Annotated in this window: 52 protein-coding genes, 1 tRNA gene and 1 other RNA gene (2 of these 54 cut by a window edge); 22 read left to right on the top strand and 32 right to left on the bottom strand. The window is 57.0% G+C overall.

What is annotated here, in order from left to right; all coding sequences use genetic code 11:
* Positions 1-188: the 5' portion of a hypothetical protein gene (locus BLT38_RS16100; RefSeq protein WP_083346104.1), read on the bottom strand. 439 nt of this gene lie to the left of the window's left edge; only the first 188 of its 627 coding nucleotides appear in the window; it begins with the start codon at positions 186-188; its stop codon lies beyond the left edge, outside the window.
* Positions 189-308: 120 nt separating this feature from the next.
* Here BLT38_RS16100 and BLT38_RS16105 point away from each other — a divergent pair, with 120 nt between their 5' ends.
* Positions 309-821 carry a DUF4126 family protein gene (locus BLT38_RS16105; RefSeq protein ID WP_083346105.1) on the top strand — a complete coding sequence of 171 codons (513 nt, stop codon included), beginning with the start codon at positions 309-311 and terminating at the stop codon, positions 819-821.
* Between the two features lie 64 nt (positions 822-885).
* Here the strand turns inward: BLT38_RS16105 and BLT38_RS16110 are convergent, their stop codons facing one another.
* Both BLT38_RS16110 and BLT38_RS16115 read right to left on the bottom strand, forming a co-directional pair.
* The gene (locus BLT38_RS16110; protein ID WP_083346106.1) at positions 886-1,869 is read right to left on the bottom strand and encodes a sugar phosphate isomerase/epimerase family protein; all 984 of its coding nucleotides are present in this window, start codon (positions 1,867-1,869) and stop codon (positions 886-888) included.
* A 76-nt stretch (positions 1,870-1,945) separates the two neighbouring features.
* Complete coding sequence (locus BLT38_RS16115; RefSeq protein WP_083346107.1) at positions 1,946-3,223, bottom strand: hypothetical protein; 1,278 nt, start codon at positions 3,221-3,223, stop codon at positions 1,946-1,948.
* Between the two features lie 301 nt (positions 3,224-3,524).
* Between BLT38_RS16115 and BLT38_RS16120 the strand changes: the two genes are divergently transcribed.
* A complete protein-coding gene (locus tag BLT38_RS16120) occupies positions 3,525-6,914 on the top strand; it encodes a TonB-dependent receptor (protein WP_231966564.1) in 3,390 nt (1,129 codons plus the stop codon).
* 121 nt (positions 6,915-7,035) lie between these two features.
* Here the strand turns inward: BLT38_RS16120 and rnpB are convergent.
* Both rnpB and BLT38_RS16130 read right to left on the bottom strand, forming a co-directional pair.
* Positions 7,036-7,465, bottom strand: an RNA gene (rnpB, locus tag BLT38_RS16125) — RNase P RNA component class A.
* A 67-nt stretch (positions 7,466-7,532) separates the two neighbouring features.
* A complete protein-coding gene (locus BLT38_RS16130) occupies positions 7,533-7,922 on the bottom strand; it encodes a carboxypeptidase-like regulatory domain-containing protein (protein WP_083346109.1) in 390 nt (129 codons plus the stop codon).
* A 381-nt stretch (positions 7,923-8,303) separates the two neighbouring features.
* Between BLT38_RS16130 and bamA the strand changes: the two genes are divergently transcribed.
* Together bamA and BLT38_RS16145 are read left to right on the top strand one after the other, a co-directional pair.
* Positions 8,304-11,306, top strand: coding sequence for an outer membrane protein assembly factor BamA (gene bamA, locus BLT38_RS16140; protein WP_083346111.1), 3,003 nt, complete (start codon positions 8,304-8,306; stop codon positions 11,304-11,306).
* A 127-nt stretch (positions 11,307-11,433) separates the two neighbouring features.
* Positions 11,434-12,981 (top strand): carboxylesterase/lipase family protein, encoded by a 1,548-nt coding sequence (locus BLT38_RS16145; protein ID WP_083346112.1) that lies wholly within the window; start codon positions 11,434-11,436, stop codon positions 12,979-12,981.
* A gap of 62 nt (positions 12,982-13,043) precedes the next feature.
* On the opposite strand, the gene BLT38_RS16150 is transcribed toward BLT38_RS16145, so the two are convergent.
* On the bottom strand, positions 13,044-14,024 hold the full coding sequence (locus tag BLT38_RS16150; RefSeq protein ID WP_083346113.1) for an aldo/keto reductase: 981 nt from the start codon (positions 14,022-14,024) through the stop codon (positions 13,044-13,046).
* 149 nt (positions 14,025-14,173) lie between these two features.
* Here BLT38_RS16150 and BLT38_RS16155 point away from each other — a divergent pair, with 149 nt between their 5' ends.
* Entirely contained in the window at positions 14,174-15,070 is an 897-nt protein-coding gene (locus tag BLT38_RS16155; RefSeq protein ID WP_083346114.1) for a LysR family transcriptional regulator, read from the top strand.
* Here the strand turns inward: BLT38_RS16155 and BLT38_RS16160 are convergent.
* The 3 genes from BLT38_RS16160 to hpnI all read right to left on the bottom strand — a co-directional run bounded on the left by BLT38_RS16160 (position 15,067) and on the right by hpnI (position 19,649).
* Complete coding sequence (locus BLT38_RS16160; RefSeq protein WP_083346115.1) at positions 15,067-16,485, bottom strand: mercuric reductase; 1,419 nt, start codon at positions 16,483-16,485, stop codon at positions 15,067-15,069. The genes BLT38_RS16155 and BLT38_RS16160 overlap by 4 nt on opposite strands.
* 134 nt (positions 16,486-16,619) lie before the next feature.
* Positions 16,620-17,921, bottom strand: a complete 1,302-nt coding sequence (gene glyA / locus BLT38_RS16165; protein ID WP_083346116.1) for a serine hydroxymethyltransferase — start codon at positions 17,919-17,921, stop codon at positions 16,620-16,622.
* Positions 17,922-18,488: 567 nt separating this feature from the next.
* Positions 18,489-19,649, bottom strand: a complete 1,161-nt coding sequence (gene hpnI, locus BLT38_RS16170; RefSeq protein ID WP_083346117.1) for a bacteriohopanetetrol glucosamine biosynthesis glycosyltransferase HpnI — start codon at positions 19,647-19,649, stop codon at positions 18,489-18,491.
* 39 nt (positions 19,650-19,688) lie between these two features.
* On the opposite strand from hpnI, the gene BLT38_RS16175 reads away from it, so the two are divergent.
* Entirely contained in the window at positions 19,689-21,635 is a 1,947-nt protein-coding gene (locus BLT38_RS16175) for an enterotoxin (RefSeq protein WP_156785166.1), read from the top strand.
* 50 nt (positions 21,636-21,685) lie between these two features.
* On the opposite strand, the gene BLT38_RS16180 is transcribed toward BLT38_RS16175, so the two are convergent.
* Both BLT38_RS16180 and BLT38_RS16185 read right to left on the bottom strand, forming a co-directional pair.
* Positions 21,686-22,936, bottom strand: coding sequence for an ABC transporter permease (locus BLT38_RS16180; protein ID WP_083346118.1), 1,251 nt, complete (start codon positions 22,934-22,936; stop codon positions 21,686-21,688).
* Positions 22,936-24,162, bottom strand: a complete 1,227-nt coding sequence (locus tag BLT38_RS16185; protein WP_083346119.1) for an ABC transporter permease — start codon at positions 24,160-24,162, stop codon at positions 22,936-22,938. Before BLT38_RS16185 ends, BLT38_RS16180 begins: the two co-directional genes overlap by 1 nt.
* 106 nt (positions 24,163-24,268) lie before the next feature.
* Here BLT38_RS16185 and BLT38_RS16190 point away from each other — a divergent pair, with 106 nt between their 5' ends.
* Positions 24,269-25,342 carry an MBL fold metallo-hydrolase gene (locus BLT38_RS16190; protein WP_083346120.1) on the top strand — a complete coding sequence of 358 codons (1,074 nt, stop codon included), beginning with the start codon at positions 24,269-24,271 and terminating at the stop codon, positions 25,340-25,342.
* Positions 25,343-25,414: 72 nt separating this feature from the next.
* Here BLT38_RS16190 and BLT38_RS16195 read toward each other — a convergent pair whose 3' ends face one another.
* The 3 genes from BLT38_RS16195 to BLT38_RS16205 are packed head-to-tail and all read right to left on the bottom strand — an operon-like array spanning position 25,415 to position 27,752.
* Positions 25,415-26,650 carry an ABC transporter permease gene (locus BLT38_RS16195; RefSeq protein ID WP_083346121.1) on the bottom strand — a complete coding sequence of 412 codons (1,236 nt, stop codon included), beginning with the start codon at positions 26,648-26,650 and terminating at the stop codon, positions 25,415-25,417.
* The gene (locus BLT38_RS16200; protein ID WP_083346122.1) at positions 26,643-27,554 is read right to left on the bottom strand and encodes an ABC transporter ATP-binding protein; all 912 of its coding nucleotides are present in this window, start codon (positions 27,552-27,554) and stop codon (positions 26,643-26,645) included. Before BLT38_RS16200 ends, BLT38_RS16195 begins: the two co-directional genes overlap by 8 nt.
* A 6-nt stretch (positions 27,555-27,560) precedes the next feature.
* The gene (locus tag BLT38_RS16205; protein ID WP_083346123.1) at positions 27,561-27,752 is read right to left on the bottom strand and encodes a tautomerase family protein; all 192 of its coding nucleotides are present in this window, start codon (positions 27,750-27,752) and stop codon (positions 27,561-27,563) included.
* A gap of 74 nt (positions 27,753-27,826) precedes the next feature.
* Between BLT38_RS16205 and recG the strand changes: the two genes are divergently transcribed.
* Complete coding sequence (gene recG, locus BLT38_RS16210; protein ID WP_083346124.1) at positions 27,827-30,133, top strand: ATP-dependent DNA helicase RecG; 2,307 nt, start codon at positions 27,827-27,829, stop codon at positions 30,131-30,133.
* 59 nt (positions 30,134-30,192) lie between these two features.
* Here recG and BLT38_RS16215 read toward each other — a convergent pair whose 3' ends face one another.
* Positions 30,193-30,630, bottom strand: coding sequence for a response regulator (locus BLT38_RS16215; RefSeq protein WP_083346125.1), 438 nt, complete (start codon positions 30,628-30,630; stop codon positions 30,193-30,195).
* A 358-nt stretch (positions 30,631-30,988) separates the two neighbouring features.
* Positions 30,989-31,888 (bottom strand): PhzF family phenazine biosynthesis protein, encoded by a 900-nt coding sequence (locus BLT38_RS16220; protein WP_083346126.1) that lies wholly within the window; start codon positions 31,886-31,888, stop codon positions 30,989-30,991.
* Between the two features lie 217 nt (positions 31,889-32,105).
* On the opposite strand from BLT38_RS16220, the gene BLT38_RS16225 reads away from it, so the two are divergent.
* Positions 32,106-32,762 (top strand): peroxiredoxin, encoded by a 657-nt coding sequence (locus BLT38_RS16225; RefSeq protein ID WP_083346127.1) that lies wholly within the window; start codon positions 32,106-32,108, stop codon positions 32,760-32,762.
* 56 nt (positions 32,763-32,818) lie between these two features.
* A tRNA-Cys gene (locus BLT38_RS16230) sits at positions 32,819-32,894 on the top strand.
* A gap of 136 nt (positions 32,895-33,030) precedes the next feature.
* Here the strand turns inward: BLT38_RS16230 and BLT38_RS16235 are convergent.
* The 8 genes from BLT38_RS16235 to BLT38_RS16270 all read right to left on the bottom strand — a co-directional run bounded on the left by BLT38_RS16235 (position 33,031) and on the right by BLT38_RS16270 (position 38,759).
* Positions 33,031-33,783 (bottom strand): SDR family NAD(P)-dependent oxidoreductase, encoded by a 753-nt coding sequence (locus BLT38_RS16235; RefSeq protein WP_083346128.1) that lies wholly within the window; start codon positions 33,781-33,783, stop codon positions 33,031-33,033.
* A gap of 107 nt (positions 33,784-33,890) precedes the next feature.
* Entirely contained in the window at positions 33,891-34,160 is a 270-nt protein-coding gene (locus tag BLT38_RS16240; RefSeq protein WP_156785167.1) for a hypothetical protein, read from the bottom strand.
* 22 nt (positions 34,161-34,182) lie between these two features.
* On the bottom strand, positions 34,183-35,028 hold the full coding sequence (locus BLT38_RS16245; RefSeq protein ID WP_083346130.1) for an alpha/beta fold hydrolase: 846 nt from the start codon (positions 35,026-35,028) through the stop codon (positions 34,183-34,185).
* 51 nt (positions 35,029-35,079) lie between these two features.
* Positions 35,080-35,469, bottom strand: a complete 390-nt coding sequence (locus tag BLT38_RS16250) for a cupin domain-containing protein (RefSeq protein WP_083346131.1) — start codon at positions 35,467-35,469, stop codon at positions 35,080-35,082.
* 23 nt (positions 35,470-35,492) lie between these two features.
* On the bottom strand, positions 35,493-36,284 hold the full coding sequence (locus tag BLT38_RS16255) for an SDR family oxidoreductase (RefSeq protein WP_083346132.1): 792 nt from the start codon (positions 36,282-36,284) through the stop codon (positions 35,493-35,495).
* A gap of 119 nt (positions 36,285-36,403) precedes the next feature.
* Positions 36,404-37,738: a peroxidase family protein gene (locus BLT38_RS16260; protein WP_172838310.1), complete on the bottom strand. Its 1,335-nt coding sequence runs from the start codon at positions 37,736-37,738 to the stop codon at positions 36,404-36,406.
* Positions 37,739-37,776: 38 nt separating this feature from the next.
* A complete protein-coding gene (locus BLT38_RS16265) occupies positions 37,777-38,364 on the bottom strand; it encodes a TMEM175 family protein (protein WP_083347138.1) in 588 nt (195 codons plus the stop codon).
* A gap of 26 nt (positions 38,365-38,390) precedes the next feature.
* Entirely contained in the window at positions 38,391-38,759 is a 369-nt protein-coding gene (locus tag BLT38_RS16270) for a Rieske (2Fe-2S) protein (protein ID WP_083346134.1), read from the bottom strand.
* A 383-nt stretch (positions 38,760-39,142) separates the two neighbouring features.
* Between BLT38_RS16270 and BLT38_RS16275 the strand changes: the two genes are divergently transcribed.
* Together BLT38_RS16275 and BLT38_RS16280 are read left to right on the top strand one after the other, a co-directional pair.
* Entirely contained in the window at positions 39,143-39,388 is a 246-nt protein-coding gene (locus tag BLT38_RS16275; protein ID WP_172838311.1) for a hypothetical protein, read from the top strand.
* A 64-nt stretch (positions 39,389-39,452) separates the two neighbouring features.
* Positions 39,453-40,367: an RNA polymerase sigma-70 factor gene (locus tag BLT38_RS16280; protein WP_083346136.1), complete on the top strand. Its 915-nt coding sequence runs from the start codon at positions 39,453-39,455 to the stop codon at positions 40,365-40,367.
* A 52-nt stretch (positions 40,368-40,419) separates the two neighbouring features.
* Here the strand turns inward: BLT38_RS16280 and BLT38_RS16285 are convergent, their stop codons facing one another.
* A complete protein-coding gene (locus BLT38_RS16285; protein ID WP_156785168.1) occupies positions 40,420-40,977 on the bottom strand; it encodes an ester cyclase in 558 nt (185 codons plus the stop codon).
* 65 nt (positions 40,978-41,042) lie between these two features.
* On the opposite strand from BLT38_RS16285, the gene BLT38_RS16290 reads away from it, so the two are divergent.
* The 4 genes from BLT38_RS16290 to rsfS all read left to right on the top strand — a co-directional run bounded on the left by BLT38_RS16290 (position 41,043) and on the right by rsfS (position 43,575).
* On the top strand, positions 41,043-41,807 hold the full coding sequence (locus tag BLT38_RS16290; protein ID WP_083347139.1) for a TIGR00266 family protein: 765 nt from the start codon (positions 41,043-41,045) through the stop codon (positions 41,805-41,807).
* Between the two features lie 67 nt (positions 41,808-41,874).
* Complete coding sequence (locus BLT38_RS16295) at positions 41,875-42,261, top strand: DoxX family protein (protein ID WP_172838312.1); 387 nt, start codon at positions 41,875-41,877, stop codon at positions 42,259-42,261.
* Positions 42,262-42,272: 11 nt separating this feature from the next.
* A complete protein-coding gene (nadD, locus tag BLT38_RS16300; protein WP_083346139.1) occupies positions 42,273-42,878 on the top strand; it encodes a nicotinate (nicotinamide) nucleotide adenylyltransferase in 606 nt (201 codons plus the stop codon).
* 82 nt (positions 42,879-42,960) lie between these two features.
* Positions 42,961-43,575: a ribosome silencing factor gene (gene rsfS, locus BLT38_RS16305; protein WP_083346140.1), complete on the top strand. Its 615-nt coding sequence runs from the start codon at positions 42,961-42,963 to the stop codon at positions 43,573-43,575.
* 144 nt (positions 43,576-43,719) lie between these two features.
* Here the strand turns inward: rsfS and BLT38_RS16310 are convergent, their stop codons facing one another.
* Entirely contained in the window at positions 43,720-47,367 is a 3,648-nt protein-coding gene (locus BLT38_RS16310; RefSeq protein WP_083346141.1) for a TonB-dependent receptor, read from the bottom strand.
* A gap of 264 nt (positions 47,368-47,631) precedes the next feature.
* Here BLT38_RS16310 and BLT38_RS16315 point away from each other — a divergent pair, with 264 nt between their 5' ends.
* The 5 genes from BLT38_RS16315 to BLT38_RS16335 all read left to right on the top strand — a co-directional run bounded on the left by BLT38_RS16315 (position 47,632) and on the right by BLT38_RS16335 (position 52,927).
* Complete coding sequence (locus BLT38_RS16315) at positions 47,632-48,087, top strand: 23S rRNA (pseudouridine(1915)-N(3))-methyltransferase RlmH (RefSeq protein ID WP_083346142.1); 456 nt, start codon at positions 47,632-47,634, stop codon at positions 48,085-48,087.
* Between the two features lie 16 nt (positions 48,088-48,103).
* A complete protein-coding gene (gene cobO, locus BLT38_RS16320) occupies positions 48,104-48,649 on the top strand; it encodes a cob(I)yrinic acid a,c-diamide adenosyltransferase (protein WP_083346143.1) in 546 nt (181 codons plus the stop codon).
* 46 nt (positions 48,650-48,695) lie between these two features.
* Entirely contained in the window at positions 48,696-49,766 is a 1,071-nt protein-coding gene (locus BLT38_RS16325; protein WP_231966568.1) for a M20/M25/M40 family metallo-hydrolase, read from the top strand.
* Between the two features lie 140 nt (positions 49,767-49,906).
* A complete protein-coding gene (locus BLT38_RS16330) occupies positions 49,907-51,205 on the top strand; it encodes an O-antigen ligase family protein (RefSeq protein ID WP_083346144.1) in 1,299 nt (432 codons plus the stop codon).
* A 312-nt stretch (positions 51,206-51,517) separates the two neighbouring features.
* Positions 51,518-52,927: a hypothetical protein gene (locus BLT38_RS16335; RefSeq protein ID WP_083346145.1), complete on the top strand. Its 1,410-nt coding sequence runs from the start codon at positions 51,518-51,520 to the stop codon at positions 52,925-52,927.
* On the opposite strand, the gene BLT38_RS16340 is transcribed toward BLT38_RS16335, so the two are convergent.
* The 5 genes from BLT38_RS16340 to BLT38_RS16360 form a co-directional block, all read right to left on the bottom strand.
* On the bottom strand, positions 52,928-54,094 hold the full coding sequence (locus BLT38_RS16340) for a pyridoxal phosphate-dependent aminotransferase (RefSeq protein ID WP_083346146.1): 1,167 nt from the start codon (positions 54,092-54,094) through the stop codon (positions 52,928-52,930).
* A 31-nt stretch (positions 54,095-54,125) separates the two neighbouring features.
* A complete protein-coding gene (locus tag BLT38_RS16345; RefSeq protein WP_083346147.1) occupies positions 54,126-54,530 on the bottom strand; it encodes a MarR family winged helix-turn-helix transcriptional regulator in 405 nt (134 codons plus the stop codon).
* Positions 54,531-54,534: 4 nt separating this feature from the next.
* The gene (locus tag BLT38_RS16350; protein WP_083346148.1) at positions 54,535-54,933 is read right to left on the bottom strand and encodes a hypothetical protein; all 399 of its coding nucleotides are present in this window, start codon (positions 54,931-54,933) and stop codon (positions 54,535-54,537) included.
* 82 nt (positions 54,934-55,015) lie between these two features.
* The gene (locus tag BLT38_RS16355; protein WP_083346149.1) at positions 55,016-55,396 is read right to left on the bottom strand and encodes a DUF4440 domain-containing protein; all 381 of its coding nucleotides are present in this window, start codon (positions 55,394-55,396) and stop codon (positions 55,016-55,018) included.
* Positions 55,397-55,401: 5 nt separating this feature from the next.
* A complete protein-coding gene (locus tag BLT38_RS16360) occupies positions 55,402-55,665 on the bottom strand; it encodes a ubiquitin carboxyl-terminal hydrolase 14 (RefSeq protein ID WP_083346150.1) in 264 nt (87 codons plus the stop codon).
* Between the two features lie 170 nt (positions 55,666-55,835).
* Here BLT38_RS16360 and BLT38_RS16365 point away from each other — a divergent pair, with 170 nt between their 5' ends.
* Positions 55,836-56,930: a DUF2235 domain-containing protein gene (locus BLT38_RS16365; protein WP_083346151.1), complete on the top strand. Its 1,095-nt coding sequence runs from the start codon at positions 55,836-55,838 to the stop codon at positions 56,928-56,930.
* Between the two features lie 3 nt (positions 56,931-56,933).
* On the opposite strand, the gene BLT38_RS16370 is transcribed toward BLT38_RS16365, so the two are convergent.
* Positions 56,934-57,120, bottom strand: partial view of an endonuclease MutS2 gene (locus BLT38_RS16370; RefSeq protein ID WP_083346152.1) — the final stretch only. The gene runs 2,255 nt beyond the window's last position; the window shows 187 of its 2,442 coding nt (coding positions 2,256-2,442); its start codon lies beyond the right edge, outside the window; it ends in the stop codon at positions 56,934-56,936.

Here is a 57,120-nt window from a genome sequence, read left to right on the forward strand (position 1 = left end):
GTGTCGTCCTGTGCGTGCTGTTGGGGAAGCTGAATCGGTTGTTTCCAAAGGCATTCCGGCCACTGATCGTAATAGTGATTGATGGCGGTCTTCAGGTTGCCGGTCTCATCCTTTGGGGTTTTGCAGCCGGTGACCGCAACGATGGTGATAACAGCAGCCGTAATGATGGAGCGAGATCCAAGGCGCATTCTGATCCAGTCTCAACTTTCCTGCCGACGCTTTCTGGATGGCGGCGGCCAGTGGGTTTGGATGCAATTGTGCGACGAAAAGCCTGTCCGTTTCCGTTTTCATCGTGCATTATGAGAGCCATGAATCTTCTACTGGTTGCGCTGCTCGGCGGGTGTTCAGGTTTGCGGACCTTCACACCTTTAGCGGTTTTGTGCTGGTTTGCGTGGCGAAACGTGATTCATTTCTCGGGATGGAGAAACTTTACGGCGTCGTTGATCACCGTGATTATCGTTACGGTGATTGCGCTGGGTGAGCTGATCAACGACAAGTTGCCCAAGACGCCTTCGCGATTGATCCCACCGCAACAGATTGCTCGCATGACGGCTGCCGGATTTGTGGGGCTGTTGGTGGCACAGCCGCTGCTGCTGTCGCCGATCCTCGCGATTGTGACTGGAGCGATTGGTGCGGTGGTGGGAACTTATACGGGATGGTTCGTTCGTTCACGTACCGTGGCGGCGCTGAAGTGCCCTGATCTTCCCATTGCTCTGTTGGAAGACGCTGTGGCGATTGGGTTGAGCATCACCTTCCTGCACCTGATTGCGGTACACAGCGTGCTGTTCCTTGGGAACCAGGGGATTGGATTCGGCAAGTAAGTTTTTTACGGCATAAGAAAAGCCCGCTCATGAATCATGAGCGGGCTTTTTGCTGCGAGTTTGTTTAGCAGTCGATGCCGGCGTCCTTCAGGCACTGCTTCAGGCCTGCCATGCTGATGCGGGTAGAGGATTCCTTGATCTCTGCCTTGGTGGTGCCGGGGCCAGAGTTCCAGTGCGTTTCGAGGCTGACGCCATAGCGGTAGCCGTCGCGCTTGAGAGCCTTCAACTGGCCAGTCCAATCGATGAGGCCCTTGCCCACGGGCTCCCATTGGAACGGACGCTTGCTGCCTTCGGGGTTACGCGAAACGGACTTCACGTGCATGTGGCCGATACGCTTCTTCGGCAGCGCGTTGTAATCGTCTGGATACGGAACATCGCCGGGGAACGAACCGGAGTTGCCGGGATCCCAGTTGAGCATGAGCGATGGGTTGGTTACGCGGGAGAGTGTCGCCGCTGCTTCCTTGCCGGAGCCTGTGTTGCAGGCCATTTCGTTCTCAAGGATGAGAACCATCTTCTGCTTGCCAGCGATCGTTGCGGCCTTGTCCAACGCTGCGTCCATGTCCTTGCGGAAGGGCGCGGCATCTTCAATACGCCAGAAGTCGAAGCAGCGGATGCGATCTGTGCCGAAGTTTCTTGCAGCGGCGATGGCGGCTTCCAGCAGTTCAAACTGATCGGAAAGGTCTTTGGGAATCTTGGTGGCATCTTTGGTGCCGCCATCCTTTGAGAGCGGCGCGCCGGGGAAATTGCTCTTGAAGAGCGGGGTGCCTGCGTCCGTGACCTTCAGGTTGTACTTGGCGAGAATCTTCTTCGCGTCTGCTGTTTCCTGCTCGTTCAGCTTCGTGATGTTCTTGCCGTTCACGTCGCGAACTTCAATCCACGACAGGCCGAAATCGTTGGCGGCGATGTGGCAGGAATGTTCGAAGTCCGAACCAATCTCATCGGCAATGACCGCGAGGCGGAAGGGACAGTTCTTCGCCTCAGCGCGCAGCGTTGCGGCGAACAGAGCGAACGAGCCAGTCGCAACAAACTGGCGGCGATTCAGATGCATTGGTAGGACCTCCTGAAGGGACGCTGCCATCTTAGCGCAAGCGTATGGCGACTTGTCGAAACAAGAAGCGCCAATTTCAGCGCACGTCGAGTGCGACAATCTCCGCTGGGCCTGCGATGCCGTCTTCCACGCTGGTGGTGAGTACCGCTTCAAAGTCGCGATCACGGTTGGCGCGACCGATACGGCGCTCTAACTCGCGTACATGTTCAGGGTTGGCGAGAAACTCCCCCGCTGCGGCAGTACCACTCATGCCGATGCCTGCTGCGATGAGGCACACGCTGCCGAGCGGTTCACAGTGGACGCGAGCGATGATGGCGTAATCGCGATTGATGGTGGTCATCTTGTCGCGCAGACGGATGCTCCACTGCTTATTGTTCGGGTCCTGACGGTCGCGGATGTAATACGACTCCTCATCGCTACCGGCGAAGCGATAACGCAATGGATCAATGAGTTTGAGGGTCCACTGGTTGGAGAGGCCACCGATGAAGATGGCTGGGCCTTCGCGCAGTTCGTTCAGGTTGGTACCCAGGTTCAGCCGGACGCGAACCGGGCGGTGCTGCTGCTCCACGACCGACTCCAGCTTCATCATGGCGATGACGTCAGAGAAGACGACGTTTTCGCCGATGACCTGGTGATCAAAGAAGGTGCCGGACGCGGGAAGGGTGGTGTCCGCCAGATCCATGGCGTGGGCGACGGCCTGCTCCGTGGTGTTTGCCCAGCCGGGGCCTTTGCGATGGACGCTCATGGGCAGGCAGTACGTAATTGGACCATCGGCGGCGAAAAGCGGTCGCCAGAGATCGTCCATGGGAGTGCTGCGCATGCGGTACCAGCCTGCGAAGCCTGCTCCGGCCAGAAGGACAAGCACGCCTGCCAGGACGGGCAATAGCCAATGACGCCGTGGAGGAGCGGACGCAGTTTCCAGAACGACCGGGGCGATCTGCGGCGCAGACGATGGCTCGGAGACTACCTCCGGTTCATGTTCGCGACCGGGAAGAAATTCCGGGATGTAGGAGCCGGGGGTGAGTTCGATCCGCAGCTCTGAGGCGTGCGCGTCTTCGTGGTAGTACTGCGCGATCCGCTTTCGAATCTCTGCGATGGTGACGCGGACGATTGGGTCGGAGGCGGTGTCATAGTCACTGGATCGTCCGAAGACGTCGATACCGAGAGTGCGCTCTTTGAGCTGGGGGCCACGGCCCTCGAGAGTCTCCTCGACGATGTAACCGAGCAGCGTGGGGTACCGTTTGCTGTTGCGGAAGTGACTGGATTGCAACAGACGGTCGAGTTGTGCGCGTACGCGGTCCTTCTCCTCAGCGGAGAGCGCTGCGATGGCGTGGGGGGTGGGGGAACTGGCCATAACTGCTTTCACTTCGAAACGACGAGGCCAAGAATAGGCCTTTTATCCTTGCGTTCGCAACTCTTTACCTCCTCTTAACCTGCCCTTTTGCTTCAAGCAGATACGGCGATTTACGCCTCCGTTCATACCCGAAGGCACTGACGGGTTGTTTTCCCGCGTGCCTAGACTCCGTGGGTTGTTAAGAACACCGTCTCCGCTGCCGTGAAAGGCGGTACGCCAAATCGCGGCAGTGGATGTGCCCACGCAAGAGCCCACACGAAGGCAAAGGATAACTATGAACCGCAACAGCAGTAATTTTTGGATGAGCCAGATGACGGCACCCGCGAGCATTGCGCGGGCCGCCGTCATACTTTCCGTACTGGGAGGCGCCGGTGTGGCGCATGCCCAATTGACGACAGCAGACATTATTGGGACCGTGACCGACGCCTCTGGCGCGGCAATGCCAAACGCAAGTGTCACGCTGAAGAGTCTTGCCACGAACCAAAGCCGCACGGCGACCACAGATGCCAGCGGCAACTACCTGTTTACCCTGCTGCAGCCGGGACACTACCGCATTACAGTGACCAGCAACGGATTCAAGTCCACCACGGTGACGGACCTGGGAGTGGAAGCCGGTGACCGTGCACGTTCTGACGTGAAGCTGGAACTGGGCAATGTGAACGAGACCGTCACAGTCGAAGCGCAGACTCCGCTGCTGCAGAGCGAGAACGCGACCGTCAGCTCAACCGTGACGGCGCAGAGCGTGCAGGACCTGCCGCTGAATGGCCGCAACTATGTACAGCTGGTGCAACTGGTTCCCGGAGCGAACGAAGGCCCCGGCAACGGTTTGACCAGCGGCGGCCGACCGGACGATCGTCGTCAGTCAAGCTCGTTCAGCGTGAACGGACAGGACGATACGCTGAACAACTTCATCATTGATGGCTTTGACAACAACGAGCGCGTGATTGGTACCAGCGGCGTTCGTCCGAATGTGGAAGGCATTCAGGAGATCACCGTTCAGACGAACAGCTATGCACCGGAAGCCGGACGTACGGCGGGTGGCGTGGTGAACATTGTTACGAAGAGCGGATCGAATACCTTCCACGGCAGCGCCTACGAATATCTTCGCAACGATGTCTTCGATTCGCGGCAGGTGTTGCAGACAACTGGCAGCAAGCCAGAACTACGGCAGAACCAGTTTGGTGGATCGATTGGTGGACGTATCTGGCGAGATCGGACGTTCTTCTTTGGTGACTATGAAGGCTTCCGCCAGGTGACTGGAGTCACCTATCAAAACACGGTGCCGACCATTGATGAGTACAACAACATCAACAGCATTGGCGGCGGCAGTCCGCAGGCGCTGGTGGCGCAGGGTGCGGGAACGCAGGGATATGCGATCAATCCGATTGCGTTGAACTACCTGAAGCTGTTCCCGGCACCGAATCGCGCGGGGTTAACGAACAACTACGTCATCAGCCCGAACAAGACACAGTTCAGCAATGTGTTTGATGTGCGTGTTGATCATCGTTTCAACGCGAGCAATCTGTTCTTTGGTCGTTACACGTACAACCATGTGGATTCGTTTACGCCGCCGGGGTTGGGTGTGGTGAACGGATTGGAAATCTCAGGTGGTCGCTATAACTTTTCCGGTCCTGCGACGAACGCGGCACAACAGTACGCCTTCGACTACACGCATATCTTTTCGCAGAACCTGCTGATGGATTTGAAGGCGGGGTATACGCGCATTAACAACCTGTCGTTGCCGCTGAACTATGGCAAGAACGCGGATACGACGGTGGGCTTTGGTCCGAATATGAACTTCAGCCAGTACTCGAATGTGTTGACGCCGATTCAGTTTGGTCCGTTCAACGACATTGGTGATGGCGCGTACGTTCCGCTGCAGGACATTGACAACACGTTCCAGTACAGCGGGGCGGTGAGTTGGACGAAGGGCAATCACAATGTGAAGTTTGGGGCGGGGCTTATCCGCAGACAGGCTCGCAATGTACAGAGTGCGTTTCCTGCAGGCCAGTATGGCTTTGGTCTGATCAGCGACAACGTTCCGGGCAATCAGAAGAAGCAGCAGGACAATCAACTGGCCAGTTCGCTGGTGGGTGCGTTCTCGTCTGCGAGCCGCAACTATGACCTGGTGCCACCTGACTATCGTTCGTGGGAGCCGAGCTTCTTCGCACAGGATAGCTGGAAGGCGACGCCCAATCTGACGGTGATCTATGGCGTTCGGTATGACCTGTTCACGCCGTTCACGGAAGCGCATGGTCGGATTTCAAACTTTGACTTCGACCAGGCGAAGACGCTGAACGCCACGAACATTGCGCAGGCGCTGAAGGTGCCGGGGCAGAACGGTGTGGGCGGTACGGCAGGCATTGGGACCGACTACAGCAATGTGGCTCCACGACTGGGTTTCTCTTGGTCTGTGTCGCCGAATACGGTGCTGCGTGGTGGCTATGGTCTGAGCTACTTCCCGGGCAACTACACGTCGAACGCTGATCTGAAGAATGCGCCGTTTGTTTCGGTGTATTCGCCGAACTGCGTGTCGTCGATCGGCTATCAGATTCAGGCGTCGCAGGGCGTTGCTCCTACGGCGACGAATCCGGATTGCGGCACGGTACCGGGTGCTTATCCGACGTTCAGCCAAGGCTTGCCGCTGCCGGTGGCGCAGACGATCAACTCGCCGGGGCTTAGCTTCATTGCGGAGTCGACGAAGTTCCGGTCTGCAATGATTCAGCAGTTCAACCTGCAGGTGCAGCAGCAGTTTGGCGCCAATGTGTTCACGATTGGTTATGTGGGCAACCTGGGCCAGCACCTGCCGCAGACGATCAACGACATCAACGTGCCGAAGCCGGGTAACAGCGTGAGTGGCGGTGCTTCGAGTGCGCGTCCGCTGAGCGCTGCTCTGCCGAACCTGGCGGGTGTGGGATGGATGTTGAGCGAAGGCGTGTCGAACTACAACTCGTTGCAGACGAGCTTCCAGAGGCGTTTTGTGAAGGGGCTGTCGTTTGACGCGAACTACACCTGGGCGAAGGGCATGAACGATGTGACCGGCTTCAGCCAGGAGGGTGCGCAGGGTGCTTACAACGCCGATCCCACGAACATTCGGAACATTGACTATGGCATTGCGGAAAACGATATTCAGAACCGCTTTGCTCTGTCGTTGAACTACCAGTTCTGGGCAGGACACCAGTTTGGCAATGCGTTGGAGCGGGTCGCGTTCGGTGGATGGCAGATGAACACGATCAGCGTATGGCAGACGGGTAAACCGTTCTCCATCCTGAACAACACGTCGGCAGGCGGCTATAACAACCGCGCTACGCCGATCAACAACGGCGGCACCGACCGTCCGAACCTGATTGGCGATCCGCGCGCGGGTGGTCAGAGCTTTGCGCACTGGTTCAACACGGCGGCGTTTGCGCCACAGCCGCTGGGAACCGTGGGTAACGTGCAGCGCAATTCGCTGTTTGGACCCCACTTCCGCCACGTGGATCTGTCGCTGTTCAAGGACTTCGCGGTGACGGAGCGCGCCAAGATTCAGTTCCGCGCCGAGGCGTTCAACATTTCGAACACTCCGAGCTGGATCATTAGCCAGGGCAGCGGCAATGTGCAGCTTGGCAACACGGCTTTCGGCACGGTAACGGCAGTGGACCCCAATTACACGCCACGCCTGATCCAATTTGCGCTGAAGCTCAACTTTTAACTTCGGAACGCGGTCCCAATCCGTATTGGAAGACAAGAAAACATAAACGTAGTGCCTCCTGCCGGACAGCTAATCACTGTCCGGCGATTTTCTTTCAGGAGGCGGTTGTTTTGGATTTGAATATGCAGGCGGACCTGTAAGCCGGATTCTGTCCACGCACCATCTCTGCTCTCGCTCGGACTTCTGCGCTGAACGATCATTCCTCTAGGCCGCGCATTACTGCGGGGCTCCAGCAACCTACCCGCGAGTCTGGCGCACCGGGCCGGCACGCATCACGCACGCGAACGTGCGATCTTCCCGCCTATTTGGTCTTGCTCCGTGTGGGGTTTACCATGCCGCCTGCATTACTGCCTGCGCGGTGCGCTCTTACCGCACCTTTTCACCCTTACCGCGATTGCTCGCGGCGGTATCTTCTCTGTGGCACTGGCCGTCTCGTCGCCTTCAAGCGCCGATCCCGGGCGTTACCCGGCACACTGCCCCTTGGAGTCCGGACTTTCCTCCCCTGCTGCAACAAACGTGCGTGCAGCAGCAGCGATCGTTCGATCCACCTGCATTCACTTCAGTGTACGCCGGTTTTCATTCTTGAACGTTTTGTTTACTGATCGGCGATGAGGCGAATTAGTCCTTGCCCAGCTCGATGGAGAGAGAGATTTCGCGATCCGGTTTGCGATCAAATTTGCTCATCTCCTGCGTTTTTGAGCGTTGGCCCCGGAAGGTGGCCCAAACGCGGTAGTCGGCGTCGGGGCGGAGGTTGCGGAAGTGGTAGGTTCCGCGTTCATCCGTGACGTAGCTCTGGATGACGAGCGTGTCTTCTGCCTCAATCTGGACGACGGCTCCGCGCAGAGGCTCCCTGCTGCCATCTGTAACCGCCCCGCTGACGCTGCGCAGCGGATTGCGCGTAATCTGCGCCCTGATTCCAACGAATGCAGCCGGAAGTGCCGCCAGAACGATCGCAGACGTGACCATGCGTCGGATGAGCCTGCGGCGGACAACGGATTTAAATGCCATGCAGCTTCACCTCGATACTGGGAACGGCGGACTTAATAAGTATCGCGGCAATTTGCCAGCAATGAATGTTCGTCATGCCAGTGTGACGCTATTTGAAGGATCAGAGGAAACGTCGATCATGCGCCGTGCCGTGGTCGGCAACAGAAATTTGGATGCGCAGAAGATTGGCACAAAGATTTTTTTGTTAACAATGCCCTGCTTTTTGGTGCCGGAATGGCTCTGGTCTGCACCAGAAGAGGTGCAGGGTGCGATGAACGACACCTCTTGTAAATTCATGGACTCGCTCCGGCTATCCCCGTTCCCCTATAATCGTCTTTCAGTCATACGGGATTGCGGGCCGTGCGAAAGGGAGCCGCGGGCCGCCGTGTGTATCCGAGTTTCATGGGCAGTGAGGGTGTTGTTATCAAAACCGTAGAACAGGGCGTTGCAAACGTCCCAGAGCATCAGCCAAGACAAGAGCGGTTCTCCTCACTTCATCGTTTGATCGGAGTTAGTCGCGCCATCGGCAGCCGTGGAACCACAGGGCTGGCTGCCGCCGCAGTATTACTTTGCGGCACCGCGACCACAGGAATCGCCAAGGCGCAGGCAGCACCAGCTCCTGCCGCATCTGCAGGCACGGGAGAAATCCTTTGCGCACCGCAGGTGGTCGGCAACCGGCGCTATCCGAAGGAATCGATCATTGCGCGTCTTTTCTCGCGGCAGGGTTCGCAGTATGACCCGGCGACCGTGGAACGCGATTTCAACTCGCTGTGGAACTCCGGCTTCTTTGAGTCCGTGCAGATTGAAAAGGCCGAAGGCAGTGGCTGCACCCAGCTGATTGTCTATGTGCGCGAAAAGCCCACTATTGGCGAAATCAATTACAAGGGCCTGAACGCGGTCACCGTCTCTGACGTGCTGGAACGCGATAAGAAGGCCAAGGTCGGCGTCTCTGTCGAGAGCCAGTACGACCCCACCAAGATCAAGCGCAAGGAAGTGATCCTGAAGCAGCTTCTGGCCGAGCACGGCCACCAGTTTGCTACCGTGCGCACGGAAGTGAAGACGATTCCGCCGGCACGTGTTGCGGTGACCTTCATTGTGAAGGAAGGCCCGACCGTTAAGGTTGGCAAGATCGGCTTCAAGGGTAACGAGCGCATCAACAGCCGCACACTGCGCGCTGCGATGAAGAACTCAAAGCCCATTGGTATTCCGCACTCCATCATCCTGGAAGACCTGTTTGCGCGCACGTTTGACGCAACCAAGCTGGACGAGGACGTGGAGCGCGTGCGCATGGTTTACCGTGAGCGCGGCTACTTCAAGGTGCAGCCGGGCGAACCGCTGACCAAGGTACGCGACAGCGGTGGGTTCAACATCTTCACGATGCACCCGACCCACGGCAAGCGCATTGACATTGAGATTCCGTTGGAAGAAGGCTCCCGCTACAAGCTGGAAGCCATCAAGTTCACCGGCTACGACAAGACTGTTGTAAACACGAATGCGCTGCGTGCGCAGTTTGCAGAGAAGGATGGCGATTACTTCAACGCCACCGTCTTCGGCAAGGGTCTGGAAAATCTTCGTAAGGCGTATGGCTCGCTCGGCTTCATCAACATGGCCGCTGTTCCCACGCCGACCTTTGATGAGCAGAAGAAGACCATTACGCTGACCATCGACATTGATGCCGGTAAGCGTTTCTATGTGTCGCGCATTGAGTTCAGCGGCAACACCATTACGCGTGACCGCGTGATCCGCCGCGAACTGATGCTGGAAGAAGGTCAGCAGTACAACAACCAGGCATGGGAAAACTCCATCCTGCGTTTGAACCAGCTGAACTACTTCGAAACACTGAAGGCCGACCAGGACAGCGAAACCCGCACCAACAACGACGAAGGCACGGTTGACCTGCTGCTGAAGCTGAAGGAAAAGGGCAAGAACTCCATCGGCTTGAACGGCGGTCTGTCTGGTCTGAGCGGTTCGTTCATCGGTTTGAACTACGAGACGAACAACTTCCTTGGTTTGGGTGAAACGCTCTCAGTCGTAGCGAACATCGGCGATCTGTCGCGTAACCTGACCTTCGGCTTTACGGAGCCGTATCTGCGCAACAAGCCGATCTCGGTTGGCTTCCAGGTGTTTGCGCAGAAGTACGATTACAACCCGGCGAAGAGCTATGCAGCTGCGGGTGCGAGCCAGAACCTGAGCAACGCGCAGCAGTCGCTGCTGACGAACTATAACCAGTCCAGCACTGGTCTGACGTTGTCGGCATCCACGCCGCTGCGCCATGTGTTCAAGCATGCGGTTGGCATTACGCGTGTGGGTGTTTCGTATGCGCTGTCGCGTTCGAACATCACGACCTTTAACGAGAACACCCGCAACGTGTTTGAAACGCTGAACTATCGCAGCGGTCTGCAGACATCGAATGCGCTGGGCGGCATCATCTCGTCGATCATTACGCCTTCGTTCACGTACTCTTCGGTGGATCGTGCGGCTGGTCCTCACTCCGGACGCGACTTCAACCTGGCAATCCAGGTGGCTGGTGCGGGCGGTAACGTGAAGTACTTCTCGCCCGTGGCATCGTTCCGCCAGTTCTACCCGATGAAGGGTCTGCGGATTAACCGCGAAGGCCACAACGTGCTGGGTATGCGTGCACAGTTGGCACACGTGGAAGGCTTTGGCGGACAGGTTGCTCCTCCGTTTAACCGTGTATACGGTGGCGGCGAAAGCGATATCCGCGGCTTCGATATCCGTTCGGCAACACCGTACGTGTTCATTCCGACGCGCGTGCAGTTCAACCTGACGAACCCGGATGGTTCCACGGTTCCACGTGATCCTTCGAACAACACGCTGGGCAACGCACAGATTCCGTTGCCGATCTACCGCCTGGTGACGGTGGGTGGCGATACGTCGTTCACGGGCAATCTGGAATACCGTATCCCGATCGTTTCGCAGGTCACGTTCGCGTTCTTCACGGACTTCAACCTGACGTTCAACGCGGTTCCGAGCCAGTTGCAACAGAGCGTGCTGGGTGCGGCTTCACTGTCGAGCCCGCTGTATGGTTGCAGCAACTTCGTCAACGGCGCCTGCACCGGCGGCAAGCAGTTGAGCTTCCCGACGCGTCTGCAGACAGCACCGGGCACGAACTTTGTGCCGCGTATGTCAAACGGTGTGGAGTTCCAGGTGGTGCTGCCGATCGTGAATGCGCCGTTCCGCCTGTTCTACGCGTATAACCCGCTGCGCCTGTACGAGACGCTGCCGCAGAAGCTGGCTACGGATGCAGCTACCTTCCAGAGCTTCTTCCCGAACTCCGCTGCTGGCCGCTACACCTACGCACAGGCACTGCAGTTCTATGGTGCGGACTACATTCTGCGCGAACCGCGTAAGACACTTCGTCTGAGCGTCAGCACAACGTTCTAAACGAAACAAACAAGTAACAACGAAGGGGATGCGATGATCGCATCCCCTTCGTGTTTTGCTCCTAGCGACACGAAGGTCTGCCTAACGCTGTGCTATCGTGATCGTCGCTTTGCCGGGGAGTGTTTGTATGTTGTTGAAGCGTGTTTGGGTGGCTTGTGTGGCCCTGTTATTTCCTTGCACCTTGCTGCTGGCGCAAGCTGCGCCGACCGTGAAGACGACGCAGGGAGATGCGTCGGGTAAGTGGATTCGCAACGGTTCGCAGAAGGCGTTTCTTGGACTGCCGTATGCCGCGCCTCCTGTGGGCGATCTGCGTTGGAAGGCGCCGCAACCGCCTGCGCGCTGGAGCGGCGTGCGTGACGCGACGAAGTTTGGTGCGCGTTGCGAGCAGTGGCATGTGTGGGACGACTACATTTTTCAGGATGCCGGGCCTTCGGAAGATTGCCTGTTCCTGAATGTCTACACGCCGGCAAAAGCGAAGGCGACCAGCAAGCTGCCGGTAATGGTGTGGATCCATGGCGGAGGCTTTATTGCTGGTGCGGGATCTGAGCCTCGGTACTCGGATTCGCCGCTGGTGGATCGTGGCGTGGTGCTGGTGACCCTGAACTATCGGCTGGGTGTGTTTGGCTTTCTTGCGACGAATGACCTAGCGAAAGAGAACGGTGGTCATGCGGGCAACTATGGCTTGATGGACGTGGTGGCCGCGCTGCAGTGGGTGAAGGCGAACATTGGTGCGTTCGGCGGCGATGCCGGGAACGTGACGATCTTTGGTGAGAGTGCCGGGTCGTTTGCGGTGAGTGCGCTGACCGTTACGCCGAGTGCGCATGGGCTGTTCCACAAATTCATTGGTGAGAGTGGTGCGTTGTTTAACGGCGCTATCCCTATGGGCACGATGGATCAACGCGGCAAGCGCGATCAGATGTGGGCTGACTCTACCGGTGCAAAGAGTCTTGCAGACTTGCGCGCTATGCCTGCAGACAAGGTTCTGGACTCAGTAAAAAACAGCCGAGGCGCTGGCTTTTCGCCGGTGCAGGATGGAGTGTTTCTTCCGGAGTCGTTGGCGGACGCTTATGCTGCGGGGCATCAGGCGCATGTGCCTGCCATCATTGGCTGGAATCATGATGAACGCACTGGCACGCTTAGCAAGGACATGACTGCGGTGAAGTGGAAAGCTTATGCGACGGAACACTATGGCGCGCGTGCAGATGAATTTTTGAAAGCCTTTCCGGGTGATACGGACGAGCAGGCTATTCGTTCTGCGGACGATCTGACGACTGCGCAGTTCATTGCGCTGGCCCCTTGGAAGTGGGCGGAGGCGGATGTGGCGACGGGCAAGGTGCCGGTCTATCGTTATCGCTTTGATCAGCTGTCACCGGCGGAACGGCTTCATCCTTTGCCGAGAGCCTTCCATTCAGCGGAGCTAGAGTATGTCTTTGGCACGCAGGATGTGCGGCAGGGTGCGACGTGGAAGCCTGAGGCGCGGACGCTGAGCATGCAGATGATGGATTACTGGACGAACTTTGCGAAGACTGGCGATCCGAATGGGAGGGGTCTGCCGAAGTGGCCTCGTTATGACCAGGACAAGGCTGTGATTCATCTGGACAGCACGATTACTGCTGGCCCGGATAGCACTCGCGCGGAGTTTGAGTTTTTGACGAGCGCTGAGGCGAAGCACTAAGCCACTGCTATGCAGAAAAGGGGAGGCGCGATGACTGCGCCTCCCCTTTTGTTTGGTTTGTCTTAGCGGTTGACCAGGGCCTGGAAGCTGGCGGGGTAGCGTTCGCCTTGTACCTCAATGTCCTTGAGGGCGCTTTCGATCTGGCTGAGGTCGGCTGCGGTAAGGTCCACGTTGGCTGCGCCGAGGTTTTCCTGCAGGCGCGAGATCTTCGTGGTTCCGGGGATGGGGACGATCCATGGCTTCTGTGCGAGGAGCCATGCCAGTGCGATCTGCGCGCGGGTTACGCCCTTTTCGTCAGCGAGGGTGCCGAGGGTGTCCACCAGCTTCTGGTTGGCCTTGCGGTTTTCTTCGCTGAAGCGTGGGACGATCTTGCGGAAGTCGCCGTCGGGGAACTGCTGCTCCTGCGAGATGGCGCCGGTGAGGAAGCCCTTGCCGAGCGGGCTGAAGGGCACAAAGCCGATGCCGAGTTCTTCCAGCGTGGGAATGATTTCCTTTTCCGGCTCGCGCCACCACAGGGAGTACTCGCTTTGCAGTGCTGTTACGGGCTGCACGGCGTGTGCTTTGCGGATGGCGGCAGCTCCCGCCTCAGACATTCCGAAGTGAAGTACCTTGCCGGTGGCGATGAGTTCTTTCACAGCGCCTGCAACATCTTCAATGGGCACGTTGGGATCGACACGATGTTGGTACAACAGGTCGATACGGTCGGTGCGAAGGCGCTTGAGTGCTGCTTCAACATAGGCGCGGACGTTTTCCGGGCGGCTGTCCGTTCCAGCGGTGGAGACGCCCCCTTTAAAGCCGAACTTGCTGGCGATGACGACCTTGTCGCGGACGGACTGCAGCGCTTCGCCTACGAGTTCTTCGTTGGCGAATGGGCCGTATGCCTCTGCCGTATCGAAGAAGGTGACGCCGCTGTCATAGGCGGTGCGCAGGATGTGCAGAGCTTCTGTCTTGTCCGTGGCCGGGCCAAGACCGAAGCTGAGGCCCATGCAGCCGTAGCCGAGCGCGGAGACTTTCAGATTCTTTCCGAGTGTGCGTGTTTTCATGTTGGGGACTCCATGATGCCGTGAAGAGATGGATGGGACGGGCGGGATTGCCGTGGCCCAGCGCAAGATTTGTTTTCATCCTAGGCCTAAGGATTGCTCCAGAAAAAGGGGTCTACGCGGGTTGGAGTTATGCACTATATTCATGAATCATGCGGGATGAACTTCAAGCCCTGGCAGCGTTTGCTGCCGTTGCGGAGGAACGAAGCTTTACACGGGCCGCGGCGAGACTGCGGATTTCGCAGTCGGCACTGAGCCACAGTGTTCGTGGTTTGGAGAAACGGCTTGGTGTGCAGTTGCTGGCGCGGACGACTCGATCTGTGGCGCCCACGGCTGCGGGCGAAGCCGTGTTGCGCGAGGTGCAGCCTGCGTTGGAACGCATTGCGCGTTCGCTGACGGAGGCGCAGCAACAACGTGACCGCCCTGCTGGACGGTTGCGGCTTCTGGTGTCACGCAGTGCGGCGCAGGTGGTGCTGATGCCGAAGCTGAAGGAATTCACCGAGGCCTACCCGGACATTACGCTGGACATCACTACGTCCAACGACCGCGCCGAACTGGTGGCTGGCGGCTATGACGCAGGCATTCAGATTGGGGAGTTCATCCAACGCGACATGATTGCGGTGCGCGTGAGCGATGATCTGCGGCTGGCCGTGGTTGGATCGCCCAGCTACTTTACAACGCACTCCAAGCCGCGCACGCCACGCGATCTGAAAGACCACATCTGCCTTGCGTTTCGTTTCAGCACCGGCATCTATCGGTGGGAATTTGAGAAGGGGCGACGCGCCATTACTTTTCTGCCTGAGGGTCCGCTGGTTTTCGATGACAGCGACCTGTTGATGCAGTGTGTGGAGCGTGGAGTCGGCATCAGCATGGCGATGGAGACGCTTGCGCGCGAACGCCTTGCCGATGGGCGGTTGGTGGAATTGATGCGCGACTGGTGCCCGGTGTTTCCGGGCTACTTTCTCTACTATCCCAGTCGCCACAACCAACCCGCGGCTTTGACTGCGTTAATCCGCACGCTGCGGATGCCATCGCAAGTTTCTGCTTAGTCTTTGCCGTCGCGGAAGTACGTGAAGAGTGTGTTCAACGCCTCTGATTTTGTGGGGTGCGCGAAGATGCCTTCACGCAACGCTGTGTATGGCAGTCCGCCCATCATGGCGATCTGCAACTGCGCCGCGACTTCGCCACCATCGACACCGAGGATGGTGGCGCCGAGAATCTGCTTGGTTTCTGGATCGACGAGCGCCTTCATCATGCCGCGTGACTCGTCCATTTCGAGAGCGCGCGCCATCCACTTCATGGGAATCGATGCGACGCGCACTTCTCTGCCCTGCTTCTTCGCATCGGCTTCATTCAGGCCGAAGCGCGCGAGCTCCGGATCAGTGAACATGCAATAGGTAAGCAGACGATCTTTGATGGAGACGTTGCCGCCCTGCAGGAGATTGTTGCGGAGGACACGGAAGTCGTCATACGAGATATGTGTGAAGGCGGGCCCGCCTTTGACGTCGCCCATGGCCCAGATGTTTTTTGCGGACGTTTCAAGGCGATCGTTCACTTCAATGTGACCGGACTTGTTCTGCTTTACACCGACGCGATCGAGATGCAACGGTTCGACGTTGGGTACGCGGCCTATGGCGACGAGAAGATGTGTTCCCTTCAAAACGATGGGGCCATCATCTGTGACAAGGTCTAACGTGATGTTGCCTGCCGAACCGGAAGCGCGAGAGACAGCGGAACAGGTAAGGATTTCAAGGCCGTCTTCTATGAGGATGTCGCGAAGGCATTGGGCAATGTCATCGTCTTCATGTTGTGCGATGCGTTCGCCGCGTTCGATGACGGTGACCTTCGAACCGAAGCGAAGGTACATTTGCGCAAATTCCAACGCGATGTAACCGGCACCCAGCACCAGCAGACGTTCCGGCACTTCTTTCAGTTCCAGCATGGCTGTGCTGTCGAGGAAGGGCAGGCTGGTGAGGCCTTCCACGTTGTCGGGGATGTGTGGGCGCTCGCCGGTGTTCAGGAAAACTCTGCTGGCGGTGATGGTTTCCGATCCACCATCATTCAATGTGACGTCGATGCGATACGTGCCATCGCCGGGCTGCTGTTCCGCGAACGATGCCTGGCCCATGAGCAGTGCGCTGTTCTCGCTGGTGGAGAGAGCCTTTGCGATGTTATTGCGGGAAGGCAATAGAACGGCCTGCTTGCGCTCGTAGACCTTTTCAAGGTCGATGGTGATGTTGCCTGTGTGCACACCAAAGTCCGCACCACGACGCGCGAGATAGGCCGTGCGCGCGGAGGCATCCACGGTCTTCGATGGCGTGCAGCCGTCGTTGACGCAGGTGCCGCCGGTATAGCGGCGCTCGATGACGGCAGTTTGCCAGCCGTGCTTTGCCGTGGCTTTTGCGAAAGGGTTGCCGCCCTGCCCGGAGCCAATGATCACCGCATCAAAATGCCGCTCTGCCATGTGAGGAGTTCTCCCGCGTACTTGGATGCAGGATACGCCGCGAACAATTCATTGCAGAAAAACCTCATTGGCAGAAAAGCCCCGTCCGCATATGTTTCGCGGACGGGGCTTTCGATTGCCGATAAATTGTTCGTTTAGCTTGCGAATGCTGCTTCCGGCTCTGCCAGGCTTGCAGGCTGACGCAGCCAGCCGTAGAGCGGGAAGTTCTCTGCCAGTTCGCTGACCTGACCGTGAAGCTGTGCGAGCTTCGCGTCGTCGTTCCGGTTCTCCAGAGCTTCGCCGATCCACTTAGCGATCTGGCGCATTTCCGCTTCCTTCATGCCGCGGGTGGTGAGCGCGGGTGTGCCGAAGCGAACGCCGGAGGGCTTGAGCGGCGGGTTGGTGTCGTACGGGATGGCGTTCTTGTTAACGGTGATGCCTGCCTTGCCGAGCGCTGCTTCTGCCTCAGAACCGAGGATGTCCTTGGCGAAGACGTCGACCAGCAGCAAGTGCGTATCCGTGCCACCAGAAACGATGCGGTAGCCTTCGCCGGCCAGTGCCTCTGCAAGTGCCTTGGCATTTGCGACGGTCTGCGCGGCGTAGGTCTTGAACTCAGGCTGCAGAGCTTCTTTGAACGCGACAGCCTTGGCAGCGACGATGTGCATCAGCGGTCCGCCCTGCTGGCCGGGGAAGACGGAACGATCGAGAGCCTGCGCAAACTCCTGCTTGCAGAGAACCATGCCTGCACGGGGTCCGCGGAGGGTCTTGTGCGTGGTGGTGGTGACGACGTGTGCGTGCGGTACGGGCGACGGGTGCGCTCCGCCTGCAACCAGACCGGCGAAGTGTGCCATGTCGATCATCAAGTAAGCACCGACCGAGTCGGCAATGGCGCGCATGCGCTCAAAGTCCCACTGGCGGGGATATGCCGAACCGCCGCCCACGATGACCTTGGGCTGTTCCTTCTTGGCGAGCGCTTCGAGCTCGTCGTAATCGACGGTCTCAGTGTCCTTACGGACCTGATAGCCCACGATGCGGTACAGCTTGCCGCTGAAGTTGAGCTTGTGGCCGTGGGTGAGATGGCCGCCGTGTGCGAGATCGAGGCCGAGGACGGTGTCGCCCGGGTTGATGAGCGTCATGTATGCGGCGGCATTGGCCTGCGAGCCGGAGTGCGGCTGTACGTTCGCGTGGTCTGCGCCGAAGATCTGCTTGGCGCGCTCGCGGGCGATGTTCTCCACCACGTCTGCGTTTTCGCAGCCACCGTAATAACGCTTGCCGGGATAGCCTTCGGCGTACTTGTTGGTGAAGACCGTTCCTGCGGTCTCAAGCACAGCGCGAGAGACGAAGTTCTCCGACGCGATCATCTCCAATCCGTCGTGCTGGCGCACTGCCTCCAGGGCAATCTGTTCTGCAATCTCTGGATCGGACAGGGCTAGAGGAGCCTCAAAATCGATAGGCATCGGGAAACTTTCCTTTCAGGCGAGTGGCGCGGGGAGGCGCAGCAACATCATTATTTCATCTCTTCGAAGTTAGGCATCCCTTTACACGATCGAGCCATCGTATCCCCCAAACGTGCTATCTACATACCACCTTAGTGGAATCACAGTTCGGTCTTAAATGCATGACCGTAAAGACATGAGAGGCAGCAAATGACGCTTCTCTAAGAATTGAGATTCTCCTAATGCACGGTATTTTAGTGGCAGCTGTTTTTCTTGGAATGCTCATACTCCCCTGCCTGATCGCAATGCGTCACAGCGACCGGGAACAGGAACTTAACTAGCCTTATTCGCTCGCACGAACTGACTTTTCTATCCATCCGTTCAAACGGAACGGTATATCTGCGCAACCTCAACAAATAAAGCTCCAGCCGAACGATTCGCCGAGAGAGCGGAGGCCGCCCCAATGACCCTTCTTATACTTGCCAGCATGGCGCTAGGCGCCGTGGTATTTCCTTGTGTTGTCGCATTTGTCTGCATGCCGCAGGACGATGGCCGACACCTCTAACGTTTCAAAAGCTACCGATTCCTTTATTCGCGGATGAGCTTGCCCTGCTTCAAACGGAAGCGTTCCCCACGCCACAAAACATCTTCACCGGCATAGCTCCAAGCCCATAGCAGCAGACCGAAACAGTCGCGCAGGGGCAGCAACCAAAGATCGCGGAAGATCTGTCCGTCACGCAGGATTCCTGCGCCCATGGACAGTGCTACCGCAACACGTGCCAGCAAGACCAACGAAAGCAGGGTGAAGCTAGGCAGCGCAAAGCCGCTGGCGATGACGTTTGCCAGCGCCCAGGGCAGTGCGTAGCTAAGGCAGAGGCCAAGGTAGCCGAGCCTGCGGGCGTCGCGGACGCCGCGTGCCCAGCGCAGTTGGTGCTCCCAGAAGTTTTGGAAGGTGTACTGCGGAACCGCGGTGCTGACCACCTCTGGCGACAGCACGACACGCATGCCTGCCTTGTGGACGCGAACACCCAGTTCGTAGTCGTCTGCCAGCATGTCCAGCAGTGGTTCGAAGCCGCCGATGCGGTCGAGCGTTTCGCGTTTGAGTGCCAATGTGCTGCCGAGGCCGAAGCGTACGCCGCGATCTAACAGCCGCGCTGTGAGTACGCCGGGCAGGAAGTCTGTGCTGATGCCCAGCGATTCGAGACGCGCCCAGAGGGTTGGCTTGGTTGCGGTGCGTCCGAGGTAGGGCGCGGTAACCATGCCGGTGTTGGGCTGGGAGAGATCGGCGATGATGCGGGTGAGATATTCGCTGGATACGACGATGTCTGCGTCGTTAATGATCAGGACTTCGCCCAGCGTGTGCGGCACCATTTGCAGCAACGTGCTTACTTTGCCATTGGTACCAAGACGCTGGCCGCAGGGAACGGTGCGGATGATTGCCTGCGGATGGGCGGCGCGCAGCTTTTCGATTTCGGCTAAGACGTCTTCATCGTCCGGGTCAGAGAGGCCGAGCAGAAGCTCGTAGCGGCCACCGTAATTCTGCGTGCAGTGGCTGGCGAAGGCGTCGTAACGGCCGGGGTCCCATCCCTTGATGGGCTTCAGGATGCTGACGGTGGGAAGTACCCCCGGGGGCGCGGATACAGGTTCGCGACGGAACGACCGTGCCGCAAGGAGGGCGATCATCAGGAACGCAAGGCCGGCCAGCGTGAGTAGCGTGGTGACGAGGGTGATAGCTTCTGCAACGGTCACCTTTCCAGTGTATCGAGTGACGCGGATAACATGGTTTCCATGCCGCGCATGACTTTGTCCGCCGCCCTGTTGATTGCTTCACTCATTCCCTGTGCCAACGCGCAAACCTATCGCGTGGGCGATGCCAAGATTCGCGCTGAAATTGCCGTGAGCAACGGGCATGTGCAGTCGTTGACGATTCATGACGGATTGCATCCTCACACGGTCGCATTCGCTGCTCCCTTTCGCGTGACGCTGGCCGATGGCACCGGCTACTCCTCAAGCGACATGGTGTTGGAGGGCAAGGTTTCTCCGATTACGCTTGCTGCGCATCCCAATGGTTCGCGCATGGCGGAACGCACGGTGACGCGTGGTGTGGAGGCGCATCTGCATTCGGCGGATGGACGGATTCGTGTGGATTGGAAAGTGTTGAGTACTGCCAGCAACTATCTGCGCGAAACAGTGACGCTGACAGCGGCGAAAGATGACTTGCCGATTCGCACCGTGGAGTTGCTGCACTGGAACGATGCCGGTGCGAAGGTGGTTGGCACGGTGAAGGGTTCGCCGATTGTCTCCGGCAATATGTTCTTCGGGTTTGAACATCCGTTGAGCGAGAGCGCGGTGAAAGATGGCGTGGCATCGGCATGGATGACGCGTACGTTGCCGCTGAAGCAGGGACAGTCGATTACGTATTCGGCTGTGTTCGGCACGACACGCGAAGGACAGATGCGCCGCGATTTTCTTGCGTACGTGGAGCGGGAGCGTGCGCATCCGTATCGCACGTTTCTGCACCCGAACTCCTGGTATGACCTGGGCTATTTCACTCCGTACGACGAAGCGACGGCGCTGAACCACATTGATGCGTTTGGAAAAGAACTGCATGACAAACGCGGTGTAACGCTGGACAGCTATCTGTTCGATGACGGATGGGACGATCACACATCACTGTGGCATTTTCATCCGAAGGATTTCCCAAACGGCTTCACCAAGGTGCGTGAGGAGACTGCGAAGTTTGGATATGCGCCCGGTGTGTGGATGAGTCCGTGGGGCGGTTACAGTAAGCCCAAGAAAGACCGCGTGAACTATGGCCGTGAACAGGGCTACGAAATTGTTGATAACGGTTTCGCGCTCTCAGGGCCGAAGTATTACGAACGCTTCAGGGAAGTGTGCCTGGAGATGGTGCGCAAGTATGGCATCAATCAGTTCAAGTTTGACGGCACTGGCAATGCCGACCGTGTGTTTCCCGGTAGCGCATTTGATTCTGACTTCGCAGCGGCGCTTGCGTTGATTGAAGATCTGCGTAAAGAGAAGCCGGATATCTACATCAACCTGACCACAGGCACCTATCCTTCACCGTTCTGGCTACGCACCGCGGACAGCATTTGGCGCGGTGGTGAAGATGATGACTTTGCGGGTGTGGGCAATTGGCGCGAGAAGTGGATTACGTATCGCGATGCGGACACGTATCAGCGCGTGGTGCAGGCGGGTCCGCTGTTTCCGCTGAATTCGTTGATGCTGCATGGCATCATCTACGCGGAGAAACATAAGAAGCTGAACGTGGAATATGGCGAGAGCTTCCACAATGAAGTACGCAGCTACTTTGGCACGGGAACGCAGTTGCAGGAGTTGTACATTACGCCGTCGTTGCTCTCGCAGCAGAACTGGGATGATCTTGCGGAAGCTGCGAAGTGGTCGCGTGCGAATGCGGATGTGTTGAAGGACACGCACTGGGTTGGCGGCGATCCGGTGAAACTACAAGTGTATGGATGGGCTGCATGGTCTGCGAAGAAGTCGATCCTGACGCTGCGTAATCCTAGCGATAAGCCGCAGAGCATCACGCTGGATGTGGCGAAGGTGCTGGAAGTTCCGAAGGGGCAGGCTGCATCGTTTACAGCCCAGAGTCCGTGGAAGAAGGATGCTTCTTCTGCTGCGGCGATCAGTGGTGAACACACGTTTGCTCTGCAGCCGTTTGAAGTGAAGACTGTGGTGCTTACACCGAAGCACTAAAGACGAACGGGGTTCACTTGCGTGAACCCCGTGTCGGACTCTATTCGCTGTTACTCGTATCGTAGAGCTTCAATGGGATTGAGATTCGCGGCTTTCCATGCGGGATAGATACCGAAGACAAGTCCGATTCCGATGGAAACGGTAAATGCAGCGATGACCCATGCGCTGGACAACACCGACGGCACCACCAGGCCCATTCCAAGCGCGATCAACGATCCGAGCGAGATGCCGATCAATCCACCGACAGCACACAGCACCATTGCTTCCAGCGTGAACTGCAACAGGATGGTTCGCTTTGTTGCGCCGATGGCTTTACGCACACCGATCTCGCGCGTTCGTTCTGTGACCGAGACGAGCATGATGTTCATGACGCCGACGCCGCCCACCATCAGGCCGACGCTGGAGAGCGCGAACATCAGCAGGAACAGACCGTCAGTTAGCTGTGCCCACAGGCGCGAAAGCGAGTCTGATCCGAAGATGACGAAGTTGTCGTCTTTATCGACTGTGACTTTGCGGCGAATGCGGAGTCGTTCGCGAATCTCTTCTTCTACCCGCGAGCGGTTTTTCGCATCGTCATACTTCACCGAGATCCAGTAATCCAACACCTCCGGGTGGAGATTGTGGAATGTGGTGAGCGGCATGTAGACGTAGCTGTCGTTGGGATTTTTACCCGGCGTGATCCCCTTCACCGCTTCGAGTGTGCCGATGACCGTGGCGGTCATACCGGGGATCGTCACTTCCTTGCCGAGCGGACTTTCATCTGGAAAGAGTTCCTCTGCCGTGTCATGTCCCAACAGGACCACTTTGGCCGCCCGGTTTTGCTCGTCCTGCGTGAAGAAACGGCCGCGATCAATGTGCCAATCGTTGACTTCAGGCGAGGTGAAGTTTTCGCCGGCGAGACCTACACTGTCCTGTTTGTGCGTGCCTGCCTTAGCAGAAGCCATGCCGCCACCGCCGCCAAACGTAAAGTCTGCGTAACGGAGACCCGCATCTGCAGCAACGACATGCGGCAGATCCTGCAGGCTCATCATGTCTTCGTACGTGAGCTGCTTGCGAGCCAGTTCTGCCAGCGTGGGACGCTTACCGAAAACTTCAAAACGGAAGACGAACAGCGTGTTCGATCCAAGCTGCGAGATGATGCCGTTCACCTGACCGTTGAGTCCGTTAATGACGGATGACATGATTATGACGGTGAGCACACCGATCACAATGCCGAGAACAGTAAGGCCGCTGCGCAATTTGTTGGCGCGCAACTGATCGAGCGAGATGGCGATGGTCTCTTTGACGTCTGCAAGTGTCATTAGTCCGCCCTCAGAGCCGTGATGGGATCGAGCATGGCCGCTTTACGTGCGGGATACACGCCAAAGAAGATGCCAACGCTGGTGCTGACAAAAAGACCCACGATGACACTCCACCACGCGACGCTCATGGGGAAGCCGGCCACTGTGGAGATGGCGAAGCCGATGGCCACACCCGTCAATACGCCGAGGATGCCACCGGCGGTGGCCATAAGGCCGCTCTCAATCACAAACTGCAACAGCACGTCGCGGCGCTTGGCTCCCAGCGCTTTGCGTATGCCGATTTCACGCGTACGTTCCGTCACGCTGACCAGCATGATGTTCATGATGACGATGCCGCCGACGATCAACGAAATGGCTGCAACGGGAATGGCGATGGCGCCGAAGAGCGATGTGACCGTATGTACCAGCGCGAGGAAGGAGTTGTTTAACTCCAGTGAGAAGCTGTCCTCTTCGCCCAAACGATCGTGACGGATGGAGCGCATCAGTGTGCGCACTTCTTCCGCTGTCTCTTCCAGCACAGGACCGGAGCCCGGTCCCTTCACATAAATCGTGTTGCTGTAATGCGAGCTATAGATGCGCTGCATGGTGGTGATGGGCAGGATGACGTAGTTGTCCTGGCTTGCGCCAAGCGTCTTTCCCTGCTTTTCACCCAAGCCGATGACGGTGTACGGCATGCCGTCGACCGTGATGACCTTGCCGATGGGATCTTCGCCTTTGAGCAGGTTTTCCTGAATGTCGCTACCGACAACGGCAACCGGTGTGGCACGTTCATCCTCAACCGAGGTGAACATACGGCCTTGCACAATGTTGATGTTGTTGATGTCCGGCATGTTCGGCGTCCACCCGCGGATGGAGACGCTGGTGCCGGTCTCATTGGCATACTTCACCGAGTTGGAATTGGTCGAATAGGCTGCACCGACTTCTTTGCAACGCTGGCAGTTGTCGCGAACGTAGCGATAGTCGTCCAGCGAGATATTGCGACGGCGGTTGTACTTCTGAAACTCCGCGTAGCTGGTGATCAATCCGGGCTGCTTGCCCAGCGTGAACACGTCAGAGCCGTAGGTGTTCAGCTTTTGATCGACATAGGCGTTTGCGCCGTTCACCAGCGTCACGACGGTAATAACAGCGGCCACGCCAATGACCACGCCCAGCAACGTGAGCACGGTGCGCAGTTTGTTCACCCACAAAGATTGCAGCGCCAGTTTCAGCGCCTCAGACCAATGCATGTTTCACCCGTCCCTTCAGGGTACTCCCGTTGCGGCTGCCCCGGGTTATGCAACTTTCCTGAGGATATTTGCGGCTTACCGCGCTTCCCGGCATCCAATTTAATCGATGGCACTTCTGAAACCGGCCGAAACCAAAGACGGTATCTACCTGAACCCCGTCCCCACGGAAGTGGGCGCGACGAAGCATTTCCCGCAGATGTTGCGGCGCCTGATCATGGGCAAGGAAGAGCGCGTTCCCCGGAAGCCGCTGGGACCGTTCCGCACCGACCTGGCTACCTTTGCACGACCGCCGGTATCCGGCCTGCGCGTGACGTGGCTGGGGCACTCGTCCCTGCTGCTGGAAATTGACGGCACCACACTGCTGACGGACCCCGTCTTCTCCCTGCGCACGTCCATGGTGCAGTGGTTCGGGCCGAAGCGATTCTTCGCACCGCCGCTGAGCATTGCGGAGCTGCCAAAGCTTGACGCCGTTCTGCTGACCCACGACCACTACGACCACCTGGATAAGAATGCTGTGTTGCAGTTACAGGAACGCACACCGCTGTTCGTTTGTTCCATGGGCGTGGGCGGACTGCTGCGGAAGTGGGGCATTGCCGCGGAAAAAATTCATGAGATGCAGTGGACGGACAGCTTCACCGTACCTTCCGCATCGCCAACGCCGCTGACGCTGACGGCGCTGCCGGCGCGCCACTTCTCCGGGCGTGGATTGAAGCGGTTTGAGACGCTTTGGTCTTCGTTTGTGCTGAAGACGGAGCACCACAACCTGTACCACGGCGCGGATTCAGGCTACTGGCCTGGCTACCGGAAGATTGGCGAGGCGTACGGCCCGTTTGATCTGGCCATGCTGGAGGTGGGTGCGTTTGATCCGTTGTGGGACCAGATTCATCTTGGCCCCGACAATGCGATGAAGGCAGCGCTGGACCTGCGTGCCAAGGTGTTGATGCCGATTCACTGGGGCCTGTTCAGCCTGGCCTTCCACGACTGGTTTCAGCCGCCGGAACGGATTACCAAGCTGGCCACAGATGCCGGGCTTCCCTTGTGGATGCCCGAGCCGGGTGAGCCCACGGATTTTGCTGGCGAGGCACGTAATTCGCTTTGGTGGCGACGCTATTGCTCCACCGTTCCTTCCCCCAACGAGCATGCGGACGAGGCAGCGAGTAAAGTTGCCATTCGCGTTTAAGAAGTTTTCACGGCTAAAACGAAACGCAGCACCTGTGACGGTGCTGCGTTTTTGTTTGCTGTGGATTTCTGTTTAGCTGTACTTCAACCAGCGCAGAATCTCCGGCAGGTTTGGCTTTTTGCCGTACATGAGGATGCCGACGCGGTAGATGCGGCTTGCGACCCACAGAACGGCGTAGATGGCGAGCGACATCAGCACGATGGACGCTGCAATCTCATACCAGGGCACCGGCGAAACCGAGATGCGCATGTACATGAGCAGCGGTGAGAAGAACGGCACCAGTGAAAGCACCCGCGACCAGATGTTCTGCGGCGCGTTCAGAACCAGCGGCAACGAGATCATGCATGCTGCCAGCGGCATCACCAGGAACATGTTCAACTGCTGCAGTTCCTGCTCAGAATTCGTCATAGCGCCGAGCGCGGCGGCCATTGCCGAATACAACAGATAACCGAGCAGGAAGTACACGATGAAGAAGCACACCTGCTCCAGCGAGATGGAGATGTGTGTGCCACCGCCCAGCAGATGCGCCATGAGTGGTGTTGCGGTAAGGATGACGGCTGCGAGCATCCACAACGAAACCTGCGTGAGGCCCACAGAGCCAACGCCGATAACCTTACCGGCCATCATCTCGCCCGGCTTCACGGTGGCCAGCATCACTTCAAATACGCGCGATGTTTTCTCTTCAATGATGGAGCGCGCCACGTTCATGCCGTACAGCATGATGACCATGTACATGAGGAAGAAGAGAACGTACGCACCGGCGAAGTTTGCGCCGGTATCGTCCTGCTGTTCATTGGAAGAACTCATGTCGATGGGCGCCATCAGCGTCTTCACATCAGAGGAGCTCATGCCCTGCTGCATTAATCGCTCGCGCGTAAATACTTTGCCAAGTGCATCGCGCACGGTGTTGCGCGTGGCCAGATCGGCAGAGGATCCCTGCTTGTACTCAATGGACGGTTTCTGCCCCTGCACTGTTGCGGGAGTGATCCACAGGTAGCCATCAATGTCTTTGGCCTTCAACTCGCGCAGCAGTGTCGTCCGCGTGTTCACGGTGGGCGGAGCGATGACGTTGAGTTGCATGTTGTGATCGGTGTCGTCGTCCAACTGGTTCTGCACATCGGTTGCAAGTGCAAGATCCTGAGACACGATGACGATGTGCGATGACGACTTGGTGTGCTTCGCGATGAGGATTGACGCCGCAATACCGCCGCCCATGAGCAGCGGGATCAGGATGGTGGCAATCATGAATCCCTTGGTGCGCACACGTTCCAGGTATTCGCGGCGGGCGATGAGGAAAATGTTATGCATTGGTGCTGCCTCCCACACGCTCAATGAAAATCTCTTCCAGCGTGGGCTCCTTCACTTCAAAACGCGTGATGCGCGTGCCACGTGCAACGGCTTCCGCAAGCAGCGGCTGCGCATCGGGCTGGTGGCCGCGAAGTTTCAGCGATGCCACACCATTTCCGTAGCGATTGACTTCTTCCGCTTCAGGATTGTTCAGGAAGCTGTCATCGCCCTCGAAAACTACGTCCACGCGATTGCGCGGATACTCCTGCTTGATTTCGCGCATGGTGCCTTCCAGCACCAGCTTGCCGCGATAGATGATGGCGATGGCGTCGCACATCTTTTCCACCTGGTCCATGCGGTGCGTGGAAAACAGAATCGCCTTGCCTGCATTGCGCAGTTCCAGCAGCGTGTCCTGCAGCAGCGCGCCGTTTACTGGATCGAGGCCGCTGAACGGCTCGTCCATGATGATGAGGTCCGGTTCATGGATGAGCGTGGTGATGAACTGAATCTTCTGCTGCATGCCCTTCGACAGCTCTTCTGTCTTCTTAGGCAACGCTTCAGTGATCTGCAGACGTTCGGCCCATGCCTTGCCGCGCTTCTCAGCTTCCGTTGCGCTCAGGCCGCGCAGCTGCCCCATGAAGATGATCTGCTCCAGAACGTTCATCTTCTTGTACAAGCCGCGCTCTTCCGGCAGATAACCGACGCGCTCCAGCAGATTGCGATTGAAGGGCTTGTTGAACAGTTCCACCGTGCCGCTATCGGGAACGGTGATGCCGATCATCATACGGATGGACGATGTTTTGCCGCTGCCATTCGGTCCCAGCAGGCCGAACATCTGGCCCGGCTCAATGGACAGCGTGAGGCCTTCGACAGCGACCTTCGTGTCATACACCTTGCGGATGTTGTTGAGTTGAACGGTAGGCATGTCGGCTTACTTCTTCCGGTTCGCGACGAGCTCGCCCGCGTGGCCCCAGTCTTCCGCACTCTTTTCGTTGAAGATGATGTGTGTGTTCTGCGGGTTCTTGCCGAGGATGTTCACCATGGTGTTGGTGATCTCCTCTACGATCTGGGCCTTCTGCTCAGCAGTAGCGCTTCCGAGCATTTGAATGTTGATGATTGGCATGGATGTCCTCACCGTTGAGCATAGCAGTGGAGCGGTGCAGAACTTAGCGCCATCTTTGCCTTATCATCGCCTTAATGATGACTCTCGGCACGCCTGTTCAGCTGATCAAAGGCGTGGGCCCGCGCAATGCGGAGGCACTGAAAAAACGCGGCGTGGAGACCGTGGAAGATGTGCTGTATCACCTGCCATTTCGCTATGAAAATCGCCTCGATCCGAAGCCGCTGAGCGCGCTGAAGGCCGGCGAAATGGCCAGTGTTATCGGCGAAGTGCGCGGGTCTACCGTGTTGCGCGCACGCTCCATGCCCATCTTCGAAATGACCGTTGGGCAAGGCACTGGAACGCTGAAGGCCATCTGGTTTCGCGGACAGTATCTACAGGACAAATTCAAGCCGGGCCAGATGGTGGCGCTGTACGGCAAGCTGGAGGCGTCGCGTTCGAGCGCGGGCCAGTTCAAGATGATTCAACCGCAGTTTGAAATGCTGCCCGGACCGGACGAACCACAGGACGCGGTGATGCTGGAGGTGGGCCGCATTGTGCCCGTCTATGAATCGCTGGGCGGCACCACGGCGTGGGGCGCGAAGCTTGGTTCGCGATGGATGCGGCAGGTGGTGTGGCGACTGCTGGAAGACCTGGCACAGGGGCCGGAGTTGCTGGACCCGCTGCCGCGCTCGATGCGCAGGCGACTCGGCATGCCGTCGCGCCTGGATGCGTTGCGTGAGGCGCACTTCCCTCCTGCAGGCACGTCCATGGCTGATCTGCAGGGCTTTCATACAGCGGCGCATGCGCGGTTGATCTTTGAAGAACTCTTCTACCTTGAGTTGGGTTTGGAGCTGAAACGCAAACGCATGCGTGAGCGCGCAGGGATTGCGTTTGTTGCGGATGAACGCGTGCGTAATGCGATTAAGGAAGTGCTTCCCTTCCGCCCCACCGGCGCGCAGAAACGCGTGCTGGGCGAGATTGTGGAAGACATGCGTCAGCCGCAACCGATGCGTCGGCTGCTGCAGGGGGATGTGGGCAGCGGCAAGACGATTGTTGCGATGGAAGCCGCTCTGGTTGCGATTGAAAACGGTTATCAGGCTGCGATGATGGCCCCCACGGAGATCCTTGCGACGCAGCATTACCTCTCTGCAAAGAAGCTGCTGAAGCGTTCTTCGCGCGAGTACAAGGTCACTTTGTTAACCGGTTCGCTTGATGATGCTGAGAAGCGGCGCGCGCGGCGGCGCGTGGCGAGTGGCGAAGCTGAACTCGTCATCGGTACACAGGCGTTGATTCAGCAGAAGGTGGACTTCGCAAATCTTGGCCTTGTGATTGTGGATGAGCAACATCGCTTTGGTGTGCGTCAGCGATTCACGCTGATGAAGAAGGATGAAAGCGCCGATCCGGATGTGCTGGTGATGACCGCGACGCCCATTCCACGCACGCTGGCGTTGACCATTTATGGCGATCTGGAAGTGAGCGTGATTGATGAATTGCCGCCGGGCAGAACTCCCGTTGTCACTCGCCGCGTGAGCGAAGAGCGCGCGCTGGAAGTGTGGGATTTTGTGCGTAAACAGATCACGCTGGGACGGCAGGCTTATGTTGTTTATCCCGTGATTGAAGGCTCGAAGGACGATCAGCCGGAACTGGATTTTCCTAGTGACGAACAAGCCGGCGAATCAGCGAGCCAAAACGCCAGCAACAAAGTAGCAAAGAAAACTACGGCTAAGAAGAGTGCTGCAAAGAAGAGCGCGAAGAAGTCTGCGAAGGCGGAAGAGTTGTTTGAAAAGCCGTCGCTGCGTTCCGCTGTGGAGATGTTTGAAGAGCTTCGCTATGGGCCGCTGCATGGACTCCGTCTTGGGCTGCTGCACGGGCGTTTGAGTGCGGATGACAAAGAGATTGTGATGGCGCAGTTCAAGCGTGGCGATCTTGATGTGTTGATCTCCACCACTGTGATTGAAGTGGGCGTGGATGTGCCGAATGCGTCCGTGATGGTGATTGAACATGCGGAACGCTTTGGGCTGTCGCAGATGCACCAGTTGCGTGGCCGCGTGGGACGTGGTGCTGCGAAGAGTTATTGCGTGCTGATGACCGGAGCTCGTGTGTCACCGGAAGCAGAACAACGCCTGGATGCGATGGTGACCACGGACAACGGCTTTGAGCTTGCCGAACTTGATCTGGCGCAGCGTGGACCCGGTGAGTTCTTCGGAACGAAGCAGGCTGGCTTGCCGGACTTCCGCGTGGCGAACATTGTGCGCGATCGACGTCTGTTGGAGATCGCAAAGAAGGAAGCTTCTGACTTTGCGGAAGTGCAACTTAAAGACGTCAGCGATGAAGAACGCGCTTTGGTGCGGCAACAGTTGAAACAGCACTGGCAACGTCGTTACGGGCTGGTGGAAGCCTAGAAGCCGCGCAAAAGCAAAAAGGGCTCGCAGCGACATCCGCCGCGAGCGCTGTCGTTCCTTTAGGCTGCCTGCTGCACCGCGAGCTGCGGCTGGACCGGCACGCGGTGCGAACCCTTCTTGGGGCCGCGCTTGCGGGCCACCAGAACGCGCACACGCTCCAGTAGTTCCACCGGCGAGCATGCGCCCTTGGGCAGGAACATGTCCGCGCCCACGCCACGTTCATAACCCGTTACGGTGCCGCTGACCATCAGCGACGGCAGGCCAGGCTGTACTTCACGCATGCGACGAATCAGTTCCACACCATCCATCTGCGGCATCAGCAGATCGCTGATCAGCAACGACAGTTCACCCGGCGCATACTTCTCCACAATCTCCAGAGCCTCATGGCCACTGGTTGCGGTGATGACGCGGTATCCCTTGGTTTCAAGCAGGAATTTGCGGACGGAGAGGGTCTGTTCGTTGTCGTCAACGCAGAGGATGATCTTCTTAGGGCGCATGTCGTTCTTAGTCTCCAGAGCAAAAAATGGTGCAGCGACGCCTCTTTGTGGGCGCACGGGTTCGTTGGCCTGAACGCGTGGAAAAAAACGCGCAGCCGGGGATGTTTGCCTACGGTTAGAAGGCACTTCAATGGGGTACAGCGAATGTCAGAGGGCTCGCGAAAATCCGCGCAGCGACTGCGCAAAACGAATGTGTCTCGTTCAGCGCTTTCCCAAAGTACGAAGCTTCAGGCCGCTGTGCAACGGCGAAACTAAAGCGAAATTCTGTGCGAACTTTTGGACGAGGTTTCCACCGCTGCAATCAAGTTTTGTAAAAACAATCACTTAGCCTGTGCAACACGCGTGGAAAGGCTTTGTATTACGGGTGTGTAAACCGTCCCGTTGCAACAAAAACAGTGCAGCCTGCGACGTACACTTCCTGCACCTTCCCATTCTGGAACGAGGCACGGACATGCAACTGCGACGGCCTGTGCACCTCCTGCCCCTGGAGGATCACGGTCGGTTGGCCGCTTGCGACGACTCCGTGTTTCACCAGGTAGCTGATGCAGCATCCTGCGGCTGAACCTGTGGCCGGATCGTCGCTGCCATTGAATGGCATTCGCGCTCGCCATTTCCCTTCGCCTGCATCGGCAATGGCGTAGACAAACTTCGCCCCGGCACTGGTTAGAAGCTCTTTGAGTTCGTTTTGATTCACACGCATTCGCTGCAATACATCTACTGACACGAGCGGCAGGATGCAGAACGGAAGGCCGGTGCTAACTACCTGTGGCTGCAGAACCGTGTGGAGATCTTCCGCGGCAAGTCCGCATGCGTTGCGCAGCGATTCCCTGGCCAGCACCGCGCCAAATTCAGGATCGCGCTGACGCATTTCGCCGTGAACGCCTTCTTCCCCCTCAGAAGCACGAAAACGTACCGGGATGGTGCCGGCATCCAGCTTCAGCTTCACTTCTTGTGCATCTGCAAAGTGCGGCAGATTTTCGCGAATCCAGCTCGCGGTGCCTAGTGTGGGATGCCCTGCGAAGGGCAGTTCCTCCTCCACCGTGAAGATGCGCACGCGCACCCCGTTTTGCAGTTCCTCCTCCGGCGTTGCGGGAAGGATGAAGGTGGTCTCTGAGAGGTTCGTTTCCCGTGCCAGCGACTGCATCTGCTCCGTGCTCAAACCCGTTGCATCTGAAAAGATTGCAAGCGGATTGCCTTCATAACGGCGTTCCGCAAAGACATCCACCTGTGCCCAGGAGAGTGTAAGGCTGTTTGACATGGTGAAACCTCCAGCGCTATTGTTGCAGGTGATGACGATGCGTCTGAACTCGACCCACTGCTGCTGTCTCTGTATGCAGGCAGGGTCGGTCGCGCGCCGCTAAGAGCAGCCACAGGACGCAATCGCACCAGCCCCCCACCCGAAGCCAAAGGTGGGTTTTGTTTTGCACGAGATCACGAAATTCTGCTTCAGGACTACAGGAAAGAGGAACAATACGATGTCTCTCCGCATCAACGACACCGCACCTGACTTTACCGCGGAAACCACCCAGGGGCCGATCACTTTCCACGAGTGGATTGGCGATAACTACGCTGTACTCTTCTCGCATCCGAAGGATTTCACCCCGGTTTGCACCACGGAACTGGGCGCCGCTGCCACGCTGGAGCAGCAGTTTGCTAACCGCGGCGTGAAGATCATTGGCCTGAGCGTCGACAAGGTGGACGATCACTCCAAGTGGGCGCAGGACATCAAGGATGTGTCCGGTGCCGAAGTGAACTTCCCCGTCATTGCTGACCACGACCTGAAGGTTGTGAAGCTGTATGACATGCTGCCCGCCGAGGCTGGCGATACCTGCGAAGGCCGCACGCCCGCGAACAACGCGCCTGTGCGCACCGTGTTCGTCATTGGACCGGACAAGAAGATCAAGCTGACGCTGGCATATCCCATGACCACGGGCCGTAACTTCGATGAGATCCTGCGCGTTGTGGACAGCATTCAGCTCACGGCAAAGCACCCGGTGGCTACGCCTGCGAACTGGAAGCAGGGCGAAGACGTGATCATCGCCGGTTCTGTCTCCAACGACGACGCAGCAGTGAAGTTCCCGGGCTACACGACCGTGAAGCCCTACCTGCGCACGACGCAGCAGCCGCAGTAACTGCTTCCTCTGCTTCTTACCTGCGCGCAAACAGCGTAAAGTAAGAAGCAGAACGAGCACCGGTGGCGAAGTGGCTAACGCGCTGGTCTGCAAAACCAGTATTCGCCGGTTCAATCCCGGCCCGGTGCTCCAAATTTCTTAGTTGTTTCCTCCGCCCGCCGAACCAGAGCGAGGTGATGCAGGGAAGATTGTAGGGACTCGCCGTATCGGTTAAAACCGACCAAGGCGAGTCCCATTGTCTTTGCCGCCTTACTGCTCCTGGGTGTGGCTATGCAATCGCCAGTCCGCCATCCACTCCAAGGACTTGTCCGGTGACCCACGTGTTGTCCGTGCTGGCGAATGACACGATCCAATGAGCCACTTCCTCCGGAGTGCCGCGGCGCTTCAGGGGAATCTGTTGAATTTCGTGATGCTTCACAGCTTCTGCATCCTCTTTTGAGAGGCCCATCATTTCTGTCAGAGCTTCGGTTTCTGTCGGGCCTACAGCTATCGCGTTTACTCTGATCCCCATGGGAGCCAGTTCCAATGCCCATGCACGCGTCATGTATTCGAGTGCTGCTTTGCTGGCGCCATAGTGAGACAGCATGGCCCCCGCCTTGGAGCCAAACGTACTCGAAATGTTGATGATTGTTCCCTTCGTCTCGGTGAGATAAGGAAGCGCCTCTTTCGCGAGGAGCGTTGGTCCAACAACATTCACGGCGAAGATTTCCTTCACGCGTTCCGCGTCGGCTTGCGCCAAGGGCATGATTGCGCCCGCTCCGGCATTGTTTACCAAGACATCGATTCTGCCCCATAGCTGAAAAGCTTTTCGAATCGTCACAGAGGCATCCTGTGGATTCGATGTATCGGCGACAAGAGCTTCGATATTTGGATGGGCCGCAGAAACTTTATCCAGGCGTTCAGCACGCCGCCCCGTGATCAAGACACGGGCGCCCATTGCTGCGAATTGTAGAGCTGCTGCTCGTCCAATACCTGCGCTGCCGCCAGTAACAATGACGACTTTATCTTCGAACGTTTTCATGAGAGAGTTTCTTTCTATCGCGCTGTTAATGAATTACGCATGCCTTGTGTGATCACTTTGCTGAGCCGTCTTCGCGCGCGAAATAAGCGTGACTTTGTGTGGCAGTGTTATTCCTGTGCCCATGCCAGCATGATTTTGTTTTTCCGGATTCTTTCCGCCAATGCTCGCTGATTTGCCAACTGACGTGTCCGCTGGATGGCTGATGCAAACTCGCCTTCCGCAACGGTTTCAATGATCCGGTTTTCGATAAGCCTGGATGCGACATACCTTGACTCGTCTTGTTGGATCTCTTGAGTCAGGTGCTCTATCTCGTTTGGGTATCTCATCAGTTCGTTGTTCCTGACGTTGCGGGACCAAACGGGCAGGCTTCCACGCATGAAGCCTGCCCGTTCGGACGTCTTACGCTCTAAACCGAGCGCCGTGAACTGAATTCAGGAACTGCAACAGGTCTGCATTGACCTGATCTGCATGTGTGGCGGTGAGACCGTGAGGCAGTCCGGGATAGTAGATTTCCTTCGCCCCCATGATGAGTTTGGCCGACTGTCTTCCGGTGTTATCAATCGGCACGATCTGATCGTCTTCCCCGTGCATGATCAAAGTGGGGACATCGAACTTCCTGAGATCTTCATGGAAATCAGTCTCAGAGAATGCTTTGACGGAATCGTAGATATTCTTCAGACCGCCTTGCATGCTCCAGAGCCAGAACTGATCCAGAAGCCCTTGCGACACCTTGGCACCAGGGCGATTCGCACCGTAGAACGGTACGGCGAAGTCCTTATAGAACTGCGAACGATCCTTCGTCAGGCTGCTGCGCGATGAGTCGAACACCTCAATGGGGATTCCATTGGGATTGGTAAGAGACTTAACCATGATGGGAGGCACGGCGGCGATTAAAACTGCTGCCGCGACGCGCTTTGAGCCATGTCTGCCGATGTAACGAGCGACCTCACCACCACCGGTGGAATGTCCGATGAGGGTTACGTCGTTCAAATCCAGAGTCTCGATGAGTGAGGCCAGATCGTCAGCGTACCCGTTCATATCATTGCCAGACCAGGCCTGATCCGATCGACCGTGACCGCGTCGATCATGTGCGATTACACGGAAACCATTCTGTGCGAGGAAATGCAGTTGTCCATCCCATGCGTCGGCATTCAAAGGCCAGCCGTGAGAAAACGTGACGACTGGCCCAGCTCCCCAATCCTTGTAGTAAATCGTTGTGCCGTCTTTTCCCTTGAACGTGCTCATCGGGTACTTCTCTCCTGAATGTATGCAGATGAATTTTGTGATTCGTACTGTTTAGTTGGCAGGGATCACGACTGGCGCGTCTTTGTCCTTCACTAGGAACACAACGAACTTTGCTGGGCGTGTGCGGCTCGCGTTGCGACCGATGACATGAACATCGTTGGGGCCTTCGTAGAAGCTTTGGCCCGGCTTGAGAGTGACCTCTTTGCCGCCGCGAACCTGCATCACAATCGAACCTTCCAGCACATAAATGAACCCATGTGCGTTGTGGCGATGCACAGGATCAGAAGAGCCCGGTGGGTATGTGACCGTGATCATCAGACCCTCCTTACCGGGAAGATCTGTCAGGTCTTTCGACATCACCTCTGTCACCTTGGCCTGTTGTGCGAGCAAGCAATGGGGTGCGAGCCACGCAAGACATAGAACGAGCTTTGCTAACTTCATCAACGTGTCCTCCTTGTTGTGGCTTAGCGAGTTGGGGCCGTTGCAGATTGTGTGAGCCAGGTCTTGAAGCTTGTCGTTCCCAGCCGAGCGTCCTTGCCAGGGACAAGCGTGCGTTCGTCGACTTCAACACCGAAATATCCAGCGGCGGGATCGGCAACCACATTGCGCGGGTCATTACGAGCAATCAGGCCCAGGCGGATGAACTCATCGAGACGAAACTGATCTGGACCAGCGATTTCAACAATGCCGTTCACAGGTATGCCAGCAGCAACGCGTCCTACTCCCGCTGCCACGTCGTCAGCCGCCATTGGTTGAATGAGAACGGGCGCGAGACGAACCGTAGTGCCGTCGCTTGCTGTGTCTGCAATGTTCTTCACGAACTCAAAGAACTGCGTGGCATGCACGATGGAGAATGGAATCCCCGACTCTGCGATCAACTTTTCCTGTGCAAGCTTTGCGCGGAAGTATCCACGAATCGTCTTGGGGCCGTCGGAAGGGCGATCCTGTGCAATGCGATCTGTACCTACGACAGAGAGCGCGACGTAATGCTGAACGCCTGCCGCTTTTCCATACTGGATAAGGTTGCGCGTGGCAGTGTTGAAGAAGTTCATCGCGTCGTCTTCATCAAAGGAACGCGAGTTGGATACGTCCACTACAACCTCGGCCCCATTCAATACCTCTGCGAGACCTTCTCCAGTCAACGTGTTGACGCCGGAGTTCGGTGATGCCGCGATCGCTTCATGTCCGTGAGCCGCAAGCTTGCTAACAAGCTTTGATCCGATGAGACCCGTGCCGCCGATGACGACGATTTTCATGATTCATCCCCTTAGTTGAATGGCAATTTGATACATGCCACTCGTACTCGCTATGACCGAACAGGGATGAATTGTGTGACGGGAATTTTCAATCTTTCATGCAAGAAACGCATGCAGCACTACGAACGCACCAGCAAATCACTCAGCGTTTTACGCGGACGCCATTCTTCTTCGCTATGACGGAATGACTTTCTGTCCGCATCGATCAAACCGAGGAATACATCCGTAACAATGCGGGCACCGACCGGCCCGAGACGCTGGCCGTCCTCAAGCACTGCGGCCTCGCGAAGAATATAGTACCAGAGCGGCGTTTCTTCATGCCAATCGATCGCGGTAAGACCTATCTGCTCCGCATCGAGAGGAGACACACCTATGTATCTTGCAACAGCCTCACCGGATGGCAAGCCGACACCTTGCCCTCGCTGCAGATCGCGGACAGCGAGTGATTGGTAGTCCTCAATCTCGCATTCTCCTGTGATTGCCAGGGGCAATTGAAGAAGCGAACGTACGAGTCTTCCATCCATCTTCTTTGCGCGTTGTGCAGCCGGTGCACCAACGGTGTCGAAGAACATGCTCCAGTCGATAAGGTGCTCCCGCGGTACGGGACGAAAGCCCAGCAGATCAGGAAAGAGCGGAAGCAGGCCACTGTGCGCGTTCAATTGATAGCGATGACGAATCTGCGCGTGACCATATCGATATGCCGCGTCAGCAAACTCGAGCGGGAGAAACACATGGTCGCCGGGATGAAAATATCGAGAACCCTCTTGGAGCGCATCTGCTGCCACTTGTTCTCCAACGAGCGAGGGGAGAAATTCATGCAGGATGATCCATTGGTAGTGCCAGCGTAACTGTCGGGATGCTTCGTCAAATACGAATGCTTCTTCTATGCCTTGCTCACGAGCTTCATCCACAAAGGCATTGTGTGCCTTCAGCATTGCAAGATGAAACTGCGAGATGAGCTGATGGGAGTCGTTGCGTGGATCGCCGATGATGGCAGTTTCATCGGCATTTCGTTGAAGGTCGGAGTCGTCCTTGCCGAGTCGAAACTTCGCCGGATCGTCACGTTGAAAGAGATACGGATGACCTGTGGGACCGTCTCCGTATAAACATTCCAGATCAAGCTTTGGGGAACGCGCGTTGATCAATCCGGCGGTATCCGTTTCGGATCGCAAGTGCGAACGATCAGCTGTAATGTCGTGCGCCACAAACTGACCAAAGATGGGCCATCCAGCCGCGCTTTCTGCAAGTGATTCTGGCGTATCGTCCGTGTCTTCACAATCACATACGCCGCCGATTCTGCCGAGCGCTCGCAGAAACTGTTCCTCAGCCCGGAATGCTGGAAGGCTGGGAAACATCCGTGCATAATGCACAGGCACGAGCGGCGCATCGATAGGCGCTGTCGCTCCTAATCGTGCGAGACAGTGATCTGGAATAGAACGGGCGCGGCTTGTCACGGTTCTCCCTGCGTGGTGTGTAGTCCATTGTGGATCAGCTAGTCCACATGAGCTTCGGCCAATCCTTTTGCGATGCGGCGATCTGGAACCAACCATATCAGTCCCGCAATTACGAGGATCGCTTGAGCAATCCCGGCGGCACGAAGCGTGGCGAAGAGTGCTAGGACATACAGCACAAGCGATAGTTTTGACTTCCTATCTTTTCCGATGGCTCGCTTCAAGACGGAGTTTTGGCCCTGTGCCTGCATGATCGCCTGCTGAAGCAAGTAATAAGCGAAACCGGCCATCAGGAGTACACAGGCATAAAGCGCAGTGGGCAGCGATGAAAAGTGGTTTTCTCCAAGCCATCCTGCAGCAAACGGAAATAAGGAAAGCCAAAACAGAAGATGCAGGTTGGCCCATAGGATCGAACCGGTAATTTCCTTACACGTTTTCAGCAGATGATGATGGTTGTTCCAGTAGATGCCGACATACAGAAAGCTGACGATGTAACTCAGAAAGACCGGCAGGAGTGGGGCAAGATCCTGGATGTGCGTACCGTGTGGCACCTTCAGCTCAAGGACCATGATCGTAATGATGATCGCGATGACCGCATCGCTGAATGCCTCCAATCGCACGGTGGTCATGGTTTCCTCACTCTGTTTTGGAAACATCACTTTGCGTCCGTCTGCTGCATGTTCTCAACGCGTGCTCTCTCGCCTTCCACAACGACCCGGTAGGTCTGAAGAGGCTTGACCGCAGGTCCGCGCAAGACAGCGCCAGTACATACATCGAACTCTGAACCGTGCCAGGGACAGGTCACAGTCGAACCTGCGATATGTCCCTCAATCAGCGGGCCGTACTTATGCGGACATTTGGCCTGCGTGGCGCACAGATGCCCTGCCACGTTGAATACTGCGACATTCCCAACCAACCGCGCTGAGCCTTCCGGTATATCGCTTATCCGGAACCATTCTGAATCGAGTGAGTTGGGCTGCGTGGCGGGCCCGGATGTCTGCACTGTAGGTGTGTCGCTTTGCATGGTTGCACCTTTAAGAAACGATCTTCAGAAAGCTGGAACTGTCTGATTGCCACTAAGACAACAGTGAAAGCAGAAATGTGACACGCGGTTCGGAAGGTGCTCCCTCGCTGCAGATTCTTCCGCAACCATTTCAGCTTTTGAAATTCCCTGTCACAAATTGCGTGGCTGTCTTGTCATAACGAGTGCAGGCGAAATTTAGGGGCGATCGTATCGATGCCCCGATATGAGATGTCGCGGAATGGTTTCGTTCCGCGACAAGAGATGTATGCGCAGAGGAGCTGGTTTTTCGCGATTTCACCAGCTTGTTCCTGATGAAGGAGAATCGCCGGCAATTGGGAGACTCTGCGCGTGCATGCGAACTGGAATGCGACGAGGAGAAGCAAATGAGCGCTTACGAGCGGGTCACGATCGAAACTGAAGCGTACGAGGTTCGCGCCAGCCAGGAAGAGTTCTACCTGGAGGAGACTGAGGAGGAGCTTCGAATGATTTTGGAATGTGACAACGTTACGTCCCCATCATCGGAGACCCTTATGCCTGACCCCGAAATGGAAATCGAGGACCTTATCACCGGGGATTCGGACGATCCTCCGCTGCGTGAAGACCAGATAGAGGACATGCTTCGGCGCTGAAATTTCGGGAGCCATTGTGCAAGCACCCTTATTCAAATCATTTGCCTGTTGGGCGGGATAGAATATGCCAGCCGTAATGGAAGAAGAGCTGATTCCGAACGTTCACGAGAGGGGCGGACACGATGATGGTCTGTCCTCCTTTGCCGCGGTGCGACCACGCCTCTTCGGCATTGCTTATCGCATGCTGGGCAGCGCGGCGGAGTCAGAAGACATCCTGCAGGACGTATGGATGCGTTGGCAGCTTACAAATCGAAGCGTGGTGGAGAATCCTGCGGCATTTCTCGCGACGACGACGACAAGGCTGTGCATCAATCTGATCCAGTCCGCTTCGTCGCGCCACGAGACCTATACGGGAACGTGGCTTCCGGAACCAGTCGACACCAGCAGTGATCCCACCCTGGGTGCGGAGCGCGAAGAAGCATTGCAACTGGCAGTGCTGGTTCTTTTGGAAAAATTACCCGCTACGGAACGTGCCGCCTATGTACTGCGCGAGGCGTTCGACTACTCCTATCGCGAGATTGCAGAGACTCTTCAAATTGAAGAGGCTAACGCCCGTCAGTTGGCATCGCGTGCCCGCAAACATCTTGCAGAGGAGCGCCGAACAGCTGTGGATGCTGCTGAACAACGCCGTTTTCTTGAGGCATTCATCAACGCTGCACAGCGTGGCGATATGGCGACACTAGAAAACCTGTTCGCAGAAGATGTTGTGTCCTATTCCGATGGCGGTGGCTTTGTGCGGGCGGCACGTGTTCCCGTGGCCGGCCGTGAGCGTGTTGCCAAGTTTATTGCGGCTTTCGCTTCCCACTTCTGGTTGGGAGTAACGCTTTCATGGACACATGTGAATGGTAAGGAATCCATCCTGATCTCTCGCGGGAACGAGCCGATTGGCTTGGTAGCGACCGACGCTTCCGATCAGGGCATTCACCAGATCATGTGGGTCATGCGCCCCAGCAAGCTTTCGCGCATGCAAACAAGTTAAGAACAGCAATCACTTTGCGTTCTTAAGGATCACGTTTGTGAGGGCTCATGCTTTAGGGTGTGGGTGGCGGAGGCAGGACGCCGAGTTGGCCCATGAGGCTCATGGTGTCCATAATGATGCGGGTGTCTTTGATACGGCCTTCTTCCAGGCGGTCGATGACGATGCCCCACACGCGAACAGGACGGCCGGTTGCGGGAATCCCGAGAAACTCACCGTTGTGAGTACCTGTCCATTCGAAACGACTGGCGACCTTGTCGTGTTCTGTGATCTGTTCCTGGATGGAGAAGACGATATCGGGAAAGCCAGTACGCATGGCACGGAGAATATCTTTCAGGCCCTCGAGTCCGGGACCTTGTCCGGGCAGTGGAACCTGTTCGACCACATCTTCCCAGATATATTTCCCTGCAGCTTCGATGTTTCCCTGGGTGATCACATCGTCCACAAATTGCCTGACGATCGTGGCGTTGTCTCGCGACATTTTCTTCTCCTTTGGATGTTCACGTGGGATTGTAGTCATGCGTCGTTGACCAAAACCCTCACTACCATCTTTCACTGATAAATCATCAGATTCGATCCAGTGAAAAGCCCGATTGCCCTGAACGGGAACCACACGGCCTCCACAGGCGTATGTTGAATCTGGAGCGCGCTGATGTGAACGGCGCGCTGGAGGAACGCATGCAATCGCGTATTCACGGCACCACCATGCCCGCCATTGAATTTCTGCTGCAACCCGGGGAGACGATCATCTCGGAAGCCGGCGAACTGAGTTGGATGAGCGCCAGCATCAACATGCACACGCATACACAGGCTGGTGGCGGTGGCGGCTTTATGGGAGCCATCAAGCGCATGGCTGGCGGTGGCACCCTGTTCATGACGGAGTACACCGCTATGGGCTATCCCGGCGAAGTAGCCTTCGCCACCAAGGTACCGGGCCATATCGTTCCCGTGGAGCTGCACGGCAATGGCGACGAGTACATGGTTCATCGCCATGGCTTCTTGTGCGCCACGCAGAACATTGGTCTCGGTGTGGGCTTTCAGCAGTCGCTAGGCGCTGGCTTGTTTGGCGGTGATGGCTTCCTGTTGCAGAAGATCTACGGACAAGGCACAGCGTGGCTGGAGCTAAGCGGCGAGGTCGTTGTACGTGATCTGGCACCAGGCGAGACGCTGCGCGTGCATCCTGGCCATGTGGGCGCATTCCATGCGGGTGTCTCATTCCAGATCACACGCGTTCCCGGCATCCGCAACATGTTCTTTGGCGGCGACGGCATCTTCCTGGCTGCACTGACAGGCCCAGGCCGTGTATGGCTGCAGACGCTGCCCATTGCGCGCCTTGCACACGCCGTGCAGGGCTACTTGCAAGTGCCAAGCCAGGAGACGCGAGCGGGGCTAGGCGCTGGCCTTATCGGTGGCGCGATCGCGGGCATGTTCGACGATCGGTAAACCTCACTTGGCAGACGCGCACATGGCATGTACCCTCGTGGAACGAATTTCCACGAGGGTTTTGTCTATGGCCGAAGAAAGCACGCCCAGCCGGGCACAGTTCTGGACAGGTTGGGTGTTGAGCGCGATCCCCGCGCTGATGCTGTTCACGGGCGCGTTCACTGCACTGAGCGGAGCGGAGATGGTGAAGCAGGGGATGGCTCCGTTTGGCATTCCTACGACCATGATCCTGTGGGTGGGCCTGTGCGAATTGCTGTGCAGTGTGCTGTACCTGATTCCTCGCACCGCGCCCCTTGGTGCAATCCTGATGACCGCTTATATGGGCGGCGCTGTGATGACACACGCACGCGTCGGTGATCCGATGTGGGTTGTGCCTGTGGTCTTCGGTTGCCTTCTGTGGGCAGGGCTTCTACTGCGTCGGCCGGGTCTGCGCAAAGTGATGTTGGGCTGGTAAGCTTCTCAAGCATGCGCATCGGTTACTTCGGCGGCACATTCGATCCCCCCCACCGCGCACATCTTCACGCTGCACTGAAGGCTGCGGATGCCTTCGCGCTGGATCGTGTGCTGCTGGCACCCACAGGTGTGCAGCCGCTGAAGAAAAACACACCGGGTGCAAATTTTGAAGATCGCATGGCCATGACGCGCCTGCTGTGTGCGGAAGACCCACGGTTGGAAGTGACCGAACTCGACGCTCCACGCGCCGATGGCACACCCAATTACACAGTGGACGCACTCGCGACGCTGCGGACGCTCAATCCTGACGCATCGATCTTTGTAATTGTGGGAGCAGACAGTTTTCTGACGCTTCGCCGCTGGCATGAGCCAGAGCGGCTGTTGGAAGAGGCGGAATGGATCGTGCTCTCGCGCCCTGGGTTTGATCTGGATGACCTGACATCGATGAAGCTTTCGCAGGAGCAACGCGAACGCGTGCATCTGCTGACCGACCTGGAGGAAGAGACGTCGGCCAGCGCCCTTCGTGAACGATTGCGGCTGGGAATCTCCTGTGGTGACATGCTTACCACCAAGGTGGCGCTCTACATTGCGCGCATGCACCTTTACCATGCCCGTTAAAATCCATCTCGCTTGTTACGTTCTAACAGTGGCAGAATGGGCCTGCGCACGTCTATCCTGAATGCTGTAGAGAAGGAGAACAATGCCAACATTGGAAGCGAACCGTTTGCTTGCCGCAGCAGTGGACGCGGCAGACAGTAAGAAGGCGGAAGATATCCGCATCCTGGCACTGGACCCATCGGAAAGCTCGCTGACGGATTACTTTCTGATCTGCAGCGGAACGAACGAACGCCAGAACGTCGCTATCTCAGATGAGATTGAATACCGCTTGAAGAAGGACTTTGGAGTTCTGCCGAACTCAGTCGAAGGCCGTCGTCAGGGCGAATGGGTTCTGATGGATTATGTGGACTTCGTGGTGCACGTCTTCATGCCGGAGAAGCGCGAGTTCTACGGATTGGAACGTCTGCGCAAGACAGCGAAATCCATCAGCGTGGGTGAACTGAACAGCGAGATCAAAGACGCCGTTGCCAAGACTCGTGCGAAGGCTGGCGCCACCGCAGCAAAAGCACCTGCTGCAAAGAAGAGCGCTAAGAAGGCTGCAGTAAAGACACCAGCAAAGAAAGCTGCAGCCAAGAAGGTTGCTGCGAAGAAGTCTGCTGCAGCACCGAAGAAGGCAGTCGCGAAGAAGGCGTCAGTGAAAGCACCCGCAAAGAAAGCCACTGCGAAAAAGACGGCCGCGAAGAAAACCAAGAAATAGCCAGTCCATCAAACAATGAAGTGCCGCTGCGTCTTCGAACGCAGCGGCATTTTTCTTTTCCGGGTACCAGCACACATCTGTAATGCAAAAGAGATGCGGAGAGCCGAAGCTCTCCGCATCTCCTCAGCCCCTCCGGGGTGATAGTTAGAAGTTCAGCTTGAGCTTGAACTCCGTGGTGCGGGCAGCGCCCACGTTGTAGGTTCCCGAACCGCGCTGGATACGATTTGCATTCAGCGTGGCGTAGTTGTTCGGTCCGGTCAGGTAACCAGTGGTGGTGTTCACGGCGCCAGCAGAGGTCTGGTTAAGCAGTACGCCGCTCATAGCCGTGCTGCTGAAGTTCGCGAAGTTACCCAGGTTATAGAAGTCGATTTCCGGCTCCAGCGAGATTCCTTCACGAAGCTTCGCGAGGCGAATCGGGTAGGAGAAGCTGGCGTCCAGAGAACGGGTGGTCGGTTGAGGCAGGGCAACCGTAGATGCTGCTGCCGCAAGGGGCTGGATGGTGGCGCCCATACGCGTGAGCTGTGCCTGGGTCAGGATGCCTGCGTTCACAAGAGCCTTACCAGCAGGGGTCAGCGTTCCAGCGTAGGTGCTGTTGAAGTTGTTGACGTAACCTGCAAGGCCCTTCGGTCCGATGCGGCGCATGTAGTCGCCCGGCAGAGTTCCTGGAGCCAGGTCGGCGATGCTGCCGTCACCCGTGAGATCCGTGGTGAAGATACCACCAGTGGAATCCGACGAGTCAAGCGACAGGGTCGTGGGAGCAGCCGAGTAGAAGTGGCCGATCAGACCGATACGCGGACCATACTTCAGCGTCATCGAACCACCAAAGTTGATCTGGTGCTTGCGATCGAGGCTGTTGCGACCCATGTACTGGTTCGGGTTGTCATAGTCCCACGAGCCGGCCGCAAAGAACTGGTCAGAGTTCGTGGCGCCACCGTAGGAGCTAACGATGCGGGACAGGTTGTACGAGATCTGGAGGTTCGACGACATGATGCCCGGCAGGGGATGCTGAGCTACCTGGCGGAAGACCACCTGCAGAGCGTCATACCCAGAGCGACCAATCGGCACGAGGAAGTTACCGTTGCCAAGCAGAGGATTTGCACCAGCGAAGGCTGCACCCGTGTTGGGGGTCTTACCAGCAGCCGCAGCAGCGTAGCCGCTGAGGTACTGCGAACCGGAATCCAGACCGTTGCCGGCAAAGTCATCCAGCGTTGCACCGTTTGCGATTGCGCAGTCTGCCTGAGCAGCCGTGGTAGCCGCAGCAGCGCAAGCCGTGTAGCTGGCAGCAGTCGCAGCAATTGCGTTTCTCGCAGCGGTTGCATTCAGGTAACGTGCCGCACCGATGTGGTTCTGGTCGACCCACTGGGCGATCTTGATGGTCGAGTTGTGGATGTAATCCGCACTCAGAACACCACCCTTGACGATTTCACGCTGGACACCAGCGTTCCACTGCTGTGAGTACGGGCTGCGGAAAGCCGTGCCGTAAGGACCACCAGTGGTTCCCGAACCACCATTGGCGGTCAGAGTTTCACCCAGGTAGGTGCTATTGGTCGAAGTGGAGTTCTGCTTTGTGCTTGCCTGGTACGCCGCCTGCAGGGCCTGGATATTCGGTGCCGCAGTGGCCAAAGGCTGGTTGCACAGGTTTGTGATGGAAACACCGTTGATCGAACTCACCGTTGATCCGTCAGGAAACTGCACCGAGCTCCCACCGTAGTACGGGCAGATGGAGGCAGTGTTGTTGAATGCACCTGTCTTGATCAGTGTCGTACGAGCGTTCGTGGTGTTGTTCATCACGTCGCCCTCGTAGAACAGGCCATAGCCAACGCGGAGGACCGTCTTCTTATCAGGAAGCTGGTACACCATGCTGATCTGCGGAGCAAAGTTCCCGTAGGGCTGGTGTGTGTTCTTCGCCGTCCAGCTCGAGTTCCAGAGCTGCGGCAGAGGAGTGTTTCCAGCAAGACCGCTGCACGGGTTCAAAGCACCTGAGAATGTGCTGGTATCCACGTCCGCGCAGGTGGGAAGAGTCAGATCCTGGTTCGCACGCTGCGTATCCAGAGTCCAACGAACACCCGCGTTCAGCGTGAAGTTCGGAGTCACCTTCCAGCTGTCCTGGACGTAAGCGCCGTTACGCCAATCGAATACACCACCGCCAGGCAGACCGAATCCGCCCTTCTCAGTGAAGTAGCCCTGGCCGTTACCCAGAACGATGCCCGATGCGGAGTAACCGTGCAATGGATCGCTGGGGCAAGCAGCTGCGCCAGCAACGCCATTGCAGTTCGCCAGCAGGCTGGACGAAGCAATACGGACACGCGGGCTGAGACCAAAGAATGATGCGAAACCACCACCGAGAATACGGTTCAGGCTGTAGCCGTAACGGATGTTGTGCGAACTCTTCGTCCACGATCCGTCATAACGCAACTGCTTGTCTGACTGGAACGTGCCCTGCGGAGCAAGGTAGTTCGGGCCAGAGTACAGATGCTGTGTCGAATAGTAGAAAGACAGTCCGGGGATACCGTTGTAGAGAGACGGGTTGGTGCTCGAGTCCGAGATCAGGTTGTGGAACTTCTCATACGATCCACGGAACGAGTGGGTGAACTTACCGCCACCGCTGGTGAAATCAGCACCGGCTGCAAGACCGGGCGTGTTATCGCGGTTTGCATACAGCCAGTAGCCATCACCGTAGTTGGAAGCCACTGAGTTCACGTTGTAGTTCGCGCGGACGAAGAAATGAGCGCCCCAAGGTCCGTTGTAGTCCAAACGAACTGTGGAGTAGGTCTCGCGATAGGGCGTTGGGATGGTCGGATGCGTTGCAGAGATTGCGGTAAACAACGTTCCTAGCGAAGCTACTGCCGAAGAGTCCTGCTTGATGCGCTCTGCGTTCGCAAAGAAGAACAGCTTGTCCTTGATGATCGGTCCGCCGATGCTGCCACCGAACTGGTTGCGCTGGAACGGAGCGTCAAAGCCGTTCTGTGCGCGTGCAAACAATGCGCGATGATCCTGGAACTGATAGAACGCCTGACCGTGGAACTGGTTGGTACCGCTGTTGGTCGAAACCAGCACCTGGCCGGTCGAAGTCAATTCACCCGATACGTCCTGCGTGGAACGGTTCAACTGGAACTCGTTGATCGCACCAGCGGACACGTTGAAGATCGTGGTGCCCACGGTCTCGTCCGTAATGTCCTGTCCATCCAGAAGGATACGAGTGGTACGACCGGAAACACCGCCAACCGAAATAGCCGAGTAGCCAGCCTTGGTGGGGTCAAACGATTCGCCCGACTGCAGGATGACGCCCGGTTCGATCTGCGCGAGGTCAAGGAAGTTACGGCCGTTGATCGGCAGCGTATCAATCTGCTGCTTGGTGATTACGTCCGACACGCCACCCTGATCGGTGTTGATCTGAACTTCACCAGCGCTGACGCTGATTTCCGTCGAAGACTGTCCAATGTTCAGCTTGTAGTTTCCGTTCGTGGCTGTACCGGTGCGCACAACCGTCTGAACGGTCGTCGTCTCAAAACCGGGAGCCGTCACGGTCAGAGCGTACTTACCAGGGTTCAGCGGTCCGATCTGGTAGAAACCAGACTTATCGGTCGTCAGGTCGCGCTTGAAGCCGGTTTCAGTGTTCGAAATGGAGATTGTTGCGCCGCCAACCACCGCACCCGAAGGATCAGTGATTGTGCCGCTGATAGCGCCGCCGTTAACAGAAACAGCCTGCGCGAATACAGATGGAGATAGGATCACCGGCGCACCGGCGAGAGTGACCGCTGCCAAGGCTAAACGGACAAATTGTTTCGTCATTAATGCGTATCCTCAAGAGAGAGCTGTCATGAGCAGGATTCGGCTTTTTGGGGGCCAGCATCCAAGTGGGGGAACAGTCTTCCGGTGTGCTGTATTGCAAGAGAAGTACCAATATGTAAGAACACGGGGATATGGCGAGTTATGACGTGTTATGACAGCTGTAACGTCAAAATTGCCACCTGATATATCTGCTTTTTCATAGAAACTTCTCGCAAATTACATAGAATTCAAATCTTCAAAATCGCGCGATAGAAAGGTGCCGAAATGGCGATTCAAGTGACGTTGCTTTCTGTGCGTCCTGGAGCCGCGCACCATCCCTCCCTTGAAGCTGTTGCGCAAGACTATTTACAACGCTGCGGCAAGACACTGCCATCAACAGCGCGTGTTTTTCGTACTGAAAAAATGTTGATGGAATTTATCAACGATGAAAAACGCGCTGGTGCTGCGCTGTTCTGGATTGCTGATCTTGGCGGCAAATCATTGGATTCTATTGCCTTCGCAGAACGCATTCGCGAAGCGCGCGACAACGGTATTCGCAGATTAATGTTAGCCATTGGCCCTGCTGATGGTTGGTCAGATGAAGCTCGAAAATCAGCAGATCTTCGGATCTCATTGGGTGCAATGACTTTGCCGCATGAACTGGCATGGCTCGTGTTGTCAGAACAGATTTATCGCGCGTCGACAATCCTGCAGGGACATCCGTATCACCTGGGCCACTAAGGACATACTGAATTTCATGACAGACGCAGGCACACAACGACAGGGACTGCTGATCATTCACACAGGCGCGGGCAAAGGCAAAACAACTGCCGCGTTGGGCACTGCGATGCGCGCTGCTGGCAATGGCATGCGCGTGCTGGTGCTGCAGTTTCTAAAGGGCTCGTGGCATTACGGCGAACTTGATGCTGCTGAGCGTTTTAATGGCGATCTTGTGATTCGGCAGATGGGCCGCGGCTTTGTCAAAGTTGGTGGTGCGGAAACTGACCCCGAAGATCTGCGCCTGGTGCAAGAGGCATGGCAGGACGCAGTTCGCGAAATACAGTCGGGCGAGTGGGATCTGATTGTGCTCGACGAGATCAACTATGCGATTGGATACGAGATGCTCGACGCAAAGGCCGTGGCTGACGCACTAAAGGAAAGGCCACAGATGCTGCATGTGATCTTGACTGGACGCAACGCACATCCGCTGCTTGTCGAACTTGCAGACACAGTGACAGAGATGCGCGAAGTGAAGCATGCCTACACACGCGGCATTCTGGCGCAGCGTGGTATTGAATTCTGATAGATACAGTTGCCCTTACTGTCTTCGGAACAGTACAGTCTCCGGTATGCGTTCCAGATTTCTGACTGCCTTTGCCCTCGCGGCGCTTGCCGCTGTGCCTTCTTACGCTGCCGGACCAGCGAAAAAAACCTCAACCCAAACGAACACCGCTGCACTTGCTGCGCATGTGCATGCCGACATGGATTTCCTGGCCAGCGACACGCTGCATGGACGCGGCAGCCTGACGCGTGATGAACATCTCGCTGCACAATACTGCGCGACCGTTTTTGAGGGACTTGGTTTGGAGCCTGCTGGTGACAACGGCAGCTTCCTGCAGAAGATCCCAGTCGATCTAACCTCGCGCATGAATGACCGTATGAAGCAGCGGTTGGCCACATTTGAAGACACGCCGCGCACCGAAACATGGAACGCCATTGCGATGCTGCCCGGCAGCGATCCGAAGCTGAAGAGTGAAGTGATTCTGCTGACCGCGCATCTTGACCATCTTGGCATGTTGAAAGAGCCGAAGAACGGCGACGCAATCTACAACGGCGCAGACGACGATGCCAGCGGCACTACCGCCGTGCTGAATCTTGCGCGCGTTCTTGCGGCAGGCAAAGCACCGAAGCGCACCATTGTGTTCGCTCTCTTTGGCAGCGAAGAGATGGGTGGCTATGGCGCGCGCGGTTTCCTTGCGCATCCGCCGGTGCCGTTGGAATCGCTGGTGGCCAACCTGGAGTTTGAGATGATTGGTCGCCCTGATGCCGCGGTGAAGGAAGGCACGCTGTGGCTCACCGGATACGAGCGCAGCAACCTGGGGCCTGAACTGGCGAAGCACGGCGCAAACATCGTGGCTGATCCGCACCCCAAGGAACAGTTCTTCATGCGCAGCGACAACATTGCGCTGGCTCGCCAGGGCATCATTGCGCAGACCGTTTCGTCCTTTGGACTGCACACGGATTACCACCAGGTCTCTGACGAGCTGAAGACCATCGACTTTACACACATGACCGCCGCGATTGCATCCATGGAAGGCCCTGTGCGCTGGCTGGCGGACACCAACTGGAAGCCGACCTGGAACCCCGGCGGTAAGCCCGATGCAAACACGGCTCGTCGTCCACCGGCACCGGCACAGTGAGGGATTCAACACATCTCATCCGAAACGGCGCAGCTTTCGCTGCGCCGTTTCAATAGTGCCTGACGCCGCTGAGGTGATGGAGTCCACGACGCAGCGCTACGCCTAAGACCGCTATAGCTGAAGGGTTAAACTTGCAGAATATGACCGCGCCAGCAATGCATATGCCAACAGAGAGTTCCTCGTTTGGACGCAAGCTGTTCGCCTTGTACATTTTCATCTCTGTTATCCTTCCCGGCGGAAGCATTCTCGGTATCAATGTAAAGATTCTGACGTTTGTCCCGCTCACCCTCTACGGCATACAGCTTCTGTCAAGACAGAGGGAAGCAATATCGCAGGTCTTCTTTGCCTTAATGGTTGCCGCTGTTGCATCGTTTTGGCTGATCCCCTCGCTAATGAATCCGTTCTATGACATTTGGGGGTTTCCGCAGTACAAGGATGTGCTGACCACATTGCTGGGCTGTTTACTCGTTCGCCTATTCACGCTAGACATGGTGAGTCGGGAAAAATTCATCCGTCTTTGCATCTATGCCGTTGCGTTCGGCAGCTTTCTCAAAGTGCTGCTCTTCCTCTATTCCATCAAGAGTGGCGTATCCATCTCCGACGTTATTCAGCGCGTTTCACATGTCACGGGTGTCGTCTTGATGTCTGTAGACATTGACGGGGCTGGAATACGCATCCAATTTCCCTCTGACAATGTGATTCCTATCTGTGTATTTGCAATCACTGCTCTGAGGAAACGCCTGAGGATTGGCGCCTTAAGCTCGTTTCTGATTGTCGCCCTCTTTGTAACGTCATCACTGTTCACGTTCTCCCGCTTCATTTGGGTGAGCACGCTGTTTGCGTTCTTTCTAGGCATGTTGCTAGCGGAAAAGGACCGGATGCGGTGGGTGTACTTGGGCGTCGCTGGAGCCGTTACGCTTTATTTCATATCCATGATCACGGACCTCATCGAACTCCGCTTTGCCTCATCTCTCGCTACTGCGTCGGATCAGGTACGAGCTTGGCAGATTGCCAAATTGAAGGAATTCTTCTGGCAGGCACCGCTGTTCGGCCACGGGATGGGCAGCTACCCGATTCACTTCAAGCGAAGTGAGGAAGTCTTCTATGCCTACGAAGTTCAGGTGCTTGCGCTGTTCGGCGAATTTGGCCTCGTCGGCATGGGTCTCTTTGTTCTATTGATGGTCAACTATTACAGGAAGGCATTCAGTTTCTCAGCGGGCACGTCAAAGTATCAGTTCGCCATCTTCTTGCTGCTTCTCAACTACCTGGCAGCCGGATTCTTCAATCCTTGCCTGCTGGTATCGTTTTCTGCCGTGAGCTATGGCCTAATATTCGCCCTTGCTGGCATGCATAGGACAGAGGGAAGCTCATCCTCAAAAGCTACCTTCGCTGAACCGTTAGGGAGAGGGTTTCCGGATCAGACCGTGTATGCACGATGACGTATCGCGATCTATCATTTTCGGTTTTCAATCTTTCAAGCTGCAGGCGAGTTTTATGATCGCCGTTACAGGGCGGACCACACTGCAGAGAGAACAGAGCATACTTTGACACACAATGCGGTTCTCTAACCCAAAGCCTGCTCAACAGCAAAACAACAGTCAACAGGAAAATGGCGCGGCTTCGGCTGCGCCGTTTTCTTTTGCCTATTGGGCAGCCAATTATTTGGTAACAAAACGAACTATTCTTCAATCTCCGGTGGTATATCTTGCAGTACCGCTGTTAAATCCGTCTTTGCGTGAGGGGTGAATCCCTTGTTGCAGCTTCCAGTCCGAGTGCGTCTGAAGCGAATCGCCGCCGTTGGCTGCGGTGCGGTGACTGTTGCCGTGATCTCTCTTGGCACGATGGGCCAATACGGTGGCGCGCCGGCGTGGTGGGAAGCTGGCAGTAATGAACGTATGCCCTTCTCGTCGGTCTTTAAGGACAGCAGCGGCGACCTGCTCATCTACAACACCGCAGGCGACCTCACCTCCGGTCAGCATCCTTTCTTCCGTCCGCTGGGCACCAATGGTCGCGGATGCATCACGTGCCATCAGCTTTCGAACGGCATGAGCGTGACACCGGAGAAGCTGCAGGAGCGCTGGCTACAAACCACAGGACACGATGCGGTCTTCGCTGCTGTGGATGGATCAAACTGCCCTGACCTGCCGCAGAATGATCGCGCATCACATTCGTTGCTGCTTGAGAAAGGTCTCTTCCGCATTCAGCAGCAGTGGCCCACCGAGGGCGTGACGCCTGAGTTCCGCATCGAAGTCATGCGCGACCCCACGGGCTGCAACAGCGGCAAAACATATGGACTGCATGCTGTGAGTCCTTCCGTGTCGGTATATCGGCGCCCACGCATGGCGGCGAACCTGCGTTATCTGGAAGCTGCCGACGCGTTCACTGCAGACAGCCGCGCCACCACGCTGGAAGCGCAGGCGCAGGATGCCTTTCACAAACACATGCAGGGCAACGGCAACATCTCTGCCGACGACATGCAGAGCATCGTTGCTTTTGAACGGCAGATCTTCGTTTCGCAAGGGCACGATGACACCGGCGGCGACATCTCCAGCTTTGGCGCACCCGCGCTGCTGGGCTCGTGGAATCTGGCACGCGCAGCCGCTTTGCCGAGTGGCAACGGCATGACGCTTGCCAATTGGGCGGGGACTTCGAACGCGCCCGAAAATGAGTTCCGTCGTTCCGTGGAGCGCGGCAGTGTTGTCTTCTCGTCACGCACCTTTGCAATTACGCAGACTGCGAATCTGAAGACCGGTAAAACCACGCAAGGAACCTGCACTACCTGCCATAGTGAACGCCGCACAGGCGCAGCCACCACGCAGGCATGGATGGACATTGGCACCTCGTCGTTGCCATGGGCTGGCGACCAGAAAGATCTGCCGCTATTCAAGATCACGTGCGACGCAAAGGCGACGCCGCATCCTTACCTTGGCCGCGTGATCTACACGAACGATCCCGGACGCGCGCTGATTACAGGCAAATGTGCTGATGTGGGTTCGCTGGTGATGCAGCAGCTTCGCGCATTGCCTGCACGTGCGCCGTACTTCACCGCGGGCTCTGCGAAAAACCTGCGCGCCGTTGTGGACTTCTACGATCGCCGGTATCAAGCGCGTTACACCGAACGTGAGAAGCAGGACCTGGTGAACTTCCTCAGCGTGCTTTAGCTATTTGCTTGATAGGCTCCGCAAACGCTCGCATGCCTCATCCAGATCGGCATCGCGTTTGCCAAAGCAGAAGCGTAATAGATTCTCGCCACCACCTTTGCGAAAGAACGCGGAACCAGCCACGGCCGCAACACCCGTGCGCGCCAGCAGATCACGCGCTTTCTCCGCGGCTGTAGCGCCATGCAGCGGTGTTGCATCGGCAACGATGTAATACGCGCCATCCGGTATGTGCGGCGTAAGACCTGCATCCTGCAACGCAGCGACTGTCTGCGCGCGTTTGCGATCGTGCTCCGCCGCAAGTTCCGTGTAGAACGATGGTGGCAACAATTCAAGCCCTGCCGCGCAACCATGTTGAAATGGCGCAGGCGCGCAGATGTATACCGTGTCGGCGAAGAAGCCAATTGCAGGTATCCACTTTGCATCGGCAATCAGATAGCCCACACGCCATCCCGTGACGCTGTACGTCTTTGAAAAACCAGAGATGGTGACGGTGCGTTCCTTCATCCCCGGAAGCGTTGCGATGCTGATGTGCGTGTGGCCAGGATAGATGAAGTGCTCGTAGATCTCATCCGAGAGAATAAACAGATCCTGCTCAATGGCGATGGCTGCGACCGCCTGCAGTTCTTCTCGCGTGAAGACCTTACCGCAGGGATTCGATGGTGTGTTCAGAACAATCGCTCGCGTCTTCGGCGTGATCACTGCGCGCAATGCATCCACATCCAGCGCCCACGTGCCATACTCCAGCGGCGCAATCACCGGCTCAAGCCCAAGGCCACGCAGAGTGTAGATGTGATAGCCGTACATCGGCTCAAACAGGATGACTTCGTCACCGGGATCAAGCAGTCCGCGTGCCGCGCAATAGAACGCACCGGTAGCGCCGCTGGTGATGAGCACCTCATGTTCGGGATCGACAGGCACGCCGTTGCGCCGCGACCAGTCGGCCGCCACCGCATCACGCAGACGCGCAATACCATCTAGCCGCGTGTAGATGTTGAAGCCCGCATCCATTGCGGCCTTCGCGCCTTCCATCACAACCGCGGGAACATCCGTGTCACAGATGCCCTGCGACATGTTGATGCCGCCCACCTGTTCGCACAACACGCTCATGGCGCGGATTTCGCTCTGCACAGTGATGGGCGCCGTTGCGCTGGTTCGCAGCTTACTCATGCAGCCAATCTTAGCGTTTCGGCGGACGTAGTTACAGTGCTGCGGCCATCCTCCGCAGCACTTTCTGCGCGGACGCCGCATGCCAGCCGAGTTGCCGGTTCGTTTCCTCGTGGAGAGCCTGCCATAGAGGCTGGGCCTTCACCAACTTTTTGCGACCAGCCGCTGTCAGAGAGTAGTCCATCTGCCGCGTATCTTCGGCCGAGCCCTTGGACACAACAAGGCCGGCCTCGATCATGCCACGGAGATTGCGCGATAGGGTGGTCTTATCTACAGCGAGTTTCTGGGCCAACACTCGCCCACTGCAATGCTGCATGGCATGCAATACGCTGAGCGTTTCAAACTGTGCCGACGTCAGTTCCGCCGACGCCAGTGCGGCGTCATACTTCGCAGTGAGCAGTCGAGAAACGCGGCGCGCTTCCGCGCAATAACAAAACACCGTTTCACTTCTCCTTAGGAAGAAGGTAATTCAACGGGCTCAGCGGACCCACCGGGATCAGATCAAATGTCATCATGCCGGCCACTCCCAGCGGTAGCTTCTCCAACAGCTCATGCGCTTCGTCGGGAGTGGACACGTTCATCAGGAACACCACGCCTGGCTTGTCCTTGCGCACGTACCACTGGTCAATCTTGCCACCAAGGTACAGCCGCACCGTGGCAGAAACTTCCTGCGGCATGATGCTTACGCGGTTCGCACCAGTCCCGACAGCAGTCACACTGCCAATCGCAATGACTTTCGTCGTGGGCACGGTTGGAAGCGATGAGGGGCTGGCTGGCGCCTGCGCAGATGCAAGTCCACCCAGAACAAAAAGAAATCCGAAAACACTCTTGAGCAGCCGCATACACACCTCTCCGTTGATTCGCTGAATATGGTTGTATATACAACCATATTCAGCGTCAAGAAATTTCAAACGACAAGATCAACTAAGAGGAGATGACGGTTCCCTGATGAAAGACGACCTGCCAGCCCTGTTCGGAGCGTCGCCAGACCGTGGAACGCCATGTAACGCGTTCCAGCTGTTGAAGCTGATAGGTCAGCAGGAACGTGTCCGCGGCAAGACGCCGCACCTGATGATGTGAAGTAATCCAACCCGCGGCCTCTGCATCCACCGGAGGCGTTGATGCCAGATGCTTCAGGATGAAGGCGCGATCGTAACGCGCACCGGAGGCACCGATCTCCCAGTAGTCATCCACCATGCGGTGCGCAAAATCATCCATCGTCGTACCGAATGCTTGCGTATGAAAGATGGGTTCCAGTGCGCGCAGTTCTTCCAGAACAGAGGCAGTATCCAGATGATCTTCCATCGCTCCTACTCGAACTCGAGCATCACCTGGTCGATGTAGCACCAGCCCCAATCTTCGCCGGGCTCAATGGACTGGATGATGGGATGGTTCGTTGCATGAAAATGCTTGGTGGCGTGCTTGTGCAATGACTGATCGCAGCAACCCACATGCCCGCATGTAAGGCAAAGGCGCAGATGCACCCAAGTGCTGCCAATCTTCAGGCATTCCTCACAACCGTTCGTGTTGGGCGAAACATCGTTGATCTGATCCGTGTGCGTGCAATGCGCCATAGCAACTCCCCTGCGCCCACAGTATCACCGCAACGTGCCCGCTTCAGCGCAGCTGACACAGAGAACGACGAAGCGGGCGGAAATTCCGCGCAATCGATTCCCCTTGCATTCGCTTTCTTCGCAAACCCATAATGTGCGCGACCCGATTTCTCCCTATAACGAGGCGCGGAATGAAGAAGATCATCCTTTGTGCAGACGGAACATGGAACAGCCCGCCGGGGGTAACGGATGACGGTGGCGGCACCAACGTTTGGAAAATTTACTGCGCCATGCCGGATACCGATACGCAGTTGAAGTTCTATGACAGTGGTGTGGGCACGAAGGGCAATCCGGTGGACCACCTGACTGGCGGCGCAATGGGGCAGGGACTGTTTGAAAAGGTGCAGGACTGCTACTCGTTCCTGTCGCATGTCTACGATCCGGGTGACAGCATCTATTTGTTCGGCTTTAGTCGCGGAGCCTATACAGCACGCAGCGTGGGCGGGATGATTGCTGCATTCGGAGTTCCGACAAAGAACCTGTCAAACGCAACCACTGCCGAGATCTTCGCCGCCTATCGTGAAAGCGATAAGGACAAACGCGCCGCCTTGAAGACTCAACTCAAGCAGTCCTACGATCTGCAGGATGTGCACATTGCCATGATCGGCGTATGGGATACCGTTGGCGCACTGGGGATTCCCGGTGGCATGTTCCATTTTCTAAATGACAAGGAATACGGCTTCCTGGACACCACACTGAGCGATTGTGTGGACCGCGCCTTCCATGCTGTCAGCATTGATGAACGGCGGGCAGCCTTCCAACCGACACTATGGACTGCGAAAGACGGAAGCTACCTTGAAAATGATGGCCGCGTAGAGCAGGTGTGGTTCGCTGGCGTTCACTGCGATGTAGGTGGCAGCTATGCCGATTCACACCTTGCGGACATCACGCTGGGATGGATGATGCACAAGGCGAAGGAGTGTGGTGTTGAATTTCTGCCAGATGCGGAAGCCAAGTACATGCAGGATCTTCAGCCAACCTCAGCAGAGGGTGCAGCCCATGACGAATGGAGTCTGCTGAAGTGGGGCATTGCCAAGCATCGTACTGTACCCGATCAGGCGCACCTGGCCAGCAGTGTCTTTGACCGATGCGCGGCAGCCGCGCTGACTCCGGGTTATCAGCCTGAAAATCTCACGTGGGATCCCCAGCAAAAGACGAAACCGCATCCGTATCCACGCACAGAGGTTCTGCCTTATTCACAGCCAGTGTGGCCAGCGAAGTCATAAGCACTATTGGCGCAACTGAACCAGCGTTGCGCCCTGGCCACCTTCGTTATACGGCGGCTCTTCAATGCTGACGACGTGCGGATGTTTGCGGAGATAATCACGCAGGCTGCGGCGGAGGATTCCCATGCCTGTGCCATGCACGACGCGCACCGTTGGACGGCCCGCGAGAAACGCCTGATCGAGGAAGCGT

The organism is Terriglobus roseus (genome assembly GCF_900102185.1).
Lineage (GTDB): Bacteria > Acidobacteriota > Terriglobia > Terriglobales > Acidobacteriaceae > Terriglobus > Terriglobus roseus_A.

Coding starts and splice junctions, on each gene's coding strand:
- BLT38_RS16105 (WP_083346105.1), top strand. CDS start 309: ATGAATCTTCTACTGGTTGCGCTGCTCGGCGGGTGTTCAGGTTTGCGG.
- BLT38_RS16110 (WP_083346106.1), bottom strand. CDS start 1,869: ATGCATCTGAATCGCCGCCAGTTTGTTGCGACTGGCTCGTTCGCTCTG.
- BLT38_RS16115 (WP_083346107.1), bottom strand. CDS start 3,223: ATGGCCAGTTCCCCCACCCCCCACGCCATCGCAGCGCTCTCCGCTGAG.
- BLT38_RS16120 (WP_231966564.1), top strand. CDS start 3,525: ATGAGCCAGATGACGGCACCCGCGAGCATTGCGCGGGCCGCCGTCATA.
- BLT38_RS16130 (WP_083346109.1), bottom strand. CDS start 7,922: ATGGCATTTAAATCCGTTGTCCGCCGCAGGCTCATCCGACGCATGGTC.
- bamA (WP_083346111.1), top strand. CDS start 8,304: ATGGGCAGTGAGGGTGTTGTTATCAAAACCGTAGAACAGGGCGTTGCA.
- BLT38_RS16145 (WP_083346112.1), top strand. CDS start 11,434: ATGTTGTTGAAGCGTGTTTGGGTGGCTTGTGTGGCCCTGTTATTTCCT.
- BLT38_RS16150 (WP_083346113.1), bottom strand. CDS start 14,024: ATGAAAACACGCACACTCGGAAAGAATCTGAAAGTCTCCGCGCTCGGC.
- BLT38_RS16155 (WP_083346114.1), top strand. CDS start 14,174: ATGCGGGATGAACTTCAAGCCCTGGCAGCGTTTGCTGCCGTTGCGGAG.
- BLT38_RS16160 (WP_083346115.1), bottom strand. CDS start 16,485: ATGGCAGAGCGGCATTTTGATGCGGTGATCATTGGCTCCGGGCAGGGC.
- glyA (WP_083346116.1), bottom strand. CDS start 17,921: ATGCCTATCGATTTTGAGGCTCCTCTAGCCCTGTCCGATCCAGAGATT.
- BLT38_RS16175 (WP_156785166.1), top strand. CDS start 19,689: ATGCCGCGCATGACTTTGTCCGCCGCCCTGTTGATTGCTTCACTCATT.
- BLT38_RS16180 (WP_083346118.1), bottom strand. CDS start 22,936: ATGACACTTGCAGACGTCAAAGAGACCATCGCCATCTCGCTCGATCAG.
- BLT38_RS16185 (WP_083346119.1), bottom strand. CDS start 24,162: ATGCATTGGTCTGAGGCGCTGAAACTGGCGCTGCAATCTTTGTGGGTG.
- BLT38_RS16190 (WP_083346120.1), top strand. CDS start 24,269: ATGGCACTTCTGAAACCGGCCGAAACCAAAGACGGTATCTACCTGAAC.
- BLT38_RS16195 (WP_083346121.1), bottom strand. CDS start 26,650: ATGCATAACATTTTCCTCATCGCCCGCCGCGAATACCTGGAACGTGTG.
- BLT38_RS16200 (WP_083346122.1), bottom strand. CDS start 27,554: ATGCCTACCGTTCAACTCAACAACATCCGCAAGGTGTATGACACGAAG.
- BLT38_RS16205 (WP_083346123.1), bottom strand. CDS start 27,752: ATGCCAATCATCAACATTCAAATGCTCGGAAGCGCTACTGCTGAGCAG.
- recG (WP_083346124.1), top strand. CDS start 27,827: ATGATGACTCTCGGCACGCCTGTTCAGCTGATCAAAGGCGTGGGCCCG.
- BLT38_RS16215 (WP_083346125.1), bottom strand. CDS start 30,630: ATGCGCCCTAAGAAGATCATCCTCTGCGTTGACGACAACGAACAGACC.
- BLT38_RS16220 (WP_083346126.1), bottom strand. CDS start 31,888: ATGTCAAACAGCCTTACACTCTCCTGGGCACAGGTGGATGTCTTTGCG.
- BLT38_RS16225 (WP_083346127.1), top strand. CDS start 32,106: ATGTCTCTCCGCATCAACGACACCGCACCTGACTTTACCGCGGAAACC.
- BLT38_RS16235 (WP_083346128.1), bottom strand. CDS start 33,783: ATGAAAACGTTCGAAGATAAAGTCGTCATTGTTACTGGCGGCAGCGCA.
- BLT38_RS16240 (WP_156785167.1), bottom strand. CDS start 34,160: ATGCGTGGAAGCCTGCCCGTTTGGTCCCGCAACGTCAGGAACAACGAA.
- BLT38_RS16245 (WP_083346130.1), bottom strand. CDS start 35,028: ATGAGCACGTTCAAGGGAAAAGACGGCACAACGATTTACTACAAGGAT.
- BLT38_RS16250 (WP_083346131.1), bottom strand. CDS start 35,469: ATGAAGTTAGCAAAGCTCGTTCTATGTCTTGCGTGGCTCGCACCCCAT.
- BLT38_RS16255 (WP_083346132.1), bottom strand. CDS start 36,284: ATGAAAATCGTCGTCATCGGCGGCACGGGTCTCATCGGATCAAAGCTT.
- BLT38_RS16265 (WP_083347138.1), bottom strand. CDS start 38,364: ATGACCACCGTGCGATTGGAGGCATTCAGCGATGCGGTCATCGCGATC.
- BLT38_RS16270 (WP_083346134.1), bottom strand. CDS start 38,759: ATGCAAAGCGACACACCTACAGTGCAGACATCCGGGCCCGCCACGCAG.
- BLT38_RS16275 (WP_172838311.1), top strand. CDS start 39,143: ATGAGCGCTTACGAGCGGGTCACGATCGAAACTGAAGCGTACGAGGTT.
- BLT38_RS16280 (WP_083346136.1), top strand. CDS start 39,453: ATGCCAGCCGTAATGGAAGAAGAGCTGATTCCGAACGTTCACGAGAGG.
- BLT38_RS16290 (WP_083347139.1), top strand. CDS start 41,043: ATGCAATCGCGTATTCACGGCACCACCATGCCCGCCATTGAATTTCTG.
- BLT38_RS16295 (WP_172838312.1), top strand. CDS start 41,875: ATGGCCGAAGAAAGCACGCCCAGCCGGGCACAGTTCTGGACAGGTTGG.
- nadD (WP_083346139.1), top strand. CDS start 42,273: ATGCGCATCGGTTACTTCGGCGGCACATTCGATCCCCCCCACCGCGCA.
- rsfS (WP_083346140.1), top strand. CDS start 42,961: ATGCCAACATTGGAAGCGAACCGTTTGCTTGCCGCAGCAGTGGACGCG.
- BLT38_RS16310 (WP_083346141.1), bottom strand. CDS start 47,367: ATGACGAAACAATTTGTCCGTTTAGCCTTGGCAGCGGTCACTCTCGCC.
- BLT38_RS16315 (WP_083346142.1), top strand. CDS start 47,632: ATGGCGATTCAAGTGACGTTGCTTTCTGTGCGTCCTGGAGCCGCGCAC.
- cobO (WP_083346143.1), top strand. CDS start 48,104: ATGACAGACGCAGGCACACAACGACAGGGACTGCTGATCATTCACACA.
- BLT38_RS16325 (WP_231966568.1), top strand. CDS start 48,696: ATGCGTTCCAGATTTCTGACTGCCTTTGCCCTCGCGGCGCTTGCCGCT.
- BLT38_RS16330 (WP_083346144.1), top strand. CDS start 49,907: ATGACCGCGCCAGCAATGCATATGCCAACAGAGAGTTCCTCGTTTGGA.
- BLT38_RS16340 (WP_083346146.1), bottom strand. CDS start 54,094: ATGAGTAAGCTGCGAACCAGCGCAACGGCGCCCATCACTGTGCAGAGC.
- BLT38_RS16350 (WP_083346148.1), bottom strand. CDS start 54,933: ATGCGGCTGCTCAAGAGTGTTTTCGGATTTCTTTTTGTTCTGGGTGGA.
- BLT38_RS16355 (WP_083346149.1), bottom strand. CDS start 55,396: ATGGAAGATCATCTGGATACTGCCTCTGTTCTGGAAGAACTGCGCGCA.
- BLT38_RS16360 (WP_083346150.1), bottom strand. CDS start 55,665: ATGGCGCATTGCACGCACACGGATCAGATCAACGATGTTTCGCCCAAC.
- BLT38_RS16365 (WP_083346151.1), top strand. CDS start 55,836: ATGAAGAAGATCATCCTTTGTGCAGACGGAACATGGAACAGCCCGCCG.